Source organism: Micromonospora sp. D93, assembly GCF_018070365.1.
GTDB lineage: Bacteria > Actinomycetota > Actinomycetes > Mycobacteriales > Micromonosporaceae > Micromonospora > Micromonospora ureilytica.
Map to the genome: position 1 here is coordinate 1 of NZ_JAGPXW010000019.1, position 56437 is coordinate 56437.

Genomic DNA, 56437 nt, shown 5'->3' on the forward strand with positions numbered 1-56437 from the left:
CCCCTCCCCCGTCGATCATGAAGTTATTGCCGCGACACGCCGCGGCAAGTGACAACAACTTCATGATCAACGGGAGGGGGCGGGGTGCGCGCCGGGAGGGGGAGGGGGTGGGGGTTCGGGGCTAGGGGAGGAGGGTTCCTAGGGCGGTGGACTCCAGGTCGTCGCGGATTACCGCGGCGTCGCCCTCGATGACCAGGGTGAGGGCTTCCGGGTGCAGGTGGGTGGCTGCCGCCGCGGAGACCTGGTCCACGTCGGCGGAGAGCAGCGACGCGCGCAACCGGGCGTGGTAGTCGTCCGGCAGGTCGTGCACCACCAGGGTGGTCAGCGCGGAGGCGATCGCCCGGGGGCTCTGCAACTCGACCGAGAGCTGCCCGGCCCGCCAGGAGCGGGCCACCTCCAGCTCGTCCTCGGTAACCCCGATGGCCTGGGTACGGGTGATCTCGCCCACCGCCTCGACCAGGGCCGGCGCGGTCACCGCCGTCTGCACGCCGGAGCTGACCGCGAACCGGCCGAACCGCCGCGACGCGGCGAAGTCACCCCGGATGCCGTAGGTGTAGCCGTGCACCTCGCGCAGCAGGTGGTTGAGTCGGGACGTGAACGCCCCGCCGAGCACCGTGCCGGCGAGCGTCACCGGCACGTAGTCGGGGTGCGCCCGGTGTGGTGACGGGTGGCCCAGCCGCAGCGTGGACTGCACCGACCCGGGCCGGTCCACCAGGATGATCCGTCGACCGGTGTGCAGCGGCACCTCGATGGGGCCGCCCCGCTCGGCGGGGCCACCACCGGTGCCGGCGAACGCCGCGGCGGCCAGGGCGTCCAGGTCGATGCGTTCCAGGTCACCGGCGACGATCAGGGTGCCGGGGCGCAGGAACCACTCGGAGTGGAAGACCGTCACGTCCTCCACGTCCAACCCGGCAACCGACTCCGGGTCGCCGTGCATCGGCCGTCCCCAGCGGTTCTGTGCGCCGAACAGGTCGGCCCGCAGGGCGGCGTCGGCGCGCGGGCCGGGGTTGGCCCAATCCATCCGGAGCGCGGTCGCCTCGTCGTCGCGGACCCGACGTACGTCGGCGGGGTCGAGCCTGGGCGTCCGGACTGCCTCGGCGAGCAGCTCCACGGCGGCGCTCAGCCGGTCCACCGGAATCACCACGCTGGCCTGGAACGAGTCCCAGTCGAGGCCGGTCGACAACGCGGTGCCGAGCCCTTCGACGGCGAGCGCGTACGCGGCGGCGTCCCGCTGCGCGGTCCCCTCCTCCAACGCCTTGGCCAGCACACCGGACAGGCCCTCCTTGCCGACCGGCTCCTGGCCTGCGCCCACGTCGAGCAGCAGCAGGGCCACGGCGAGGTTCTGCCCCGGCAGGTGCGCGGCGACGACCTGACCACCGGCCACGGTGCGGCGGACCACCGGCGGGAACCGGTACGGGCGGGCGGCACCCGGCCCGGGACGGTCGGCGATCAGCGTCATGAGGTCTCCTCGGGCAGGTAGGTCAGGGTCACCCGGTCGGTGGCGAGCACGTCGGCGGCGGCCTCGGCGATCTGCTCGGCGGTGACCGCGAGCAGGGCCGGCAACTGGTCGGCGATGCGGGCCGGGTCACCGAACTGCGTGGTGTACCGGCCGAGCAGGTCCGCACGGCCGTCGACCGTGGACAGCTGACGCCACCACCCGGTGCTGAGCAATGCCTTCGCCCGGTCCAGCTCGGCGGCGGTGACCGGCACGGTGGCCAGCTCGTCGACGACCTCGGCCAGCCCTTGGGCCAGCCGCTCGGCGCTCACTCCGGGACGGGCGGTGGCGGTGGCGATCAGCGGCGCCGGGGCGTGGGCGAGGTCCACCCCGTACGCCCCGACCAGGTCCGGCTGTGCGATCCGCTCGCCGTCGGCGAGGCGCTGGTAGAGGCGGCTGCCCCGGCCGCTGCCGAGGACGGTGGCGAGCACGGTGATCACGTTGTATTCCGGGCTGCCGAACGGGTAGCTGCGGTGGGCGATGTACACCCGCGGCGCCGGCACGTCGGCGCTGACCGACTCCACGGCCGTCTGCCCGGTGGCGGGGACGCTGCGGCCGTCCGGCGCCGACGGGATGTCGTCACGGGCGGGCAGCGCGCCGAAGTACTTGTCGGCGAGCGCGAACACGTCGGTGGCGGTGGCGTCGCCGACCACTGTGAGCACCGCGTTGTTCGGCGCGTAGTAGGTCTGGTGGAACGCCTGGAAGGTCGCGAGGTCGGCGGCGTTCAGGTCGGCCATCGAGCCGATCGTCGCGTGGTGGTAGGGGTGCCCCGGCGGGTAGAGCAGCGGCAGCAACCGCAGCCAGGCGTCCCCGTACGGCACGTTCTCGTAGCGCTGCCGGCGCTCGTTCTTGACCACGTCCCGCTGGTTGTCCAGCGTCTCCTGGGTGAGGGCGGGGACCAGGCCGCCCATCCGGTCGGCCTCCAACCAGAGCGCCAGCTCCAGGTGCTCGGCCGGGACCGTCTCGAAGTAGTTGGTCCGGTCCGGGTTGGTGGTGGCGTTGAGCGAGCCGCCGGAGCCCTGGATCAGCTTCATGTGCTCGGTCTTCGCCACGTTCACGGAGCCCTCGAACATCAGGTGCTCGAAGAGGTGGGCGAAACCGGTCTGCCCGGCCGGCTCGTGCCGGGAGCCGACGTCGTACCAGAGGTTGACGGCCACAGCGGGCGCGGTGCGATCCTCACTCACCACCACGCGCAGGCCGTTGTCCAGTCGGGACGTCTGAATGGGCCAGGGGTAACCACTGTCGGGCATGCCCCCGACGCTATCCGATCTCGGAGGCGGAAAGGTGACGTGCGGTCGGTCGGCGAGCCGACCTGGGCGGCATCGGGGCCGCCGCGCTGGGTACCGGAGAGGAATGACCGTCGGCAGTGGGGCCGTGGCGGCTGGTCGGTCAGGTCAGCCTCGGTGCTCAGCTCAGCGACCTACCGGGGGTCGCGTCGGGCGCGCGGGGCGACCGCTCAGTCCGGGGGTTCGACAGCGGCCACGGTCTGATCCGAGGTACGACGTTCCAGCACCGTGTCCGGTGCGGCGTTCTGGTCCGCGGCGCGGATGTCCGACTCGGCGAGGATGGCCTCCGCCTGCGCCTCCGGGTCGTCGCTGCCCACCGCCGTCTCCTCGGGCAGGAGGTGGTGCGCGCGGGACTCCACCCGCTCCTGATCGCTCTGCTCGTGTGTCATGGCACCCCTGTTACCCCGACCTCGCTCTCGGCACGCGATGTTCGCCCCGCATCTTGGGACGACAGTCCGGGTGTCCGCCTCCGGTCGGGTACGCTGGCCCGGTGACGCGTTCCTATCGATGGTTTATGCGGCCGGCTCGCACGCCGGTGACTTCCCCATGAACTGACGTCACCACGGACCGAGCCGGCTGGGCAGGAGCTGTCGTTCCTGCCCTTTTGCGTACGAGCAGCCGGCTCGTCCCGGGCACCGGCCCCGGGCACGGTCGGCGGAAGGATGCCCACCGTGACGACCCCGGAGACCGATCGGGTCAGCGATCAGCGGATCGACCGTGTCGTGCCGCTGACCACGCCCGCCCTGCTGCACCACGAGTTGCCCCTGGACGCCCCGCTCGCGGCGGCGGTGCTGACCGGCCGTCGCGCGGTCGGTCGCGTACTGGACCGCGAGGACGACCGCCTGCTGGTGGTGGTCGGCCCCTGCTCGGTGCATGATCCGGCCGCCGCCCTCGACTACGCGCAGCGTCTGCGGACGGCAGCCGACCGGCTGGCCGACGACCTGCTGATCGTCATGCGGGTCTACTTCGAGAAGCCCCGCTCGACTGTCGGCTGGAAGGGCCTGATCAACGACCCGGGTCTGGACGGCAGTGGGGACGTCAACACCGGCCTGCGGCTGGCTCGGGCGCTGCTGCTCGACGTGCTCCGCCTCGGCCTGCCGGTGGGTTGCGAGTTCCTCGACCCGATCACCCCGCAGTACATCGCGGACACGGTGGGCTGGGGCGCGATCGGTGCCCGCACCGTGGAGAGCCAGGTGCACCGCCAGCTCGCTTCCGGCCTGTCCATGCCGATCGGCATGAAGAACCGCCCGGACGGCAGCATCGGCACCGCAGTGGACGCGATCCGCGCCGCCGGGGTGCCGCACGTCTTCCCCGGCATCGACTTCTCCGGCACCCCGGCGATCATGCACACCCGGGGCAACACCGACGGGCACCTGGTGCTGCGCGGCGGGGGCGGCCGGCCCAATTACGACGCCGAGTCGGTCGCCGGTGCGCTCGACCTGCTCCGCGCGGCCGACCTGCCGGAGCGACTGGTGATCGACGCCAGTCACGCCAACAGCGGCAAGGACCACCGCAACCAGCCGCTGGTCGCCGCGGACGTGGCCGCGCAACTGGCCGCCGGTCAGCGTGGGATCACCGGCGTGATGCTGGAGTCGTTCCTGCTGCCCGGCCGACAGGAACTCGACCCGACCCGCGAGCTGGAGTACGGGCGTTCGGTCACCGACGCCTGCCTCGGCTGGGACGACACCGCCGAGGTGCTCGACCACCTCGCCTCGGCCGTGCGGGCCCGGCGGGCCACGCTGCCGACGACTGTGTGACCGCCAACACCTCAGCGCACGGAACACGAGCGGGGGTCGGCTCGTTGACAGGGGTGTCGGTGTGTCCAGTGTCCCCGGGCCTCACCTAAATAGCCTTCGCGGAATACCGTCCGGCTGGAGCCGCTTAGTGCCACTCGCCGAGAGGCGACCTGCACACCGACACCAGCGCCGCCCCCGGCCCACAAGGCCGGGGGCGGCGCTGTCTGTATTCGGCGAACACCAGCGGATCGGCCTGGCCGAGAGGGCCGAGCAACATCACCCTCGCCCTCCTTCGCCCCCGCTACGTCTTTGCCTCCCTTTGCTCCGCACCCGCCCACGCACCACCTACCGAGCGTGACTGTCGCCTGGGCGGGTGCAGAGCAAAGGAGGGTTCGCGGGGCTGTCGACCGAGAGCGCAGGCCGCCACCGGGGTGACGTTTGACCGATTCCGCCCCGGGTAGCTGATCGAGGTGACCGACGACGCATCCGTGGCCGGCGAGCCGGACACCCAGGCCCTCGATGACCTGCTCGACGACATCTTCCGGGCGCAGGAGCGGGTCACCCAGGCTGAGATCTACCGCCAGGCGGTGGCCGCCGAACTCCCGCCGGACCTGCTCGCCCGCATCGACGCGCTTCCCGAGGGCGAGTACTCGGTGGACGAGGCCAGCGACCTGCTGGGCGGTTCCATCGGGTGAGCTACCGCAGAAGGGACACCGACATGACGCACCACGAGGATCACGACGAGAAGGTGCCGGCGCTGGGTCAGCCGCCGAAGGGCCGGGACACCACGCCCGAGCCGGACTTCGCCAACGAGCACGACCGCACGGCGGTGGATCGGGACATCATCACCGGGGCGGACGAGGACGAACGGGAGCCGGAGTCGCCGCACGGTTGGTCCGGCATGCAGCGCTGAGGACGTACGAAAGGGGGGCCGACGTGTGCCGGCCCCCCTTTCGTGTCCTGCTCGTCAGTCGTCGTCGTGCCCGCCCTCGGCGGCCTGCTGCGCCGCCGCGTACGCCATCTGGAGGAAGTCGGAAGCGGCGACCGCCGTCAGCGCGGTGGCCACCAGGCGGGTGAGCCGGGGCGCGAGCACCAGGCCGCCGGTCAGCCCGGTGGCCACCCAGACCGCCAGGCAGAACGGGCAGCTCAACAGCTCACCGATGGCGTGCCGGGTCGGACTGCCCGAGTCGCGAACCTGCTCCATCACCTCGCCGCTGCCGATCGGGCGGTCGTAGCGGGTGAACGGCGCCCGCAGCGGGCTGGTCACCGCGTCCTTGGACAGCAACCGACTCAACTTGTGCGTGGCGATGGAGAGCAGCACCACGTCGGACGGCGCGGGGCGCTCCGGCACCGGCCGACCGGTCGCCTTGACCAGGCCGGCGATAGCCCCGGTCACCCCGGCGTAGGCGCCCATCGCCACCAGGTAGCCGCCGAGCGGCCGGTGTTCGTGCGGCGCGTACGCCCGGCGCAGCCGGGTCGCCTTCTGCCGCAGGCCAGTGTCGCTCACCCGATCTCCTCACATGTCGTGGTGGTGCGTGAGTGGCGTCCCGCGTGGCCGGCTCAGCCGGCCTGGAGGTTGTCAGCGACCTCGCGCACCAGGTTGGCGAGCGCTTCGTCGGCCAGTTGGTCCGGACCGGACCCGCCCGACCCGTCGGCCAGGTCGAGTTGGATCCGGGCGCCCCCGGAATCGGCCGGCTCGACCCGGATCTCGGCGGACCAGTCGTCGCCGTCGCCCCAGCGGGCGCGCAGCTCCTCACCGCTGATCTCGGCGGCGGGGCTGCCGTCGCCACGTAGTGGCTCCGGCAGCCAGGCCGAGGCCCGGTCGGGGTCGGTGGCCGTGCTGAAGACCACCTCGGGCGGCGCGGACATGCCACGCACGGCGCGCGCCGCCATCAGGCGTCCCGCAGGCGGCTGGGGTCGACCTCGCGACCCGGGTGGCGGGCCAGGTACTCGGTCTCCAGCTCCGCCGTGCGGCGCAGGTGGTTGGCGAGTGCGGAGTCCGCCGCGTGCCGCAGGGTGTCCAGGCGGGTGCGGTGCAGGCTGTGCATCTCGCGGATCAGGTCCTCGTCGGTCAGCTCCGTCGGGTCGATGCCGAGCAGATCGCCGTCGAGAGCGGAAGCGCCGGCCGGGTCGGCGAGCTGATCGCCGCCCCACTCGGGCACCCGCTGCTCCGGGCTCATATCCGCGCTGCCGCTGGACGCGAAACCGTCTTCACGTACCGATCCGGTCATGATCGCCCCCCTTGATCTCGTTTGGGCTGGCGTCTAGACGATTGCCCAGGCGTGGTGATGCCAAACCAAGCCGGCGAGGCGACAACTACGACACGGTGTCGGAGACCGGCAGCGCCCCCGGTACCCTCGATGCCATGAGGCGGCTCTGGACCCCGGCGTGGATCGCGCGCCACGTGGCCATGGTCGTGCTGGTCGTGGGCTTCCTCGGGCTGGGCTGGTGGCAGATCAGCCGGGCCACCGCCGGCAACAGCCTGAGCTGGGGGTACGCGGTCGAGTGGCCGATCTTCGCCGGCTTCGTGGTCTACGTGTGGTGGCGTGAGGTGAAGCTGGCCCGACGCAGGGCGGCGGAGGCCGACGCGCCGCCAGCGGATCCGGCCGTCGAGCCGGCGCCGGCGGTCACCAGCGGGTCCCGACCGGCGGTACGCCGACCGGTACGCGTGTCCCGGGTGCCGGCCACCGGCGATGTCGTCGAGGACACCGACCTGGCCGCCTACAACCACTACCTGTCATGGTTGAACGCCAATCCGGGCGCCCGGCCCGGTGACTATCCCGGCTGAGCCGGGCTCGGAAGGACGGACGAAGGTGGGCGCTGCCCTTACCCGGTACCGCGTGATCGCCTGGATCGTGGGCGTGGTGCTGATCCTGCTGGTCGTGATCGGCATGCCGCTGAAGTACGCGTTCGACAACCCGGTCGTCGTGGAGACGATCGGGCCGGCGCACGGCTTCCTCTACATGATCTACCTGGTGGCCGCGTTCGACCTGAGCCGCCGAGCCGACTGGCCGCTGAAGCGGATGCTGCTGGTGATGCTGGCCGGCACCGTGCCGTTCGTCTCGTTCTACGCCGAGCGCCGGGTCAGCGCCTGGGTGGCCGCGCCGCAGGAGGCACGGGCGCCGGAGCCGATCGCTCACTGAGCTTGCTGAACGGCCGGTGGGCCGACGCGAGCCCGGCGCCGGTCCACCGCGTGCCGGATCAGCGGTTGGGCCGCCACGGGTCCGCTGCGGCGAGCGGGTCGACCCAACCGCCGTAGCGGTTGACCTCCCTGGCCCGCAGCAGCGACCGGGTGACCTGGCCGAACTGCCGTTCGTCGTCAGCGCTGAACAGCAGCACCTCCGACCCTTGGTACCACCCCCACAGTTCGTGGGGCGGTGGGCGCCAGCGGTCCCCGACCAGGGCGAGAGCGGCCGGGAGCAGGAACACCGCGCCGAGGATCAGGTACGCCTCGGCGGTGAGGCGTTGCAGACCGCCGGTGAAGCCGAGGAGCACCCCCACACCGCCGAGCATGCTGGCGGTGATGACGACGGCCCGAACGGCGATCCGGTCGTGCGGGCCCCGGGTGGTGCGCAGGTGGGTCAGGTCGGCGACCCGGTAACTGTTCCGACCGACGGTGAACCGGTCGACGGTCACGATGATGCCGGGTCGCGCGTACAGCAGGGTCGACCGGGCGCCCGGCACCGTTCGCGGCGGTCGCGTCTGTGCGCCTTCACGATTCACGGTTCCTCCCGCAGGGGACGGTTGGCCGAGTGGACCCGCCGGTGGCAGTCATCGCTGTCTGTCGACGGGATTCCCGGCTCCGGACTTCATTGTGTTGCGGCACTGCCAGTCGACCTGGGCATTTACGGGCTCCCGACAGCTCGCCACGACGGGTGACATCGCCGAGAAACAGCATCCATTTCGGGTTTTGTCGGTTATGGCGACCAGGGATCCGGCGGCATACGCCCGGAACGACGAAGGTCGCATATCCGTCACTAGCTCGCGAAAACGGCCATATTCCGTCGTTCCTAGGCGTCATCAGCCACGATGACGCCACCCAACCCAGGGGCACGACCCGCAACTCTCCCAACTTTCGCCCCTGCTTCAACTGCGAGCGACAACAGTCCCGGGTTAGGTTGGGCGAGCCGGTCCGGCACAGTGCCGTCCGCCCGGATGGCCCCGGCCGGTGTCGTCGAGGGCGTCAGCAGCCCCGGCGGCCGTGGGAGAGGGGCCTTCCGCTCTTGTCATCCCTGAGAAATCTGCTGCGCACCGTGGCGCTGGTCGGCATGTCGGCCGCGCTGATCACCCCGACGGCGGTGGCCCAGGCCGAGCCGTCCCCCGCCGACCTGACCCGCCAGATCGAGACGTCCTCGGCCGAGCTGGAGCGGGTCGTCGAGTCGTACAACAAACTGCGTGAGGAGATCAAGACAAACGAGGCCGCCGTGGCCCGATTACAGACCCGCATCGGCCCACTCGAACAGCAGGTCGAGCAGAGCCGGGCCGACGTGGCCCAGCTCGCCTCCACCGCGTACAAGAGTGGCGGCCTGCGCACCGCGGAGGCCCTGCTGCGTTCCGGCGGCTCGGCCGCACTGCTGGACCGGCTCGGCACGATCGAGCAGTTGACCCGCCAGCGGCAGGAGAGCATCTCCGGCTTCACGGCCGACCAGCAGCGGCTGCTCGACGAGAAGACCCGCCTGGACGCGACCCTGGCCCGGCAGGCCGCGCAGGCTCGCCAGCTCACGGCGGGCAAGAAGCAGATCGAGCAGGACCTGGCCAAACTGTACGAGCTGCGCCGGCAGGCGTACGGGGCCGCCACCGAGCGACCCGAGCCCAAGGCGGCAGCGACCGAGGCGAAGAACGTGCCCGCCGTGTCCGGTGCTGCCGGCACGGCGGTGCGCTACGCGTTCGGCGCGATCGGCAAGCCGTACGTCTGGGCAGCCGACGGGCCGAACGGCTATGACTGTTCCGGCCTGACCTCGGCGGCCTGGCGGGCGGCCGGGAGGTCCCTCCCGCACAACACGCGGATGCAGTGGAGTGCGGTCGCCCACATCGGGCGGGGCGACCTACGCCCCGGCGACCTGGTCTTCTACAGCGGGCTCGGGCACGTCGCCCTCTACGTGGGCGACGGCCAGGTGATCGACGCGCCGAGCGCCGGTCGCAACGTGCTCAAGCGCGGCATGAACATGATGTCCATCCAGGGTTACGGTCGGGTTCGCTGACCACGATCGGCAACGGCGAACGGCCGGCGTCCCCCTATCGGACGCCGGCCGTTCGCCGTCATTGCTACCAGGTCAAGCTGCCTGCAGCCCCTCCGCCCGGGCCAGCTCGCGGAGCCGGCCGAGAGCCTGGATCTCCAGCTGCCGGATCCGCTCGCGGGACAGCGAGAACCGGGACGCGACCTCGGTGAGCGAGTGCTCCCGGCCGTCCTCCAGCCCGTAGCGGGCCCGCATGATGCCGGCGGAGCGATCGTCGAGGTGGTTGAGCAGCCCTTCGATGCGCTGCCGCTCCAGACCGCTGAGGACGATGTCCTCCGGCGACGGCGCGTCACTGTCGGCGACCAGGTCCCCGAGGCTGGTGTCGCCATCGTCACCGACCGGGGTGTCCAGCGAAACGGTGTCCTGCGACCAGCGGCGCAGCTCGTTCACCCGCTCGACGGTGACGCCGAGGGCGGTGGCGATCTGCTCCGGCTCCGGGTCGCTGCCCAACTCACGGGTCAGCTGCCGCGCCACGTTGCGCATCCGGTTGACGTCCTCCACCAGGTGCACCGGCAGACGGACGGTGCGCTCCTGCTGGGCGATCGCCCGGCTGATCGCCTGCCGGATCCACCAGGTGGCGTAGGTGGAGAACTTGTAGCCGCGCTCGTAGTCGAACTTCTCGACCGCCCGGACGAGGCCGGTGTTGCCCTCCTGGATCAGGTCCAGCATGGGCATCCCCGAGCGCACGTAGCGCCGGGCGATCGACACGACCAGTCGGAGGTTGGCGCGGATGAAGAGGTCCTTCGCCCGATGCCCCTCGACGACCAGCCACTCCAGGTCGGCCCGGTCAACAGCGGCGGGAACGGCGTCCTCGCCGAGCAGGTGCTCGGCGTAGAGGCCGGCCTCGATCGCCCTGGAGAGCTCCACCTCCCGAGCGGCGTCCAGCAGTGGCGTCCGGGAGATCTCGTGCAGGTAGACGCCCACCAGGTCGCGTTCCTCGGCGACCTGATCGGTTCGCATGCCGATGTTCTTGTCCACGTTGCCCACGGTCCCCTCGCTCGCGCCGGTTGCCCGGTTCCTTGCCATTCCCCACACCTGTCAGCCCCTGGTAACTTCTGCTGTGCCCATCGGTGCTGACACCTACACAACAGATGAGACGTGTCGGGGATTCCTCGTCGTGAGTCGAAAGTGTCACGAATGCCTGAGTAGTAGCTGAGAGCACGGTCCATGTTTGCTGTCAGCACCCCATCGGGTGGCTCGCCACTGGGCACCACGTACGGGCTACGGCACCATGGCAACACCGCCCGCCGTGGGGGCACAGCGACCCGGGTCACCACAGCGATGCGATCCTGGTCACTGCCAGATACGCACCGGTGGACCGGTCGGTTCATCCAGGGGTGTTATTACCCCCCGGCCAGATGAACAATCCGAGGCCCCGTTCGCTTCCCGCGGCGGGTGACGCTACGAGGCGAGCAGGGCGAGTGCGCCGCGCACCTGGTCGGCCGAGCGGGCCAGCGCGGCCCGGGCGGCGTCGATCTCGGCGCCTGAGACGAGGGAGACGAGCGCCGTCTTCAGGTCCCCGTCGGCCTGGGTGAGGGCCTGCCGGGCGAGGTCCTCCGAGCAGCCGGTGGCCTCGACCAGGATCGAGATCATTCGTCCGCGGAGTTTCGCGTTGGTGGCCACCATATCGATCATGAGGTTCGAGTAGACCCGCCCCAGGCGCACCATGACGGCGGTCGAGAACGTGTTGAGCACCAACTTCTGTGCGGTGCCCGCCTTCATCCGTGTCGACCCGGTGACCACCTCGGGTCCGGTGTCCACCCCGATGAACACGTCGACCGACCGGGCGGCCTCCGCCTCCGGATTGGCGCAGAGCAGCACCGTCGAAGCGCCCTTGGCGCGGGCTGCGGCAAGCGCCCCGAGGACGTACGGCGTGCGTCCGCTGGCCGCCAGACCAACCACCAGGTCCCCGGCACGTACACAACTGGCCGCTTCGACCGCGCCGCCCCGGTCGTCGTCCTCGGCGTCCTCCACGGCCCGCCACATGGCGTCCGGGCCTCCCGCGAGGTGTGCGCAGAACCAGTGTCGGGGCGAGTTGAAGGTGGGGGCCAGCTCGGCCGCGTCCAGCACGCCCAGGCGGCCGGAGGTGCCGGCCCCGAAGTAGTGCACCCGGTGACCGTCGCGAAGCGCCTCGACCGCCAGGTCGACGGTGGTGGCGATCTCGTCGAGGACTGCGGCGACCGCCGCCGGCACCCGTCGGTCCGCCTCGTTGATCACGGTGAGCACGTCCCGGGTCGACATCAGGTCGAGGTCGACGCTGAGCGGGTTGCGCCGTTCGGTGGGGGCGCCCACCCGGACGGTCGGACGAGCGGGCGGTGCGGGCATCTCCGCACCGGCCGTCATGCCCGCCTCCGGTTGGCACCCACCCGGTGCGACTGGACCGCCTCGGCGGTCGCCTCCAGGGCCTTGCGGGCCCGGGCCCGGTTACGGGCGGCCACCCCGACGAAGAGGCAGTCGACAACGGTGAGCTGGGCCAGCCGGCTGGCCGTCGCGCCGGAGCGGTAGGTGGTCTCCCGGGCCGCCGTGGTCAACACGAAGTCCGCCACGTCGGTGATCGGCGAGCGCGGGAAGTTGGTCAGCGCCACTGTCGCGGCACCCCGGGTACGGGCCTGCTCCAGCACCTCGATCACGTCGGAGGTGGTGCCGGTGTGCGAGATGCCGATCGCCACGTCTCCCCGCCCGAGGAGGGCGGCCGAGGTCAGCGCGGTGTGCACGTCCGGGAAGTAGAACGCGATCCGGCCGATGCGGTGCAGCTTCTGCTGGAAGTCCGAGGCGACGAACCCGCTGGCGCCGGCGCCGTAGATGTCGATCCGAGCGGCACCGCTGATCGCCTCGACCACCTGCTCGCAGACGGCCGGGTCGAGTTGTTCGGCAGTCTCCTCGACGGCGCGGGCGTCGTTGAACGCGATGGTGGCGATGATCTGGGCGATGTCGGCACCGGGCGGGATGTCACCGCCGACCACTCTGGCGTCCGGTGGCTCGATCCGCCGGGCGGCCTCGGCGGCGAGGCGGATGCGCAGTTGGGGGTAGCCGTCCATGCCCACCGAACGGCAGAACCGGATGACTGTCGCCTCGGATGTCTCGGCTGCGGTGGCGAGGTCGGTGATTGTTCGCCGGGCGGCGGCCGCCGGGTCGGAGACGACCAGTCGGGCGACCCGCTGTTCGGCGGGCGACAGCGATGGCAACAGCCCGCTGATGTGGACGATCAGCCCACCGGGCTCGTGACTCGCAGAAATCTTCGGACTTTTCGCCACGGATGAAACTTACTTTCACAGGGCGTGAGCGTCAACTATGACTGTCCGAGGTGGGGGAAACTTCGATCAGCCGGGATCACCGGTCCCGCACAGCCTGCCACTTCCCCAGGATCGCCGCCTCATCCGCCGGGTCGAGTCCACCCTGCCGGACGGCCGTCGGATGCGCGGCCATCCAGGACGCGGTCGCCCGAACGGTGTCGGCCAGCGGACGGACCGTCAACCCGGCGTCCAGGGCCGGGCGGACGTCCCGGTCCATCAGACCAGCGGTCTCCGGCAGTCGCACCCAGAGCGGCAGCGCCCGCTCCCCCGACCACTCGCGTACGTCGTGGGACAGCAGGAACTCCTGATCGACCCAGGTGAGGAGCGGGTCGGCGACGCCCAACCCGGCGGCCACCCCGGCCAACAAATCGGCCCGGGACATCGTCGGACCCGTCCCGTCGTACGTGCCGCTGAGGCCGGCGCCCGCGGCGTGCAACAACCAACGCGCCAGATCGGCGACGTCCACGAACTGCACCCGGTCGGTCGGGCGTCCGGGTGCCAGCACCTCGCCACCTGCCGACAGCCGCCGCACCCAGTACGGGAAACGGTCGCTCGGGTCCTCCGCGCCGACGATCAGCCCCGCCCGGCAGATGAACGAACGGTCCTCGCCGACCCACTCCCGGACCAGCTGCTCGATGCTCACCTTGCACTCGCCGTACCAGCGGTGGTCCGGACCGATCGGCCCGTCCACGTCCGGCGGCGCCGGGGCCAGGATCGGCGCGTCCGCCGCGGTCTGGCCCGGGGTGGTGTGGTCCGCGTACACCGAGATCGTCGACACGAGCGACCAGTGGCCGACGTGGTCGGCAAGCGCGGCCAGCGCGTGCCGGGCATGGCTGATCTGGCGGGTCACGTCGACCACGGCGTCGAAGCCCGCGTCGGCGAGTGGGACGAGCGACTCGGGATCATCGCGGTCGGCCGCCACGAATCGCGCCCCGGCCGGCACGACGCCGGACACGCCCCGGGCCGCACAGGTCACCTCGTGACCCTGCTCGACGGCGAGCTTGGCCGTAGCCCGGCCGAGGAATCGAGTGCCACCCAGAACAAGGATCCGCATAAACCGATCCTGCGCCCCCAAGGCCGAAACCACCCACCCCCTCTGCCCAGGGCAGACCTCGATCATGAAGTTGTTGTCACTCAACGCGGCGTGTCACGGCAACAACTTCATGATCGACGGAGGGTGGGGTGGGGGGCGCTAGCTTGGGGGCATGGTTGTGCGCAGCGTTTTGGTTACCGGGGGGTTCGGCGGGTTGGGCGGGGCTGTCGTCACCGCGTTCGTCGAGGCGGGCTGGCGGGTGGTCGTACCGGAGCGGAGAGCCCGGCCCGGGTCGGAGCCGGCGGCGGCCGGACTGGTCCGGGTCGTCGCGGACCTGGGCGACCCGGCGGGCGCGGCGCAGGCGGTCGAGGCCGCCGCCGGCGAACCGGCGGCGCCGCTGCGCGCGGTGGTCAACCTCGTCGGGGGGTACGCCAGCGGCGGGTTGGTGCACGAGACGCCGGTCGAGGAGTTCGAGCGGATGCTCACCGTCAACCTGCGGCCGACCTACCTGGTCACGCAGGCCGCGCTGCCGCACCTGGTGGCGTCCGGCGGCGGCGCGGTGGTCTGCGTCTCGGCTCGCGCGGCGGTCGCCCCGTTCCGGGGCGCGGCCGGCTACTCGACGGCCAAGGCGGCGGTGCTGGCCTTCGCCAACGCGGTCGCCGTGGAGTACCGGTCGCAGAACGTGCGCTGCAACACGGTGCTGCCCAGTGTCATCGACACCCCGGCGAACCGGGCGGCCCAGCCCGACGCCGACCATTCCCGCTGGGTGACCCCGGACGAGATCGCGCCGGTGATCCGGTTCCTCGCGTCGGCCGAGTCCGCCCCGACCAGTGGCGCCACCGTTCCGGTCTACGGGCGGGCCTGAGCCACCACCGGGCCGAGGTCATCCCCGGCCGGCGCGGCCGGCGGCAGCCAGGTCTCCAGGTGCGCCTGAATCTGCTCGGTCACCTCCTCGGCCGGGCGGCCCGCGTCCACCAGCACGAAGCTGGGGTATTCGGGCAGTGCCCGGTAGGCGGTGTCGGCGGCGGTCAGCCACCCCATCGTCTCGTGGTCGGTGCCGCGTTCCTCGATGCGCCGGTACGCCTCTGCCGGGTCGACGGCGAGCAGGAAGGTCACCTGCGGCGTCGGGAACAGCCGGTAACCGGCGCGGGCGAGCCGCTCCCAGCGCTGTCCGCCGTGCGCCCGGATGCTCGCGTACTGGCAGGCCGAGTAGCGGTCCATCACCGCCGTCCGGCCGGTGAGCAGACAACTGAGCAGGGCGATGGCGATGGCGAGCCAGCGCAGCACCGACTCCACGGCCAGCACGCCGTCACGCCCGACGAGCCGTTGCGCGTCCGGCCGGCCGAGGCGGTGGGCGAGCCGGCCGAGCCAGCGCCGGCCACTGGCGTTGCGGCGGTAGGTGGCGGGGCGTCCGGCGGCGTTCAGTGCGTCGGCCAACCGGTGTGCCTGAGTGGTCTTGCCCGAACCGTCGATGCCGATCAGGGCGACGGTGCGCAATCGGGCCTTGCGTCGTCGCATCCCCGATGATCTGGCCACTCTCCACAGGTTATCCGACCCACGCACCTGCTCCGCGAGGTTTGTGGTGCTTTATCCCTGTTGACGCCCGACCGCGACACCAGCAGGTGTGGCCGACCGGAATGCCGGGTACCGGAGTCTGAAATCCAACCGCCGGTCCACCAACACGACGACGGAGGAACCAGATGGCTGAGCGCGGGGACGAGAGTCTTGTGCACACCCTCAAGAAGGTCGCCGCCGTGCTCAAGCAGTCCGAGATTCCGTTCGCCCTGGGCGGCAGCTTCGCCGTCTACGCCCACGGGGGCCACTCCAGCGACCACGACGTCGACTTCCTGATCCGGGAGGCCGACGTCGAACAGGCGCTGGAGGCTCTGGTGACCGCCGGCTTCGTGGCCGAGCGTCCACCCGAGGACTGGTTGGTGAAGGTGTTCGACGACGGCCGGATGGTGGACCTGATCCACCGGCCGATCGAGACACCGGTGACCGAGGAGACGTTCGCCGACACTGTCGTCCGGCCGGTGGACGCGATCCACATGCCGGTGCTGTCCGCCACCCAGCTGATGGTGCACAAACTGCTCAGCTTCTCCCAGCACTACTGCGACTTCGCCCGCGGCCTGCCGCTGGCCCGCTCGCTGCGGGAGCAGATCGACTGGGAACGGGTACGCAAGGAGACGCAGCACTCGCCGTACGCCGAGGCGTTCCTGGTGCTGCTGGACCGGCTGGAGGTGGTGCCGGACGCCGGCACCCAGCCAGGAGAGGGGACATCGTGACCCATCATCGCGACATCGGCGCCGGGCCACCGGACGAGTACGTCGAAGCGGAGATCCAACGGCTGCTCGTCGAGGACCCCGCCGTCGCCGAACAGGGGATCACCGTGATCCGACGGGAACGCGCCCTCGTGCTCTACGGCGAGGTGGAGAGCCCGCACCGGCGGGAGGAGATCCTGCGTCGGGTGTCCGAGCGCTTCCCGGACGTGCCGATCACCAGCGACATCGGGGTGATCCGCGCCCAGGCGCCCACGGAGATCGAGCAACTGCCCTGAGGGAGGTTCCATGGTGATCCGGATCGCCGCTGTGGGCGACGTGCATCTGGACGAGGACGTGGTCGGCCGGTTTCGACCGGCGTTGGAGGAACTGCCGGAGTGCGCCGACGTGCTGCTGCTGGCCGGGGACCTGACCCGCCACGGCACCGAGGCCGAGGCGCGCTGTGTGGCAGAGGAGTTCGGCGGGTTGGCCGTACCTGTGGTGACTGTGCTCGGCAACCACGACCACCAGTGTGATCAGGTGCCACAGGTGGTCAAGGTGCTGGAGGACGCGGGCATCACAGTGCTGGAGGGCAATGGCGTGGTGCTGGACTGCGCGGGTGGCCGGCTCGGCATCGCCGGCGTCAAGGGCTTCGGCGGCGGGTTCGCCGGGCGGTGCGCGAGTGACTTCGGCGAGCCGGAGATGAAGGCATTCGTGCGTACCACCACCGACAGCGCCGACCGTCTCGGTGCGGCGCTGCGCTCACTCGACTGCGACATGCTTGTCGCGCTCACCCACTACTCGCCGGTGCCGGACACCCTGGCCGGCGAACCGCTGGAGATCTACCCGTTCCTCGGGTCGTACCAGCTGGGGCAGGCGATCGACTCGGCGCCCACGGCGCTGGCCGTGCACGGGCATGCGCACGCCGGCACCGAGCGCGGCACGACCCCCGGCGGGGTACGCGTCCGCAATGTCGCGCACCCCGTGATCAAGCAGGCGTACAGCGTCTTTCACGTTGGCGATCAACTCGACACCGACCAGGTTTCCCCGATCGGCCAGTCGGGTAGTCAGAGGTCATGGAGCTGATTCTCTGGATTCTCGCAGTCGTACTCGTGGTCGCCGGCATCCTCGCGCTGTTCCGCCGGCAGATCCTGTGGGGCATCGTCCTCATCGTTGTCGGGCTGTTGGTCGGCCCGGGTGGTGTCAGCATCTTCAATTAGCGTTCGTCAGCCGTAATACCGGGACCCGCCGGGGTCGCCGCGACCGGAGCTTCGTCCTCCCGACAGAGGCACCGGCCGCAGCGATCCCGGCGTTTTTTGTGCGCCTGACCCGCCCCTCCCCGTGAGGCGGTTTGAGCCGACGCCGGGAGGAAATATCTCGACCATGGAGATATCTCGGGACGCGCCGGCGACCTCCGGGCGGCGAGCGTGGTGGGCCCTCGCCGGCTTCGCGGCGGCGGTCTTCGTCGCCGCCGCCATCGGCGGGCTGGGCGTGCAGGGCACCACCGACGAGTACGCGAGCCTGCGGCAGCCCGGCTGGGCGCCGCCCTCCTGGCTGTTCGGCCCGGTCTGGTCGCTGCTCTACGCGCTGATCGCGGTGGCCGGCTGGCTGGTGTGGCGGCGGGTCGGCTTCTCCCCCGCCCTCTGGGCGTGGACCGCCCAACTGGTCCTCAACGCGATCTGGACCCCGTTGTTCTTCGGCGCGGGGCAGTACGGGCTGGCGTTCGCCGAGATCGTGCTGATGTGGCTGGCGATCGGCCTGACAGTGGTGCTGTTCGCCCGGGTGTCCCGGGTGGCGGCGGCGCTGCTGCTGCCGTACTGGGCCTGGGTCACCTTCGCCGCCGCGTTGAACCTGTCGATCTGGCAGTTGAACAACTGACCTGCCGGTCCCCGGCGGCGGCGACCGCCGGGGACCGTGGGAGTTCGCCGGGTCAGCAGCGGGGCACGCCGGGGATGTATCCGTCGGAGCCGGTGTAGACGTACGCGTCGGCGATGTAGCGGCCGGAGCCGATCCGGTCCCAGATCGAGCTGGTGCCGTACGTGCCGGTGACCGTGGTGCCACTGGTCTGGCAGGCGATGGTCACCCGGGTCCCGTCGGCGACGGTGCCCACCGAGGCGTACCCGGTGCCGGGGCCGGAGCGGACGGTCAGGGGCGTGCCACTGGTGTCGACAGTGCCGTTGCCGCCGCCCGAGGAGCACCCGTTGTCACTGGTGTAGCTCTTGGTGCCCCAGTACAGCCCCAGGGCGCCGTTGAAGCGGACCTGGATGTCGGCGCCGTTGAGGCGCTGCTCGTAGTGCAGGTGTGGGCCGGTCGAGCCCCCGGTGCTGCCGACCCAGCCGAGCACCTTGCCGTACCCGACCGTCTGCCCGACCGAGACGTTGAAGCCGTTGAGGTGTGCGTAGTAGGTGCTGTATCCGCCACCGTGGTTGATCCGGACGTACTTGCCGTAGCTGGTGCCGCCGAGGTCGGTCACCCGGTCGACAGTGCCGGGGGCGCTGGCGACCACCGGGTCGCCGACGTCGTCGGTGCGGTTGAAGTCGACAGCGTAGGCCGGGCTGTGGGCCGACCGGGTCTGCCCGGACCAGGACTGGCCGCACGGGAACGGCACCTTGAAGGTCGGCGCGGCCAACGCCGGGGTCGCCGGCACCAGTGCTCCCCCGACGAGGAGGCCCGCCACCAGCAGGCTGATCCACCGCTTTCGCATACAGCTCCTCCTATGTAGAAAACCTTCGATCCGGTGCGCTCATCCTGACAGATATCGTCAATCTTCGAAAGAGTCCCCAGCGTGTCCCGGGAGCGCGCCCACCAGGCAGCCCGCAGGTTTCCGGATTGTTACTCGCTCGTGTCTGACTGGGGGTGGACCGCGCCGGATGCAAGCGCTTACATGTGTGCACGCCCAATCGGACCGGCGACGGGTCACCAGCACGACCGCGCCGGCTAGGAAGGAGGACGGCATGGCGGTCTTTACCAGACCACGCCAGGCCTTCGTGATCGCCGGTGTAGTCGGGCTGGCGCTCAGCGCCACCGCCTGCGGTACCGGCGACGACAAGAAGAGCAGCAAGGCAGGCTCCGCGGAGTGTGCCGCATACGACAAGTACGAGGGCCACGACGGCAAGAAGGTCTCCATCTACGCGTCCATCCGTGACGCCGAGGCCGACCTGCTGGAGCGGTCGTGGTCGCAGTTCACCGAGTGCACCGGCATCGAGATCGACTACGAGGGCAGCGGCGAGTTCGAGGCGCAGCTGCCCGTCCGGGTCGACGGCGGCAACGCCCCCGACATCGCCTTTGTGCCCCAGCCGGGCCTCGTGAAGCGTTTTGCGGACGCCGGCAAGCTGAAGTCCCTCAGCGCCGACACTAAGGCCCTCGCCGAGCAGAACATGCCGGCCGACTGGCTGAAGTACGGCACCGTGAACGGGACGCTCTACGGCGTGCCGCTCGGCGCCAACGTGAAGTCCTTCGTCTGGTACTCGCCGAAGACGTTCAAGGAGAAGGGCTGGGAGGTTCCGACCACCTGGGACCAGCTCATCGCCCTGAGCGACAAGATCGCCGCCAGCGGCGTGAAGCCGTGGTGCGTGGGCGTCGAGTCCGGTGACGCCACCGGTTGGCCGGCCACCGACTGGATCGAGGACGTGATCCTGCGTACGCAGGGCCCCGAGGTCTACGACCAGTGGACCACCCACGGCATCCCGTTCAACGACCCGAAGATCGTCGACGCGGTCGATCGCGCCGGCAGCATCCTCAAGAACGAGAAGTACGTCAACGGCGGCTTCGGCGGCGTCAAGAGCATCACCACCACCGCCTTCCAGGAGGCGGGCCTGCCGGTGACCACCGGCAAGTGCGCGATGCACCGACAGGCGTCGTTCTACGCCAACCAGTTCCCCGAGGGCACCAAGGTGGCCGAGGACGGCGACGCGTTCGCCTTCTACTTCCCGACCATCGACCCGGCCAAGGGCAAGCCGGTGCTGGGCGCTGGCGAGTTCGTCGTCGGCTACGCCGACCGCCCCGAGGTGCAGGCGGTGCAGACCTACCTCGTCTCGGCCGAGTACGTGAACAGCCGCGCGAAGCTCGGCAACTGGGTCACGGCGAACAACAAGCTGGACATCGCCAACGTCGCCAGCCCCATCGACAAGCTCTCCGTCCAGATCCTGCAGGACAAGACGGGTACCTTCCGCTTCGACGGATCCGACCTGATGCCGGCCGCCGTCGGCTCGGGAACGTTCTGGAAGGGCATGATCGAATGGCTGAACGGCAAGGCGACCGCCCCGGTGCTCCAGGGCATCGAGAGCAGCTGGCCTAAGTGATCCCGGCGGTGGCCCGGTCCGCGGTCGCGGGCCGGGCCACCGGCCGAGGTGGACCCGGAAGGGAGGGTTGATGGAGTTCGACTTCGCCGATCAGCAGCCGAAGTTCCTCATGCTGATGTACGGGCTGGTCGCCTTCGTGTTGGTGGTGGGCGGTCTGCTACTGCTGCTCGACGTGGTGCCGGCCTGGTTCGCCCGGCGGCGGGAGGCGCAGCTCGTCGTCGCCTCGGTGAGTGGTGCTCCACTGCCCCGCCGACCCAGGCAGCGGGAGGGGATATTCGCGCTCTTCTTCCTGCTGCCGACGCTGCTGCTGCTCAGCATCGGACTGGTCGTGCCGGCCATCCGCACCGTGTTGCTCTCCCTGATGAACGGGGACAGCACCGAGTGGGTGGGGCTGCGCAACTACGGCTTTTTGTTCTCTGATGACACGATGGTCCGGGTCCTGATCAACACCCTGGTCTGGGTGCTCGTGGTCCCGCTGGTGGCGACCGGGTTCGGCCTGATCTACGCCGTACTGGTGGACAAGGCCCGGTTCGAGGCCGTGGCCAAGTCGCTGATCTTCCTGCCGATGGCCATCTCCTTCGTCGGCGCCAGCATCATCTGGAAGTTCGTCTACGCCTACCGCGGCGATGGTGACCAGATCGGTCTGCTCAACCAGATCGTCGTCAGCATGGGCGGTGAGCCCAAGCAGTGGCTGCTGGAATCACCCCTGAACACGCTGCTGCTGATCGTCATCATGATCTGGATCCAGGCCGGTTTCGCCATGGTGGTGCTCTCCGCCGCGATCAAGGCGATCCCCGGCGACATCGTCGAAGCCGCCCGGCTCGACGGTGTCAGCCCGTGGCAGATGTTCTGGCGGATCACCATGCCGAGCATCCGACCGGCGCTGATCGTCGTGATGGTGACCCTCACGATCGCCACGCTCAAGGTCTTCGACATCGTCCGGACCTCGACGAACGGCAACTACGACACCAGCGTGATCGCCAACGAGATGTACAACCAGGCGTTCCGGTACGGCCAGAGCGGGCAGGGTTCCGCGCTCGCGGTCTTCCTCTTCATCCTGGTCATCCCGGTCGTGATCTACCAGATCCGCAACCTCCGTCAACAGCGGGAGGGCTGAGATGACGACCGCAACGCCCACCGTCGCCGCCGGCACCCAGAACACCGACGGCACCCCCACCACCACGGCCGGACGGGTCCGCAAGCGGTTGAACAGCCGCACCGCGACGCTCGTCTCGATCGTCATCGCGGTGGTCTGGACCATCCCGACCTTCGGCCTGCTCGTCTCCTCCCTCCGACCGGAGGACGAGATCAAGACCACCGGCTGGTGGACGGCCTTCACCAACCCGCAGTTCACGTTCGAGAACTACCAGCAGGTCCTGTTCGGGCGGTCGTCGTCCTCCGGGCAGCTCGCCGGTTCCTTCGTCAACTCGCTGGCGATCACCATCCCGTCGGTCCTCTTCCCGCTCGCCTTCGCCTGCCTCGCCGCGTACGCGCTCGCGTGGATCAACTTCCGCGGCCGGGACTGGGTCTACATCGCGATCTTCGCGTTGCAGATCGTGCCGCTGCAGATGGCCCTGGTGCCGCTGTTGAAGTTCTTCTCCACCGGCGTCACCCTCGGCGGCGTCACAGTGATGCCGGCCTGGGACCTGGTCGACGAGCAGAAGTTCGCCCAGGTGTGGTTCGCGCACACCTGCTTCGCGCTTCCGTTCGCCGTCTTCCTGCTGCACAACTTCATCTCGCAACTGCCGGGCGACCTGATGGAGGCGGCCCGGGTCGACGGGGCCACCCACCCGAAGATCTTCCGCACCATCGTGCTGCCGCTGATCACCCCGGCGCTGGCGGCGTTCGGCATCTTCCAGTTCCTCTGGGTCTGGAACGACCTGCTGGTCGCGCTGATCTTCGCCGGCGGCGGCGACGAGACCGCCCCGCTCACCGTCCGGCTCGCCGAGATGGCCGGCACCCGGGGCAACGAGTGGCAGCGTCTGACCGCGGGTGCGTTCGTCAGCATCGTCGTACCGCTCATCGTGTTCCTGTCCCTACAGCGCTTCTTCGTGCGAGGTCTGCTCGCCGGCAGCGTCAAGGGCTGACCCTCCGCGCCCGTCGCCGCCTGGCCCCTCGGGCGGCGACGGGCGCTCCGGGTACCGAGGGGGGAAACCGTGACGAGGATCGATGATGTGGCCCGGCTGGCCGGGGTGTCCACGGCCACCGTCTCGCGGGCGCTACGCGGACTACCGACGGTTTCGGCCGCCACCCGGCATCGGGTACTCGCCGCCGCCGAACAACTCGACTACGAGGTTTCGCCGAGCGCGTCCCGGCTCGCCGGCGGCCGGACCGGTACGGTCGCGGTCGTGGTCCCCCGGATCACCCGCTGGTTCTTCAGCACCGTCGTCGAGGCGGTCGAGGAGTACCTCCACCAGTCCGGCTACGACCTGCTGCTCTACAACCTGGGCGGCCGGGAACAGGTCCGCCAGCGGGTTCTGCGTACGGCCAACCTGCACAAGCGGGTGGACGCCATGATGCTGGTCGCCACGCCCCTGCGTCCGGCCGACATGACCGCGCTCGCCACGCTCGAACTGCCCGGAGTCACCATCAGCTCGGGCAGCAGGGTGCCCAACTGGCCGTGCGTACGGATCGACGACGTGGCGGCCGCGCGGGCCGCGACCAAGCATCTGATCGACCTCGGTCATCACCGGATCGCCCACATCTCCGGTGACCCGGACGACGAGTTGGCCTTCACCACCCACCTCGACCGACGCCGGGGCTACCAGGCGGCGCTGCGGTCCGCCGGCGTGCGGCCCGACCCGACTCTGGACATCGAGTCCAGCTTCACCATCGACGGCGGCAACCGGGCCACCGCCGAACTGCTGGCCCGCGGCGAGCCGCCGACCGCGATCGTCGCCGCCTGCGACGAGATGGCAATGGGCGCGATGACCGCCCTGCGCGACGTCGGGCTGCGGGTGCCGCAGGACGTCAGCGTGGTCGGCATCGACGACCACGACCTGGCCGGTGTGCTCGGGCTCAGCACCGTCGCCCAGCCCGCCGCAGAGCAGGGCCGGCTGGCCGCCCAGATGCTGCTCGACCCGCTCGGGGCCCGACCGCCGGGGCCCATCGTCAGTCAACGGGGCGCCGGTTGCGACACTCCGGTGGTCCTGCCCACCCGACTGGTGGTCCGGGACTCGACCGCACCGCCCCGGGCACACTGAAATCCACACACCGCAACACGGGAGACGACCCTGAACACCGACCCGACGCAGCAGACCTCCTCCGGTCACCCGGCCACCGGCTGGTGGACCGAGGCCACCATCTACCAGATCTACCCCCGCTCGTTCGCCGATTCGGACGGGGACGGAATCGGTGACCTGCCCGGCATCACCGCCCGTCTCGACCACCTGGTCGAGCTGGGTGTGGACGCGGTGTGGCTCTCTCCCTTCTACCCGTCGCCGCAGGCCGACGCCGGCTACGACGTGGCCGACTACCGCGACATCGACCCGCTGTTCGGCACCCTCGCCGACGCGGACAAGCTGATCGCCGAGGCCCGATCCCGCAGCCTGCGGGTGATCGTCGACCTGGTCCCGAACCACACCTCCTCGGCGCATCGCTGGTTCCAGGCCGCGCTGCCGGCCGCGCCCGGCAGCCCGGAACGCTCGCGGTACATCTTCCGCGACGGCCGTGGTCCCGCCGGCGACCAGCCGCCGAACGACTGGCAGAGCGTCTTCGGTGGTCCAGCCTGGACCCGGACGGTCGACGCCGACGGGCAGCCGGGCCAGTGGTATCTGCACCTGTTCGACACCGGGCAGCCGGACCTGAACTGGGACAACCAGGAGGTGCACGCCGAGTTCCTGGACGTGCTGCGGTTCTGGCTGGACCGCGGGGTGGACGGTTTCCGGGTCGACGTGGCACACGGCCTCATCAAGCAGGCCGACCTGGCCGACTGGCAGGAGCCGCAGGAGATCCTCTCCGGCAACGAGATCGACAAGCCCCGCCCGCCGATGTGGGACCAGGACGGCGTGCACGAGATCTACCGGCAGTGGCGGCAGGTTCTGGACAGCTACCCGGGCGAACGGGTGCTGGTCGCCGAGGCATGGGTGGAGCCGGCCGAGCGACTGGCCCGCTACGTCCGCCCGGACGAGATGCACCAGGCGTTCAACTTCGAGTACCTGCTCGCCGCGTGGACCGCACCGGCCCAGTACGCGGTGATCACCCGCTCGTTGGAGGCGACCGACTCGGTGGGCGCGCCGACCACCTGGGTGCTGTCCAACCACGACGTGGTGCGGCACGCCTCCCGGCTCGGCCTGCCGGTCGGCACCGTACGCCCCAACGGCATCGGCATCGGCGACCCGCAGCCGGACGCCGCACTCGGTCTGCGCCGGGCCCGCGCGGCCACCCTGCTGATGCTCGCGCTGCCCGGCTCGGCGTACCTCTACCAGGGTGAGGAGCTGGGGCTACCCGAGCACACCACACTGCCCGACGAGGCCCGGCAGGACCCGACCTGGGCGCGCAGCGGGCACACCCAGCGCGGCCGGGACGGCTGCCGGGTGCCGATCCCGTGGGAGGCCGACGCCCCGTCGTACGGCTTCGGGCCGACCGACGCGAGCTGGCTGCCGCAACCCACGCTCTGGGCGGAGTACGCGCTGGACCGCCAGCGCGACGTGCCCGGCTCGACGTACGAGCTGTACCGCACGGCGCTGCGGTTGCGCCGTGCCCACGGGCTGGGTCGCGGCACCCTGGAGTGGTTGTCCTCCGGCGACGAGGTGCTGAGCTTCCGCAACGGTGAGCTGACCGTGCTGACGAACTTCGGCGCCGCCCCGGTGCCGGTGCCGGCCGGCGCCGAGGTGCGGGCCGCCAGCGCGCCCCTGAACGACGACGGAACGCTCCCGCCCGACGTGACCGTCTGGCTGCACAGCTGACCCAGCGCCGACCGGTCCGTTCCGCGGTACTCGCGGGCGGGCCGGTCGGTGTGGACCGGCTCGCTATGGAGCTGATGTCGTAAACGATTCATGCCCGCCCGCCGCGCGCCCGCGCCCCGCACCCCGCGCCCTCAAGATCGCACTACTTCCGAGATGCAGTGGCCTCGGCCCGCCGGAAGGCAACTGGAACCAGGAAGCAACGCGATCTTGAGTGGCGCGGGACGTGCGGGGACGCCTGGGCCCTCGAACCCGCACACCGAACGCGCCGCCCACGCCGCCGCGCCGATCTTGCAGTTCCGGTCGTCGATATGGGTTCTATGCCGCTTTTGTCGGGACAGTAAGCGCAAGATCGCGGGACGAGGGGTGGCCTGGCCCGACGAGGTGGGGTTGGGCGCGTGCGGGGTGGGCGGGGTTAGAGGCGGTCTGCTCGGGTGTGTAGGAGGTCGTGGACGTTGTCGATGTCGGCCGGTGAGGTTCGCGAGGCGAGCCAGTACATGACGCCGGTCGGGATGAAGAAGAGCTGGAACGCGGCCAGCCCGACGGCGAAGTTCAACGGCGGCGGGAAAGCCACCCGCAGTGCCTGGAAGGCCACCCCGACCAACCCGTTGCCGGCCGCGCGTCCGACCCCGTTGACCAGGTTGCCCAGGCTGTAGACCGTGCCCCGGTGCTCCGGCGGGTTGACGTCCGCGATCAACGCGAACCAGTTCGGCGAGTTGGCCGAGGTCAACGCGAGCGCCACGATCGCGGTGAGCAGGCTCAGCCCGACCGACGGCTCGGTGAACACACTGGCCAACACCGCACCCACCACCGCGCCGCCGCTCGCGCCGTCCGGCACGTCGATGGTCACCGGGACGAAGAACAACACCAGGTAGAACGGCAGCGCCGCGAGAACGCCGACCGAGGCGACAAGTGCCCGCCCCCGCGGCGTACGCCGTTGCACCGCGTCGCCGATCAGGCCACCCACGATGGACAGCACCCCGCCGAGCTGGAACAGGGTGGCGAACACGCTGCCCACCACCACCGCGGTAGACGCCGAGTAACCCTGGGCCTCGGCCCGTTCGGCGAAGAGCACCGGCAGCCAGACCAGCGAACCGAACGCGGCCTGCGCGGTCAGACCCTGCAGGATCAGCCACCGGTTGGTCCGTCGAGCCAGGATGCGCGGCAGGTCGGCGCGGCTGATCCGGTAGTCGTACTCGGCGCCGGCGTCCAGCCTGCCGGCCAGTTCCGGCTCGCTCTGGCCACGCCGGATGTCGTACGTGAACAGGTAGGCCACTGTGGCGACCAGGCCGACACCGGTCAGCAGCAGGAACGGCCGCCGCCAGTCGGTCGCCCCGAGCAGCCCGCCGACGAGCGTGCCCGCGAGGGTCCCGACCCCCTGGGAGAGCCCCCAGAAGCTCATCACCAGCCCTCGCCGGGTCGGTGAGATCAGGTCGGTGACCACTGAGAAGCCCACCGAGCCGACCGCGCCGAGGCCGACCGCCGCGACCAGTTGCGCGGCCAGGAACGTCAGGTAGCCGCCGGCGAGCGCGCTACCGCCGGTGCCCGCCGCCCAGAGGAGCGTGCCCACCATGAGCAGCGGCTTGCGGTTGGTCCGGTCCCCGACGTACGCCCAGCCGACCGCCGCCACCGCGCTGACCAGGAAGCTGACCGCAGTGACCACGCCGAGCAGCCGCCCGGACACGTCGAACGCGTCGGAGATCGGGCCGTACAGCGGGGGGACCAGCCCGATCGCCACATTGTCCAGCGAGGCGAGCACCACGAACACCACGACGCTGTACAACCGGTGCGCCGGCCCACCGCCCCGACCATGCGGGCGCAGGCCGGGCCCACCACTGGTCACCGTCATGACCGGCAGCCAACCAGACTCCGTCCAGAAGGTCGTCACGCGGGTGGGTGCCGGTCACCGTGGACCCGCACCCACCCGCGTCGATCCAGACGCTCGCGCTGCCCGGAACCGTTCCGTAAGCCGCACGCTCAGCGCCGCCCGGAACCGTTGCGCAAGCCGCACGCTCAGCGCCGCCCGGAACCGTTCCGCAAGCCGCACGCTCAGCGCCGGTCGAGCACCAATCCGCGAGCCGCGGCGTACTGGTCGCGGACGGCCGGGACAGCCGCGGCCGCGTACTCCTCGGTGCCCTCGAGCGCCCAGGCCGGCGGCGCGTCGCCGCCGAGGGCGACCCACGCGGCCTGCCGGGCGGCGCCGTCGGCGACGTACTCCCCGGCCGGCGGCACGACGACCGGACAGCCGAAGACCTGCGGGGCGATCTGACGCACCGCGGCCGACCGGGCCCCGCCGCCGACCAGGATGACCCGGCGGACGGTGGCACCCTGCGCGGTCAACGCGTCCAGCCCGTCGGCGAGCGCGCAGAGCATGCCCTCGACGGCGGCCCGCGCCAGGTGCGCGGGGGTCGACGTGCGCAGCGTCAGGCCGTGCACCGCGCCGGTGGCGAGCGGTCGGTTCGGCGTCCGCTCACCCTCCAGGTAGGGCACCATGACCAGCCCGTCCGCCCCGGCCGGCGCGGAGAGCGCCAGCTCGGCCAGCTCGTCCAGGTTGACGCCGAGCATCGCGGCGGCGGCGTCCAGCACCCGGGCCGCGTTGAGCGTGCAGACCAGGGGCAGGAAACGGCCGGACGCGTCGGCGAAGCCCGCGACGGCGCCGCTCTCGTCGGCGGCCGGCACGTCGGCGACGCTGAACACGGTGCCGGAGGTGCCGATCGAGACGACCACGTCACCCGGACCGGCACCGACACCCAGCGCGGCGGCGGCGTTGTCCCCGGTGCCCGCGCCGAGCAGCGCCCCGCCCAGCTCGTCGGCGAGCTTTCCCGCCGACTCGGCCGGACCGAGCACCTCGGGCACCACCAACCGCCGACCGAAGCCCCGCTCCAGCAGGTCCAGTCGGTAGTCGCCGGTCGCCGGCGACCAGTAACCGGTGCCGCTGGCGTCGCCCCGGTCGGTACGCAGCGCGCCCAGCCCCGGTGCGCCGGCCAGCCGCCAGGTCAGCCAGTCGTGCGGCAGGCAGACGGCGGCCACCCGGGCGGCCAGCTCAGGTTCGTGCCTGGCCAGCCACCGCAGCTTGGTGATGGTGAAGCTGGCCACCGGAACGCTGCCGGTGGCCTCGGCCCAGAACCGGCTTCCGGCCGAGCCGCCGCCGGCCTCCTCGATGAGGTCGGCGGCGGCGTCGGCGGATCGGGTGTCGTTCCACAGCAGCGCCGGGCGGACCACCCGGCCGTCCTCGTCGAGACACACCATGCCGTGCTGCTGGCCGGCGACGGAGATCGCCGCCACGTCGGCCAACCCGCCGGCCTGGTCGGCGGCGCTGCGCAGCGCCTGCCACCAGGCTTCCGGGTCGACCTCCGTGCCGTCCGGGTGCGGGGCCCGACCCTGCCGGAGCAGGGCACCGGTCTCCGCGTCCCGGATCACCACCTTGCAGGACTGGGTGGACGAGTCAACGCCTGCGACCAACGGCATGGCGGGGCCTCAGCGGGCGCCGAGCAGGTGCTCGACGGCGAGCTGGTTGAGCCGGACGAAGGCGAAGCCCCGGGCGGCCACCGCGTCCACGTCGACATCCTCGAACGCGGACCGGTCGGCCAGGATCTCCTCGTAGCCCTCGCCGTCGCCGAGCGTCGGCGTGCTCAGCTCGCCGACCTTGCTGGCAGCCAGCGCCTCGATCACCTCGGGGTCGGCGCGGAACGCCGCAGCGCGCTCCTTGAGCAGCAGGTAGGTGCTCATGTTGGCCGCCGCGGAGGCCCACACCCCGTCCATGTCCTCGGTGCGGGAGGGCTTGTAGTCGAAGTGCCGCGGCCCGTCGTAGGCCGGCCCGCCGTTGGGGCCGCCGTTCTCCAGGAGGTCCACCAGGGCGAACGCGTTCATCAGGTCACCGTGGCCGAAGACCAGGTCCTGGTCGTACTTGATGCCGCGCTGGCCGTTGAGGTCCAGGTGGAACAGCTTGCCCTGCCAGAGCGCCTGGGCGATGCCGTGGGCGTAGTTGAGCCCGGCCATCTGCTCGTGGCCGACCTCCGGGTTGAGGCCGACCAGCTCCGGGTGGGCCAGCTGGGAGATGAAGCCGAGCGCGTGCCCGATGGTCGGCAGCAGGATGTCGCCGCGCGGCTCGTTGGGCTTGGGCTCCAGGGCGAACCGCAGGTTGTAACCCTTGTCGATGGAGTACTGGGTGAGCAGGTCCACCGCCTCGCGGTAGCGGTCCAGGGCGGCGCGGACGTCCTTGGCGAGGTCGTACTCGGAGCCCTCGCGGCCACCCCACATGACGAAGGTGCTCGCACCCAGCTCGGCGGCGAGGTCGACCTGCCGCAGCACCTTGCGCAGCGCGTAGCGGCGGACGTCGCGGTCGTTGCTGGTGAAACCGCCGTCCTTGAAGATCGGGTGGGTGAAGAGGTTGGTGGTGACCATGGGCACCACGAGGCCGGTCTCGTCGAGGGCCTTGCGGAACCGGGCGATGTGCTGGTCCCGAGTGGCGGCGTCGACGCCGAACGGGATCAGGTCGTCGTCGTGGAAGGTGATGCCGTACGCGCCCAGCTCGGCGAGCCGGTGCACTGCCTCGACCGCGTCGAGCTCGGGACGGGTGGCGTCACCGAACGGGTCGCGGGCCTGCCAGCCGACGGTCCAGAGCCCGAAGGAGAACTTGTCGGCGGGGGTGGGACGGGGTGCCATGAGCGACCTCCGGGGTGGTGTTGTCCGCTATTTGTTCAGCGATTGAATTATTTGCCCACCCTATGGCACTGTCAAGGGGTGAGCCTCACCCACGCCCCGGCCGGCGCAGTCCGTCAGGGCAGTCTGCGCGAGCTCAACCTCGCCCTGGTCCTCGGCCGGATCGCTGCGGCCGACCGACCGCCCTCCCGAGCCGACCTGGCGACCGCGACCGGCCTGACCAGAGCCACCGTGTCCGCGGTGGTCGAGGACCTGCTCGCCGGCCGACTGGTCAGTGAATCCGACCCCGCGCCGCGCTCGGGAGCCGGCCGCCCGGCGCGCGGGCTGGTCCTGGCCGACCAAGGGCCGGCCGGGCTCGGCCTGGAGGTCAACGTCGACTACCTGGCGGTCTGCGTGGTGGACCTCACCGGCCAGGTCCGACACCGCACGGTATACCGGGCCGACCTGCGCCCGGTGGCCCCCGCCGACGCCCTGGCCCGCCTCGTCGAGATGGCCGGGGCAGCCCGCGACGACGCGGCCGAGGACGGCCTCACCCTGGTCGGGGCCGCGCTCGCCGTGCCCGGCCTGGTGGACGACACCGGGCTGGTCCGGCTCGCGCCGAACCTCGGCTGGCGCGACGTGCCGGTGCCCGCGCTGCTCGCCGAGCACCCTCCGCTGATCGAGCAGGTGCCCGGCGTCCCCGCACTGGTGGTGGACAACGAGGCCAACCTCGCCGCGCTCGGCGAGCTGCACTCGCAGCCACCCGGCCCGTCCAGCTTCCTGCACATCTCCGGGGAGGTGGGCATCGGCGCCGGCATCGTGCTGGACGGCGCGCTGTTTCGCGGCGTACGCGGGTGGAGCGGCGAGATCGGGCACCTTCCGGTCCACCCCGAGGGCCGTCCGTGCCGCTGCGGCGGGCAGGGTTGCCTGGAGCAGTACGCCGGCCAGGAAGCGATCGTGTCCGCCGCCGGGCTGGCCCGGGCGGAGCTTCCCGCGGACACCGCGACGGCCCGGTTGGCCGAGTTGGCCGAGGCCGGCGACGCCGACGCGCTGCGGGCGCTGCACGACGCCGGAACGGCGCTCGGCGTCGCGGTGGCCAGCGTCGTCAACCTGCTCGACCTGGACACCGTGGTGCTCGGTGGCGGTTACGCGGCGCTCGCACCCTGGCTGTGCCCCCCGGTGCTCGCCGAGATCGGCGCCCGGGTGCTCACCGCTGCCTGGTCACCGGTCACGGTCCGGCCGTCGACGCTCGGCGCGGAGGCCGCCGCGGTCGGTGCCGCCGGCTCGGTGGCCCGTCGGATCGTCGCCCAGCCCGCCGGCTGGCTGGCTCGCTCCGGTTGATCGCCGCCCCACGCCGTGGGCCTCCGTCGGGGAGGATCGGTATCCTTGCCCTCAGGCAACGATCCCCGGTGAGGAGTCGAGAAGCAGCATGCGCACACGTCGTCAGACGCGAGCCGGCGTCCGGCGGTGACCACGACCCGGCAACCCGGCAGCACCCCGTTGCCGGCCGACGAACGGTTGGCCCGCGAGCTGCTCGACGGGCTCGCCGAGGCCGTCGTGACAACCGACGGGACCGGTCGGGTCACCCTGGTCAACGCCATGGCGGCCGAGCTGATCCCGGAGATCGACGCCGGCACCGAGCTGGCCGGCTGCCCGGTGGCAGCCCTGGCCCGCGCGGTCACCAGCGGCGCTGACCGCTTCGACGCCGACCACCACGGCCGGCGACTGCGCGGCGTCCGGCGACAGCTCACCGGCTCCCGGTGGGCGTGGTACGTCCGCGACGTCACCGAGGAGCACGCCCGCGCCGACGCCCTGCTCGCCGAACGCTCCCGCACCGCGTTCCTCGCCCAGGCCGGCAGCCGGCTGGCACTGGCCCTGCACCGGGACCAGGTCCTCCTGGCCATCACCACGCTCGCCGTCCCCTACCTGGCCGACATCGCCGTGGCACTGCCCCGACCGACCGCGCCGACCGAGCCGCGCGCCCGGTGGATCCGGTACGCCGACGGTGAGCCCGCCCCGATCACCGGGCTGGCCAGTCCCGCGTTGGCCAACTCCGCGCCCGGGTTGGCCGAGGCGCTGGCCGGCGACCGCGCCGAGCCGGGCCCCTGGTCGGACGCCCCGCTCACCGACCTGGCCGACCTGCTGCCGCCCGGGTTCGGCCCCCCGGGGATGGTGCTGGCCAGCCCGCTGCTCAGCGGCAACGATTCGGCCGGTGCGCTGCTGCTCATCCGTCGGTCCGGGCGGGCCGGCTTCGACAGGCGTGACATCGAGTTGGCCCGGGAGTTCGCCGCTCGCGCGGGCGCCGCGCTGGCCACCGCCGACCTGCACGGCGAGCAGGCCCACCTGGCCCGGGTGCTGCAGACCAGCCTGCTCCCGCCCGAGTTGCCCGTCGTGCCCGGCGTGACCATGGCCGGCGGCTACCGGGCGGCGGGCGACACCCTGCGCATCGGCGGCGACTTCTACGAGGTGTTCCCGCACCCGCGCGGCGCCCTGTTCGCGCTCGGCGACGTGTGCGGCAAGGGCGTGGGCGCGGCGGTGCTGACCGGCCGGGTCCGCCAGTCGTTGCAGACGCTGCGGCTCGTCGAACAACGTCCGCTGGAGCTGATCCACCTGCTCAACCAGGCGCTGTTCGACGCGCCGGACGCCGCGCGGCGCAGCCAGCTCACCACAGTGCTGCTCGGTTCCCTGGACCGGGGGCCGGCCGGGTTGGACGTCCGGATCGTCGGCGGGGGGCACCCGGCGCCACTGCTGGTCACCGCGGACGGCACTGTCACCCCGGTCCCGGTCGGTGGCATGCCGGTGGGGGCACTGACATCCGCACGGTTCGCCGAGAACCGGGTGCACCTCGATCCGGGCGACCTGCTGCTCGCGTACACCGATGGGGTGACCGAGGCGCGCGGCCCGCGCGACGCGGCGATGTTCGGCGAGGCCCGGCTGCGGGCCGCGCTCGTGGCGGCCGCCGGGCAACCGCCGGCGGCGCTGATCGACCGGGTGCTGCGGGCGGTCGACGACTGGCTGGACGGGCAGGCCCACGACGACATCGCGATGCTGGCCGTGGGCGCTCCGCCGCCGGGATGACCGGCGGGCGACGACCCGGCCGGCTCGATCAGGCGGTACGGGCCACCGGCGGGTCGCCGGCCGGCCATTCTCGGGTGGTGCCGACCGATCGTTCCGAGCCGCCCGCCGAGCCCGTCCACACCGCTCGGGTCTGCCGACCCGAATCGATCGACCAGTCCCCCGAGCGCCCACCGGGCCGGTCCGGGTCGTCCGGCCAGTCCCCCTGGGCCGTCGACTCGCCGGGCGTCGGCGGGTTCTGCGCCTGCTGGCGACGGGCGGCCTCGTCGAACTCCCGCATCCCGCGCAGCAACGCGTCGCGGCCCTCCCGGCTCATCCCGGTCAGCACGGCGGCGAGTTGCGACTGGCGGTCGGCCCGCAGCTCGGCGAGGAGCCGGCGGGCCTCCGGGGTGAGGTGCAGTGAGATCTCCCGCCGGTCGAAGCGGCCCGGCTCGCGCTCCAGCATCCCGGCGGCGACCAACCGGTCGCAGAGGCGGCTGGCGGAGCTGAGCAGCATGTCGAGTCGGGAGGCCAGCCGACGTAGGTTGATCCCGTCGGACTGCTCGACCACCATCACCGCGCGTAACTGGGCACCGGACACGCGGTTGGCGGTCCCCTCCCGGGCGGATTCCCAGATGCCCAACAGGGCAGCGGCCGCCGCGTCCAGTGCGGCAGCCATACTCGTCTCGGGGTCCGTCGGACGGTTCACTTCGGCCATGGTGGCCCGAGAATACTCCGAACCCACTGGTGGTCGAGCTTTCCGCGAAGGAGCGACGATGAGCGAACCGGTCAATCGGGCACGACGTGCCCTGAACGAGACACCAGCTGACCGGCTCGTCGGGGGCATCGGGGAGGTGCTCGGCCGGTCGTACGGGATCACCGACGTCGAGCTCTACCAGGTCGACTATCGGCTCGCGGAGCTACTGCCACTCACCGAGGGTGACTCGATCACGAGCCCCGGGCACCCCGCCTGGCGCGCCTTCGACCACCAGTCGCCGATCCTGACCGACGGCACCGCCTGGTTCCCGGTCACCATGCGTGGCGAGCGTCGAGGGGTGCTGCGCCTGTCCCCCGTTCCGGACGACCGGGAGGTCGTCGCCGCGCTGGCCGAGATCGCCACGGCGCTCGCGCACGAGGTGGCGGCGGTCTCCGCCGGCACCGACGTCTATCGGGCGGCCCGGCGCACCCAACGCCTCACCCTGGCCGCCGAGATGCAGTGGGACCTGCTGCCCGGCCGCAGCCGGATCCGTCCCTCGTTCAGCCTCGCCGGGCAGTTGGAGCCGGCGTACGCGGTGCGCGGCGACAGCTTCGACTGGTCCGACGACGGGGAACGGCTCTGGTTGTCCACAATCAACGGCACCGGTGAGGGCGTGGCCGCCTCCCTGCTCACCTCGCTGGCCACCCACGCGCTGCGCAACGCGCGTCGGGCTGGCCTGAGCCTGGCCGACCAGACCGCCCTCGCCGACCAGGCCATCTACGACCTGTACCGGGGCGAGCAGCACCTCTCCGCGTTGCTGATGGAACTGGACCTGCGCTCCGGGATGATGACCGTGGTGGACGCCGGGTCGCCCCGGCTGGTCCTGCTCCGCGACGGGGACGTCACCGAGCAGCCCCTGGAGGCGCAGTTCCCGTTGGGGATGTTCGAGGCGACCGACTACCACGAGCAGAAGTTCCCGCTGGAGCGCGGCGACCGGGTCTTCGTGGTCAGCGACGGGGTGGTGGAGGCCACCGGGCAGCACGTGCGTTACGGCGAGACGGCACTGGACCGGTTCCTGCGGCGGACCGGGCCGATGGCGCCCCTGGACGCCGTCCGGTCGCTGATCGGTGATCTGCGCGCGTTCGTGGCCGGTGACCTGGTCGACGACGCGGTGGTCGTCTGCCTGGACTGGACCGGCCCGCAACCGTGACCGACGGTTAGTACGCTCCGCGGCCGTTCAGCACCGCGCCGAAGGTCTTCCAGAGGATGGTGAGGTCGGCGGCGAGGGACCAGTTCTCCACGTAGTAGAGGTCGAGCCGGATGCCGTCCTCCCAGCTCAGGTCGGAGCGGCCGCTGACCTGCCACAGGCCGGTCATGCCCGGCTTGACCAGCAGTCGCCGGGCCACGTCACCGTCGTAGCGGGCCACCTCCGAGGGCAGCGGCGGGCGGGGCCCGACCAGGCTCATCTGACCCAGCAGCACGTTGACCAGTTGCGGCAGCTCGTCCAGTGACCATTTGCGCAGCAGCCGGCCGACGCGGGTGACCCGGGGGTCGTGGCGCATCTTGAACATCAGGCCGTCGGTCTCGTTGCGCGCGGTCAACTCGGCGAGCAGCGCGTCGGCGTTCACCACCATGGTGCGGAACTTGAACACACCGAACTCCTGGCCGCCCCGGCCGACGCGGACCTGCCGGAACAGCACCGGGCCCCGACTGTCCAGTTTGATGGCCAGGGCGATGAACGCGATCAGCGGCAGCAGCACCGCCAGCGCCAGCGACGAGGCGGACCTGTCGACGAGACCCTTCACCAGCTTGCGGACCCCGCGGAACTCGGGCGCCTCGACGTGGATCAGCGGCAGGCCGGCGACCGGGCGGGTGTGGATCCGCGGGCCGGCGACGTCGGTCAGCGCGGGTGCCACGACCAGGTCGACGCCGGTCCCCTCCAACTGCCAGCCGAGGCGGCGCAGCCGGGTCGCGGTCAGCTCACCGGAGGCGGTCACCGCGACCGTGTCCGCACCGATCGCGGTGGCGGCCTCCGGGATGCCCCGGAACGACCCCACCACCGGCACGTCACCCAGCCGCTGCGCCACCGGCGCGAGCAACGCGTCCGGGATGCAGGCGCCCACCACCTGGTAGCCGGCGTACGGCTCGCGGCGCAGCGTGTGGACCAACTCCAACACGTGGGCGGTGTCGCCGACCACCAGCACCTTGCGGGACCAGCCGGCGCCGACCGAGCGGGCCCGGTGCAGCCGCTTGCGGGCGGCGAACCGCGCCACCTCCAGCCCGACGGTGCCCACCGCGAAGGAGATGCCCAGGAAGCCTCGGGAGACTCCGACGTCGGCGATGTAGCCGAAGATGGCGATCGCCCCGGCCAGGCGCAGGCTGGCGGAGCTGACCCGCCGGTACTCGTCCGCCCCGTAGCCGATCACCCGGTCGTCGTAGCAGCCGAGCGCCTTGAGCGAGATCAGCCAGGCCAGCACCAACCCGGGGGCGACCAGCACGTACGGGATGTCCGAGCCGGTCGGCTCGCCCTCACCGAAACGGGTGACGTACCCGATCAGCAGCGCGATGATGAGAACTGTGGTGTCCAGCACCACCAGGACCCGGACGTAGGACCGTTCGTCGGCGCGCGCCACCAGGCCGGTGCGTCGACCGTTCGGCTCCGCCGACGTGGCGGGGGTCAACAGTGTCGCCACGCTCACCGGCCCTCCCACTCTGTACAGGATGGCCCCGGCCGACTGGTCGGACCGGAGGCGGACCGACTATGCCGGAACAGTCGACATCCTGCCTTGACAACTATGACTGCCGATTGCTTCCGACGTATTGCCGTCACTTTTCCTCAACAGCCTGGTGGCCGAAAGGGGGCCTGCCATACCGAATCGACGGTACGGCAGGCCCTTCGACGTTTTGAGCGTCGGATCAGCGCGGTGCGGGTGGGCGCCGCGCGATGGCGCTGAGGAAGATGCTGCCGATCTCGCTCGGGTCCTTGGTGACGAAGACGTCGCCACCGGTCACCTTGGTGATCGACTCCAGCTCTGCCTTGCTGACGCCCTCACCGATACCGATCATGATGACCTGGACCGGCCGCTCCGGGTCGGCTGCCTGCTTGAGCTTGGCGAGCAACTGCTGCTGGTTGAGGCCGTTGTCGTCCTCGTTCTTGCCGTCGGTGAACAGCACGATCGAGTTGACCCGACCGGGCTGCCAGTTCTCCTGCACCGCCTGGTACGCGGCAAACATGGTGTCGTAGAGGCCGGTGTCACCGCTGGAGGGCTTGACGGTGGCGAGCGCGCCCTCCAACTGGGCCCGCTGGCCGGAGAGCGGCCCGATGGGGACCAGCTCCCGGTAGTCCCGGTTGCCGACGAGCTGGGTGGAGAAGGTCCACAGACCGATCGACCAGGAGTCGTCGAAGAGGCCGAGGCCGCGACGGGCCGCGTCGACGGTGACCTCTTCCCGGCTGCGGTTGTTGGCGCTCGGCACCGGGTCCTTCATCGAGCCGGAGACGTCGATGACGGCGAGCATCCGACCGGACTGGGTGGCGATCGACCAGCTGGAGACGACCCGCTGGATGGCGGCCGGGTCAAGGCCACCCGCCGCGGTGCCGCCGTTCGCCGGCGCGGTGGGCGCGCCGCCGGACGGGCTCGGCGCACCCTGCGGCGCCTTGAAACCCTCGCCCCAGTTGCCGTCCGGCGCGCGCAGCGACTGCGCGGCGAGCCGGTCACGGAAGGTCGGGCTGGTGAGCAGCTCGAACAGCACCTTGGCCGCCGACGCCTTGCTCGGCTCGATGCCGGGCAGCACCGCGAACGGGTAGTCCAGCGGCATCGGCGCCGGCTCCATGTAGAGCGCGGCGAGCGGCACCGGCGGCTTCTTGCTGTTGTACGCGATCACGTCTTCTTCGGACAGCGCCGCCGCGCCGAGACCACTGGCGATGGACGTCGAGTCGTTGGCCGTCGGGAAGCGGGCCAGCAGGTCGTTGCGGAGCGACGAGCGCCCGGTGGCCAGTGCGCGGAGCGCGCCGACGGTGTTGCGCTGGGCGTCGCCGCCGGCGCCGTTGGCGGCCGCGGTCAGCGAGAGCAGACCGGACAGGCCGGCCGCGTCGCGGGTCGGCTCGACGATCCCGGTCCGCAGCGGCGCGCTCGTGTTGTTGACCTGCTTGAGAAGGTCGGTCCAGTTGAACTTCTTGTCCGGCCAGCCCAGCCGGGTGGCGATCGGCTCGGGCATCGCGACCACGATGGGGCTGCGCGCGATGGACGCGCCGTTGGTCGGAGCGAACGCCGTCGCGTCCTTCTTCAACCGCAGCAGCCAGGTCGAGGAGTCGGGCACCCAGACGTCGGGGCTGACCGCGGTGCCACTGGCCTGGCCCACGCCGGCCAGCACAGCGCCGTGCTTGGCCGCCACCACGGCCGCCACGTCCACGGGGTCGGACGCGGAGACGTCGACTCGGATGCACGTCGGGCCTACCGCGGCGCCGTCCTTCACCCACTGGGACGCGGCGGCGTCCACCGCCGGCGCGAGCTCGGAGGCGACCGCCACGGCGAGTCGGATCTCGCCCGTGCAACTGGGCTGGATCAACTCCCGATAGCCGAACCACGCGCCCGTCGTCACGACGAGCACCCCCACCGTTGCGGCGGCGGCGGCTAGGTGGAGTTTCGAACGCATGCGATGGCGGCCTGCTGACACGGTGACCATCTTGCGTACTAGGTGCCGTCTCTGCCACATCCGTTCGGACTAAAGTTACGGAGGAGAAACAGTTGACCACTTTTTTGCGACACAGAGTGACGTAGCGGCCTCACGGCGTTGCCGAATCAGTGCAGCACTCGCGTCCCTAAACCATCGTTCAGGGCAGCACGCACGTCGGGCTCGGCACCGGCACCGGCTCGCCGACCGCCTCCGGAACACCGGTGTCGGCGTCGCGCCGGAACACCCGCACCATGTCGGCCCGCTCGTCGGCGACGTAGAGGTGCTCCCCGATCAGGGCAAAGTGCCGAGGCCACTCGCCGCCGGTGTCCACTTCGGCCACCAGCTCGGGCAACTCCCCGCCCAGACTGAAGACCGCCACGGTTCCCACCCCACGGTTGGCGACGTAGAGGAAGCGGCCGTCCGGGGCGACCGTGACCTCCGACGGCTGGACGTGACCGGCGCGCTCGCTCGCCTCGACCCGCCCGAGCTGGTGCAACGCGCCGTCGTCGGTCACCTCGTACGCGGTGACCGAGGCGTCCAGCTCACCGACGAGGTAGCAACGCCGTCCGTCCGGGTGCCGGGCCAGGTGCCGAGGGCCGGTCCCGGGCGCCGTACGGATCCGCGGGGCACGCGGCACCAGTCGTCCGGTGGCGTCGTCCAGGTCGTACCGATAGACCGAGTCGGTGCCGAGATCCACGGCGAAGATCGGCCCGCGGCCCGCCCCCTGCGAGACCATGTGGGCGTGGGCGTGGTCCTGGCGCTCCGGGTCGGGACCGTGCCCCTCGTGCACCACCAGGTCGGTGCGCTCGCCGGGCACGCCCTTCGGGTCGAGCGGGAAGACCGCGATGCTGCCGCTGCCGTAGTTGGCCGCCAGCAGGTGATCGCCGCCGGGTAGCACCGCCAGGTGGCAGGGCTCGGCGCCACCGGTCGACCGGCTCCCGAGCGGGTCCAGCGCGCCGTCCGCCCCGACCTGCCAGGCGCTGATCTCGCCGTCCGCCAGCTCGTTGACCGCGTAGAGCACCGGCTGGGTGGGGTGCCGCGTCAGGAAGGAGGGGGACGGGGTGACCGCGACCGTGCCGAGCGGGGTCAGCGCCCCGGTGGTCGGGTCGCGACGTGCCGCGACGATGCCGCTGCCCCGTCCACCACTCTGCGCGGTGTAACCCCCGATGTGGACGACCTCACCCTGAACGCTCACGTCCCACTCCTCCGCCGGCATCGTTCGTTGATCCAACCAGAGGCTGCCCGCGTTGCCCGTCCGTTAACCGGCTTTCCGGCCCGGTTCTCAGGCCGCCGGCACCGGCTCGCCGCGCTGTCGGGCGACGTGCTCCACCAGAGAGATCAACACCATCTTCCCGGACTGCCGGTCCCGGGCGTCGCAGAGCACCATCGGCACGTCCGGGTCCAGGTCCAGCGCTCGGCGTACGGTCTCCAGGTTGAACCGGCGGGAGTCGTCGAAGCAGTTCACGCCCACCACGAACGGGATGCCGCGCTGCTCGAAATAGTCGATGGAGGGGAAGCAGTCGGCCAGCCTCCGGGTGTCGGCGAGCACCACCGCGCCGAGCGCGCCGAAGGCCAACTCGTCCCAGAGGAACCAGAACCGGTCCTGACCCGGCGTGCCGAACAGGTAGACCTGAAGGTCGTCGTTGATGGTGATCCGGCCGAAGTCCATCGCCACAGTGGTGGTGGACTTGCCCTCCACGCCGGAGATGTCGTCGGTGCCGATCCCGGCACCGGTGAGGACCTCCTCGGTCTGCAACGGTCGGACCTCGCTCAGGGCGCTCACCAAGGTCGTCTTGCCAGCCCCGAAGCCTCCCGCGATGAGGATCTTCAGTGCCAGCGGGATGCTGGTGCTGGTGCCCACCTGGTCATAGCGCACGGAGTCCACTGACCACCGCCTTGAGGATGTCGTCGTCGGGAAGGATGCCGGCGGTCGGCGGCTCGTGCACCGCGATCAGGCCCTGGGTGAGGAGATCACCGAGCAGTACCCGGACCACGCCGACCGCGAGGTCCAACTCGGCTGCCAATTCGGCTACCGACACCGGCCGGTGGGCCAACGCGACCAGCCGTCGGTGCTCCGGCGGCAGGCGCGACTGGCTCGCCGCGTCGACGTCCGAGCCGGCCAACACGAACGCGACCAGGTTGAAATTGTCGACGGCGGAGCGTACGCGGCCTCCGGTGAGCGTGTACGGGCGCATCACCGGGCCGGCTGCGGCGTCCAGCCACTCGTGCTGCGGCCCGGGCGGCTCAGTCCGCATCTCCGGCACCCGCCGCCGGTCGGGCCGGCGCGGCGAGGCTCTCCCCCACCCGGATCACCAGCATCGCCATCTCGTACGCGACCAGCCCGATGTCCGCGTCGGCGTCGCTCACGACGGCCAGGCAGGCACCCTGCCCGGCAGCGGTGACGAAGAGGTACGCCGCCTCCATCTCCACCACTGTCTGCCGGACCGGGCCGCCGTCCACGTGCCGGCTGGCGCCCCGGGCGAGGCTGGAGAAGCCGGCGGCGAGCGCACAGAGGTGCTCGGCGTCGGAGCGCTCCAACTCGGCCGAGCAGCCGAGCAGCAGGCCGTCGGCGGAGAGCACCACCGCCTCCCGGGCGGCCGGTACCCGTTGCACCAGTTCGTCGAGCAACCAGTCGAGGCCGGCGCTCTGCTTCGTCGAATGCGGCACTAGGCGTCCCTCTCAGTCACGGTCGGGGGTTCAGGGATCGTCGGCGGATCGGTGGGGACCGCCGGGCCGGTCGGTGCCGCCGGGCCGGCGGTCCCCGGCGGTGCCGGCGGGGTGATGGCGGTGGCGCGTCCGCGCGCCGTGCCGGCCTGCAGCGCAGCCATCACCTGGCGGACCTCCTCCGGGGATCGGGGCGACGGCGTATCGGTGACTGTCGACCGGGGTTGGGCGGCGGGGGTACGACGTCGCACCCGGCGGGGCAGGCCATCCAGCTCGTCCCCCGGCTCGTCGGAGGGCGCCGCCCCCTCCTCCCGCCCATCGACAGGCGGAGGGGCCAAGGTCGGCGCTCCGGTGGGCGGGGCGGGCGGGGCCGTGCTGGCGGACGGGGCGGTCGGCGGGCGGGTACGGGGGCGGGTCACAGCGCCCCTGCGTGCCGTCCGAGCCAGCCGCCGGCTCGGGTCTGCCGACGCGGCGCCGAGCGTGGCCGGGTCGGGGCCGGCCGGCGGCTCGGTGGTGACCAGGTCGCCGGGTATCAGCACCACGGCGGTCACGCCGCCCTCCCCGGAGGGGCGCAACCCCACCCGTACGCCGTGCCGGGCCGCCAACCGGGCCACCACGAACAGGCCGAGCCGGGCGCTCTGCGCCGGGTCGAACTCGGGCGAGCTGGCCAGCCGGGTGTTGGCGGTCTCCAACGCCACGTCGGACATGCCCAGCCCCTGATCGGTGATCTCCAGGGCGTACCCGTTGGCCACCTGCGCCCCGCTGACGGTGACCCGGGTGTCCGGCGGGGAGAAGGCTGTGGCGTTCTCGACCAGCTCGGCGAGCAGGTGGATGACGTCGCCGACCGCCCGCCCGAGGACACCGGCCGGCTGCACGGCGGTGACGTCCACCCGTTCGTACGCCTCGACCTCGGAGATCGCGCCGCGGATCAGGTCGACCATCGCGACCGGGTTTCGCCAACCCCGGCCGGGTGCGGAGCCGGCGAGGATGACCAGGTCCTCGGCGTGCCGGCGGAGCCGGGTGGCCAGGTGGTCGACCTGGAACAGCTCGGCCAGCTCGTCCGGGTCCTCGCTACGCCGCTCCATCCGGTCCAGCAGGTGCAGCTGACGGTGCACCAGGCTCTGGCTCCGTCGGGCGATGTTGAGGAAGACCTCGTTGAGCCCGCGACGCAGGGTGACCTCGTCCACCGCGGCCTGGACGGCGGTGCGCTGCACCTCGGTGAAGGCGCGCCCGACCTCGCCGATCTCGTCGTGGCCGTACTCCAGCGGCGGCGCCTCCCGGGCGACGTCGACCTGCTCGCCACGACGCAGCCGGGTCACCACGTCGGGCAGCCGATGCTCGGCCAGCTCCAGCGCGGCGGTGCGGACGCCGCTGAGCCGCCGGACCAGGGTCCGGCCGACGCGCAGCGCCACCAGCACCGAGACGACCACGGCGATGAGTCCGAGCACGCCGGCGGCGGCCAGCCGCACCAGAATGCGGACCGCCATCGGCACCGAACGGTCGGTGAGGGCGTCGGCCTCGGACAGCTCGAAGTCCCGCAACTGCTGCTGCACCGCGTCCTGGCTGGCCTGCCAGGCCGCCGCGTCGACCGCGGGGCGGCCGGACCGGTTGGGTACGACCAACGCGTCCTGCATCGTGCGCAGCCGGGTGAACGCCTCACCCTCGGTCAACCGCTGGTACGCGGCCCGGCCACTCTCGGGCAGGTCGGCCAGGGCGCTTTCGGTGAGCCACCGTTGGTTGCCGATGGCCTGTACGAGTTGGGTGTGTTCCCCCTCGGCGAACCGTCCGGCGGTCAGCGCGCCGGCCAGCAGCGCGTCGCTCTGGCCGAGCAGTTCCCGGGAGCGTCCCAGCGCGGTGAGCGCCAGTGCCTGCCGGTTGATGTCCGGGTCGGTCAGGGTCGCCATGCCGGCGAACGCCTGGAAGGCCGCGGAGACCATGCCGCTGTACAGGCCGATCGCGCCGGCCCGGTCCACTTTGCGGTCGTCGATGAACTTCCGCCCGCTGGGTAGCGCCGCCAGGGCGTTGACCAGCTGGTCGACCCGGGATTCCAGCAGGTCGTCCGCGGCGTCGCGCAGGGGCTCCCCGTCCACCCGGCGGCGTAGTTCGGCGACGGCCCGGTCGGTGCGCCCGCGCTGCTCGGCGAGTGCGGGCAGCTCGGTGCTGCCGGCGAGCTGCACAGCCGAGAGCCGGCGTTCCCGTTGCAGCTCGGTGACCACGGTCTCGCCGGGGCGGCCCAGGTCGTACAACAGGGTGCGGGCGGAGAGCAGGTTCAGGGCGGGACCGAAGGTCAGGGTGGTCGCGAAGATCCACAGTGCCAGGAGCGCGGTCACCGGCGCGACGACCAACGCGGTCAGCTTCGAGCGGATCGGCCAGTCGCGGGTTCTCATCAGACCTCGCCCGTACAGGGGTGGCAGGAGGGGTGCCGGCACTGCCGGGCAACGCGCCGGCCGACTGCGCGCCCGGCCGCATCGCCGGGCACCGGCGCGGGCGCCTTGGGCAGGATACGTAATCGAGGGCCGTTGCACTACCGCCCGTCGCCCCAACATCGACGCTCCGGGATGTGCGGCGGGTGGGAACGGCGGAGCCGGCGACCAACGGTCGGGATCAGGCGTGGTCGGCGATGCCGAGGCCCTCGGCGACCCGCCGACCGTAGGCGTCGTCGCACTGGCTGAAGTGCCAGACCATCTCCTGCTGGATGTGCTTGTCGCACTGACCCAACAGGTTGCAGGCTCACCGGAGTCTTCCTGCCCTTGACCTGGAACAGCTTGGCCCGGATGTACGTCGCGGCCGGCTCGTCGCCGATCGTCCCGTACGCCTCGAACTCGCCGTGTGCGACGAAACCGCGCGCATGCACCACCCGCTCCGGGATCCGCTCCCGGTCGAAATGACTGATCTTCTCTTCTCCAGGAAGTATCGCCCCACCCATTTCTGGAATGAGTCAAGTTTGCCAGCCGAGCGGTTGTGGCCCTCATCAGGAAAGTGCCTCGAATCGGGATTGGCGATCACTGCGCGGAGGGAATACCAGAAGACGAAGGAGGAGCCCATGTCGCCCACGCAGATAATCGTCATCGTGCTCGTCGTGCTGGTGATCGTCGCGGCGTTGGCCGTGGCCGCCCGCTCGCTCAACAGCCGTCGCTCGCTGCGCAACCGGTTCGGGCCGGAGTACGACCGGGTGGTGGCGGAACAGGACAGCCGGTCCGCCGCCGAGCGCGAACTGCGCGACCGGGAACGCCGGCACGCCGAACTCACGCTCACCCCGCTGAACCCGGAGTCCCGGGCCCGGTACGCCGCCGCCTGGGAGGAACTCCAGGTCCGCTTCATCGACTCCCCCGGCGAGACCGTGGGTGACGCGGACGAACTGGTCACTCGGCTCATCGAGGAGCAGGGCTACCCGACCGGCGACTTCTCCGACCAGATCGCCCACCTCTCCGTCGAGCACGCCCGCACGCTGACCAACTACCGGGACGCGCACGAGATCCACCTACGCAACTCCCGGGGCGAGGCCAACACCGAGGAGCTGCGGCAGGCGGTCGTGCACTACCGCGCACTCTTCGCCGACCTGCTGGGCGAGGAGCCGGTCGGCCACCGCACGCCCGAACAGCGCCACCACCCGGACCACGACGCCACGAGCCGCTGAGGAGGCCACCCATGCGCCAGGAAGAGCAGCAGGTGAGCAACGACCACCCGGAGGCTGTCCGGTCCGCGCCCGTGCCGGTACCCCCGGCCGACGACCGGGCCGGCCGCTCCGACGTCCCTGAGGACGCCCTCGACGACCGGGGCACCTTCGACAACCAGACCACCGGTCACGAGCGGACCGACGACACCGACCGGGACGCCGCGTACGACAGGGCCGACGACGAGCTGACCGACGACTCCGACCCGCGCCACCGGCGCGACGACCGGACCACCGACGACGGCGGTTTCCACGAGCCGGGACCGCTGCCGACCACGTTCGGGGCCACCACGGTCGCCGACGCGGTGGCCGCCTCCGCGCTGGCCAGCCCACGCCCGCAGGATCAGCCGGACCCCCGGGCCGAGCGGACCGCCCAGCCGGGCGACGGCGCCGAGGACGGCGAGCGGGAAGGCCTGCGGGCCGACCCCACCGCCGAGCTGCACCGCCGCGACACGGACGTCGACGACGACAGCGCGGACGTCGACGACCGCACGGACCTCAATGACCGCACGGACCTCGACGACCGCACGGACGCGGAGACGTCCGCGCGGACCGTCGTCCCGCCGGGGAGTACGGACGGCGCCCCCGAGCGGCGCAGCGATCTGACCGGCGACCGGGACGCCGCCACGGCGGGTGCGGCCGGCTACGGCAGTGCGACACCGGAGATGATCGACCCGGACGCGGACGGCGAACCGGTCCCCGGCGACGACACCAGCCCCACGCTGGAGTCCGCCGGAAGATCCCTGCCCGCCGGGTCGACAGTCGCGGCCGAGCCGGCCACGCTCCTCGACACGGACACCGCACAGGGCTTCCGGGAGCGCTGGCGGGACGTGCAGCTGCGTTTCGTCGACGACCCGCAGGCCGCTGCCGGCGAGGCGCAGTCGCTGGTGGAGGAGGCCATCCAGGCCCTCTCCTCGGCGCTGGCCGCGCAGAAGACCACGCTGGGCGGGTGGCAGGACGCCGGTTCGGCCGACACCGAGCAGCTGCGGATGGCCGTCCGCAACTACCGGGACTTCCTGGACCGCGTGCTCGGTCGCTGAGTAACCCGACCGACAACTGGCGCCCCGGCCGTCACGGCCGGGGCGCCTTCTTGTGGGCCGACGGGTACGGCCGGCTCGTGCGAGAACGCCCGACCGGGGCCGAACACGACGGTCCCTACCTTCGGGAGTGAAACCGCTCGGACTGGGTAATAGGGCGCGCGCACCAACCAGCGCGGACGTCGGGACGAGGGGTGACGGGATGGACGGCGACGGTCTTCGGCTCAACATGAACGGCCTGGACTACCTGATTCTGGCGCTGTACTTCGTCACCGTCCTCGGGGTCGGTTTCGCCGCGCGCCGGGCGATCCGGACCAGCGTCGACTTCTTCCTCTCCGGCCGCTCCCTGCCGGCCTGGGTGACCGGTCTCGCCTTCGTCTCGGCGAACCTGGGCGCCTTGGAGATCATCGGAATGGCCGCGAACGGGGCCCAGTACGGCGTGATGACGGTCCACTACTACTGGATCGGCGCGGTCCCCGCGATGGTGTTCCTGGGCATCGTGATGATGCCCTTCTACTACGGCTCCAAGGTCCGCAGCGTGCCGGAGTACCTGCGGCTGCGGTTCAACCGCCCCACCCACCTGCTCAACGCGCTCAGCTTCGCCGTCGCCCAGGTGCTGATCGCCGGCGTGAACCTCTACGCGCTGGCCCTCGTCATGCAGGCGCTGCTCGGCTGGCCGCTCTGGACCGCGATCGTGGTCGGCGCGGCGATCGTGCTGGCGTACATCACCATCGGCGGCCTGTCCGGGGCGATCTACAACGAGGTGCTTCAGTTCTTCGTCATCCTCGCCGGCCTCATCCCGGTCACCGTGATCGGCCTGGTCAAGGTCGGCGGATGGAACGGCCTGATGGACGCGGTCGGCGACACCAAACTCGGCGAGGCGGGCCTGCACGCGTGGCAGGACACCGGCAGCACCGCCAACCCGCTGGGTGCGCACTGGATCGGCATCGTCTTCGGCCTCGGCTTCGTGCTGTCGTTCGGCTACTGGACGACGAACTTCGCCGAGGTGCAGCGGGCCCTGTCGGCCAAGAACATGAGCGCCGCCCGGCGTACGCCGATCATCGCCGCGTACCCGAAGTTGTTCATTCCCCTGGTCACGATCATCCCCGGCCTGGTGGCCCTGGTCACGGTGAAGGGCCTCGGCGCGGAGAGCGGCGACCTGCAGTACAACAACGCCATCCCGCTGCTGATGCGCGACCTGCTCCCGAACGGCGTGCTCGGGGTGGCGGTCACCGGCCTGCTCGCCTCGTTCATGGCCGGCATGGCGGCCAACGTGAGCGGCTTCAACACCGTCTTCACCTACGACATCTGGCAGGCGTACGTCCGCCGTGACCGGTCGGACGAGTACTACCTGCGGGTCGGCCGGTGGGCGACGGTCGCCGCCGTGGTGATCGGGATCGGCACCGCGTTCATCGCGGCCGGGTTCAGCAACATCATGAACTACATCCAGGCGCTCTTCTCCGTCTTCAACGCGCCGCTGTTCGCCACCTTCATCATCGGCATGTTCTGGAAGCGGATGAGCGCCCTGGCCGGCTTCTGGTCACTGCTGCTGGGCACCCTGGTGTCGCTGAGCCTCTATCTGCTCTACAAGGGCGGTGTGGTCGATTTCAACTCCGACCTGGAGGAGAGCTTCTGGGGTGCCGGTCTGGCGTTCGTCACGGCGGTGGTGGTCGCCGCGATCGTCACCCCGCTCACCTCACCCAAGCGGGACGAGGAGTTGCGCGGGCTGGTGTACGGCATGGGCGGCGTCGACCTGAAGGGCGACGTGCTCGCCGGGGACGCCGTCTGGTACCGCTCCCCCGTGCTGCTCGGTCTGATCGCGGTCGCGCTGGCCGCCCTCTTCTACATCCCGGTCTTCTAAGGAAAGGGGTCGGCAGATGAGCAACGATGGCCAGCCGGCACAGGACCCGCTGATCGACGACACGCAGGCGGAGCAGCGGCGCTCCGTCGCGGCCCGGCTGTTCGACATCCGCCGGGTGATCGGTGGCCTCTTCGTCGCGTACGGGATCATCGTGACGTTGATCGGCATCTTCGACAGCCGGGCCGAGATCGACAAGGCCGAAGGCGTCCGGATCAACCTGTGGGCCGGGCTGGCGATGCTCGTGTTCGGTCTGCTCATGCTGCTCTGGCAGTGGCTGCGCCCAGCCGAGGCGCCGGCCCCGAACGAGCAGCAACCCGACGCCTGACCGCCGGCCGCCCGGCCCGACCCCACGGCATGAGCACGGCCCGGCCTGACCGCCGGGCCGTGCGGCATGAGCGCGGCACAAAGGGGTACGGGAGGAAAATCAGGCACCGTGTCGGACACAGGAGGCAGCACCATGACCGATCGCGATCGCCAACCGCCGTTGGAGGACAGCCCCGAGGTGGCCTCGGCGGTGGATGATGACGCCACCGTGCCGCAGCTGCGGACCGGAGGTGGCCCGGACCGGGACACGCCGGGCTTCGCCGAACCCCGCAGCCGACCGGCCGACCTCGCGCCGGACACCGACGAGCTGATCGGCGACCCGTACGCTGCCGGCACCGGGGCGACCGGGACGGGCACCGGTGCCGGCGGGGACAACATCCGCACCGGGGGGGAACAGCCCTGGGAGCCGGAGGACCTGGTGATGGCCCGCGGCCAGGACCTGACACCGGAGAACCTGGACAAGGCCCGTCGTGACCTCGCCGAGCAGGGCCGGGCGGCGATCGAACGCACTGTGCCCTGATCGCGTCCGCAAAGGGGGGTCCCCGACCCGACCTGTGACGGTCGAGCCGGGGACCCGGGGGAACCTGCTGCCAACAGTGCCTCACCAACCACTGGCAGCGGGTTGGTGCGTGAGCTACCCGATCAGAGCGCCGGGTACGCGTTGCGCATGAGCTCCTGGAACTGGGCGGAGAACCACGCACCGGAGATCGGCGCGTTGGCGAGCGCACCCGATGCGCTGTTGCCGTTGCGGGCGTTACCGCCGTACGTCGGGTCGCACATCCGGTCGAAGCCCTTGCCCTCGTTGTTCGGGATCTCCTTGCTGGAGCCGTCCGACTCACCCGGGGGCTTCACCCAGACGTAGGCGTCGATGCCCGGCTCCGGGTTGGCCCGGGGCCGCTCGCCGAGACCGGCGCCGGCCTGGTTGCACCAGTTGCCGAGGTGAACCCGGCGGTCGACGCGGCCCCCGTTGACGTACGTGTCCACGGTGGTCGTGGCGCCCGGCCCGGTGGGTCGCGCGGAGCCGCCCCAGCCGTTGCGGGACGTGTCGATCAGCATGCCGATGTTGGAGTTGAAGCCGACCGAGACCAGCTTCGTGCGGAACGCCTGGGCGAAGGACAGCTCGTCGACGTAGAAGTTCCAGTCGACCCACTTGGACTGCCGCACCGACGTGCCGTTCACATTGTCGGTGACCTTGAAGTACGGCTCGCGCAGCGCCGAGTAGTTCGCGGTGTTGACGATGAACCCGTGCACGTTGTTGACAGTGCTGCCAGAGGCCACTGCGGCGCTCTTCAGGATGTCGGCGGTCGGGCCGAAGTTGCTGTCCCAGCCGAGCCAACCGTGGTGGCCAGCGTCAACGTAGTTGTAGACGTTGCCGATCGCGCCCAGCTTGGCGAGGGCGTAGCCGACACCGTTGACGTAGGCGCCGTTGGCCTTGACCGTGTCACACATCGCCGTGCCGCCGGCCTGGCCGGAGGTGTTGGTGACCAGGTTCGGCAGCGAGTCGATCTCGATCACGTTGATGATCCGCAGGCTGCTGTACTTTGACTCACCCTGAATCGCGGCGATCGGGTCGATGTAGTCGGACTTGTACTTGGGCAGCTCGTTCGGGCCCAACTCGCCATTGGAGGCGAGCGCCGCGCAGTCCCGGCCGGGCAGGTTGTAGATCACGAACTGGATGTAGCCGGCGCCCTGGCGCAGCGCCTCGTCCAGGTGGTCCCGCACCCCGAAGGCACCATTGGAGCTGCTGTCCGGCGTGCCGTTGATCGCGGCGATCCGGTCCAACCAGACGGCGGTGGGGTTGCTGGAGACCCGGCTACCGCCGGCCTCGGCGTCCGCCTTGGCCTTCCACTCCGGGTTCACGTAACCGCGCACCCCGGCGTACGGGTTGTCGACCTTGGTGCCGGGCGGAGGCGTGGTCGGCGGAGGCGTCGTGGGCGGGGGCGTGGTGGGTGGCGGGGTGGTGGGCGGCGGAGTGGTCGGCGGCGGAGTGGTCGGCGGCGTGGTGCCACCGTTACAGGCCACGCCGTTCAGGGTGAACGAGGTCGGCTTCGGGTTGCTGCCGCTCCACGCGCCGTTGAAGCCGATGCTCGTCGACGCGCCGGTGGCCAGGGTGCCGTTGTAGGACAGACTCCGGGCGGTGACCTGGCTGCCGGACTGGGTGAACGTGGCCGACCAACCCTGCTGCACCCGCTGGCTGGAGTTGGCGAAGGTCCAGCCCAGCGTCCAGCCGTTCAGCGCGTCGCCGACGTTCTTGATGGTGATGCTCGCGGTGAAACCACCGGGCCAGTCGTTGCTCGTGTACGCGATGTCGCACTGCGTCGCGGCCTGCGCCGCGGTGACCGGAATCGTTACGAGCCCACCGGCGACCAGGGCACCCGCGCCGGCGAGCGCGAGGGCCCGGCGTGGGCCGGTTAGCCTTCTCCACACATTCATGCCACTGATCTCCTTGGGCGAGACCGGGCCCACGTACGGCCCGGCGGGACGGCCCGATGGGCGTCCTGCACGGACGGCCGTCGGCGCCACGGGATTCTTTGGGGGGCGCCCGACCCGGACGGGCGATGGTGGTGATGGTGCCCGGCCGATGCGTCGGCCGGTCGATCGACGGCGGGTATGTCGCCCGGTGAACCGGTGCCCTCGACTTCCCTGCCTGCACGGTGTGGCTCTCTGAACCGCGTTCGCCGATTCTTGCATGGGAGCGCTTCCATGGCAATGGCTCGATGCGTTGCCGGAGCCGTTTCGGACGATACCCCCGAGTCGGACCGAGCGGCGCGCGCCGCTCGGAGCCGCCGCTACCGGAGCACCGAGGTCGGCCGGGCGCGGCAAGCGCAGAACGCCGTGGCATACCCAGACGATCCCCCGCCGCCCGAGACGGCACTCAGCGCGGCGAACGCCGCGTAGCACCCCTTCACTCCTTACTTGGATCAAAGGTTAAAACGCGAATCTTTCACTTCATAAGTCATGAAACCGTCTAACGTCGGTCTTAGCTCGGTTGTCGCCGGGCTCAGGACAACAGGGATGGAGTGACGCGAGTCATGGCTAAGAAGATGCTCGGGAAGGTCGTTGCGGGCGCCGCGCTCGGCGGCGCGTCGCTCCTGGTGTTCGCACCGGGGATCGCGTTCGCCGACGGCCACGACGACGGCAAGGTCTACGCCAAGCCGCACGTCGTGAAGGCCGGCGACGAGGTCAAGCTCCTCGAGATCTGCCCGGATCGGCAGGAGCACGCGTACGTGTGGTCCAAGGTCACCGGCAAGGTCAAGCTCAAGCCGGCGCATGAAGACCGGGGTGAGGACCGCGAGTGGCGCGAGGAGGAGAACTCCTCCGACCACGACAAGGGCAAGGACGAGAACGGCAAGGACGAGAACGGCAAGGACGAGAACGGCAAGGACCACGAGGGCAAGGACGAGAACGGCAAGGACGACAAGGGCAAGGACCACGAAGGCAAGGACGACAAGGGCAAGGACGACAAGGGCAAGGACGACAAGGGCGGCCAGGGTGGCGGCGCTGCTGCCGACGCCTACGGCGACGAGGACAGCAAGGACTGGAACGGCGAGGAGCACGGCCAGGACGCCGAAGACAGCCGTGACAAGAAGGACTGGGAGTCCAAGGACGAGCACGGCTCGGACAAGGGCTGGGAGTCCAAGGACGAGCACGGCTCCGAGTACGGCTCCGACAAGGGCTGGGAGAACAAGGACGAACACGGCTCCGAGTACGGCTCCGACAAGGGCTGGGAGTCCAAGGACGAACACGGCTCCGAAAACGGCTCGGACAAGGGCTGGGAGTCCAAGGACGAGCACGGCTCCGAAAACGGCTCGGACAAGGGCTGGGAGTCCAAGGACGAGCACGGCTCCGAGTACGGCTCCGACAAGGGCTGGGAGAACAAGGACGAACACGGCTCCGAAAACGGCTCGGACAAGGGCTGGGAGTCCAAGGACGAACACGGCTCCGAGTACGGCTCCGACAAGGGCTGGGAGAACAAGGACGAACACGGCTCCGAAAACGGCTCCGACAAGGGCTGGGAGAAGGAGCGCGAGTTCGTCTACTACGGCGAGGCCAAGGTCGACAAGGACGCCAAGCCGGGTCGCTACGAGCTCAAGGGCTCGTGCGGCGAGGGCGAGCTCGTCGTGCTGCCGCACGGCGGTGTCGACGGTGGTGACGGCGGCGTCAGCACCGGCACCGACCGGGGTCTGGCCACCGGCGGGGCGGGCCTGCTCGGCGCTGCCGCGCTGGGCGGGATCGTACTGATGCGTCGTCGGCGGACCGATGGTTCGCTCGTCTGACGTGACGACGACACCGGCCGGCGGCCGTCGCGGGAGACCGTGGCGTGCCGCCGGCACGGCCGTCGTCGTCACCATGGCCATGATCGGCGCCGGGATGATCGGCGCCAGTCTGAAGGACACGCCCGCTCCCCGACCGCCGCAGCCGTTGGCTCAGGCCGGTCCCGAGGCGACCGCGCCGGCGAGCACCGCCGACGACGCCCCGCCGGCCGACGGGCAGCCGGTCGGGGACGCGCCGGCGGGGCTCGCCCGTTCGGCGCCAACCAGCATCGAGATTCCCCGGATCGGTGTCGACGCGCCGATCATGTCGTTGGGCACCAACCCGGACGGCACCGTCCAGGTCCCTCCGCTGGACAAGGCCGACCAGGCCGGGTGGTACGAGCCCGGTGCGAGCCCCGGTGAGACAGGCAACGCGGTCATCGTCGGGCACGTGGACTCGGCGGCGCTCGGCCCGGCCGTCTTCTTCGACCTCGGCGCTCTCACCCCCGGCGACACCGTCACCCTGCGCCGCGCCGACGGAGTGCCGGCCACCTTCACTGTCGACTCGGTGAAGTCGTACCCGAAGACGGCCTTCCCCACCGAGTTGGTGTACGGGCCGAGCGACAGGCCCAGCCTGCGGGTGGTCACCTGCGGTGGTCAGTTCGACGCGGCCGCGAAGAGCTACCCGGACAACATCGTCGTCTTCGCCACCCTGGCGGCGTGACCCGCGACGAACGAAACGCGGTCCGGCGTACCTGACTCAGGCGGCCGCGGAGGTCCGTACCAGGGTGCGGATCTGGCGCAGCAGCACCGACAGGGCGGCGAGATCCGCCCGCGACTCGTCGAACTCCCCCATCGCCCGCCGGGCGCGGTGGATGGACGTGGCGTTCGACTGCTCCCACTGCTGCACCCGCTCGTGCGGCGGCAGGTCGCCCGGGGTGGAGTCGAGCACCTCCGCGGTGAGCGCGGCCAGCGCGGCGTACAGGTCGTACCGCAGCGCCATCCGGGCCAGCGTCTGCCAGCGGTCCTCCCGCGGCAGCAGGGAGATCTTCGACAGCAGCGAGTCCACCCGGAACAGGTCGGACAGCACGAAGTAGACCGAGGCCACCTCGCTGACGTCCCGCCCGCTGGCGTTCGCGGTCTCCACCACGTCCATCAGGCCGAAGCTGTACATCAGGCGGGTCGCCCGCTCGGCCAGCTCGCGGGGCAGCCCACGCTCGGTCATCGAGTCCATGTGCGCGGCGATGCCCTGGCGCTCGTTGCCGTAGAACAGGTCTTCCAGCCCGGGCAGCAGCCGGGTGACGCCGTCCCGCAGCCGGGCGATCTCGGCCGGCACGTCGATCGGCGAGCGCCGGTTGGAGACCAGCCACCGCACCGCCCGGTCGAGCAGCCGGCGGGTGTCCAGGTAGACGCTGGTCTGCAGCTCCGGCGCCACCTTGTTGTCCAACGCCTCGACCGCGTCCCACAGGTCACGCAGGCCGAACACCTCGCTGACCACCACGTACGCCCGGATCACGTCTGCCGCGCTGGCCGCCGTCTCCTCGACCACCCGGAAGATGAACGAGATGCCACCCCGGTTGATCGCCTCGTTGACCAGCACTGTCGTGACGATGTCCCGGCGCAGGCGGTGCCGGCCCATCCGGTCGGCGAACCGTTCGCGCATCGGCGTCGGGAAGTAGTTGACCAGGACGTCGGTCGTCCACTCCTCGTCGGCCAACCCCTCGGTGAGGATCTCCCGCTCCAGGACGATCTTCACGTACGCGAGCAGCACAGCGAACTCCGGCGCGGTCAGCCCGGATTCGCTGCGGACCGCCAACTCCTCGTCCGGCGGCAGCGCCTCCAGCGCCCGGTCCAACCCGCCCGAACGCTCCAGCTCGTTGATCATCCGGCGGTGCACCGGGAGCAGCGAGGCGGCCTGGGCCTGGGCGTTGTTGATCGCCCGAGCCTGGTCGTAGTTGTCCCGCAGCACCAGCTCCGCGACCTCGTCGGTCATCCCGGCCAGCAGCTCGTCCCGGTCCGCCGTGGTCAGCTCCCCGTCGGCCACCGCCGTGTTGAGTAGGATCTTGATGTTCACCTCGTGGTCGGAGGTGTCCACCCCGGCCGCGTTGTCGATGAAGTCCGTGTAGATCCGGCCACCGGTCAACGCGTACTCGATCCGGCCGAGCTGGGTCCAGCCCAGGTTGCCGCCCTCGCCCGCCACCCGGCAGCGCAGGCTGCGCCCGTCCACCCGGATCGCGTCGTTGGACTTGTCGCCCACCTCGGCGTTGGTCTGGGTGGAGGCCTTGACGTAGGTGCCGATGCCGCCGTTCCAGAACAGGTCCACCGGGGCGGTGACGATCGCCTTCATCAGGTCCTGCGGCGACATCTGCGTGACGTCGTCGTCCAGGCCGATCGCCGCCCGGACCTGCGGCGTGATCGGGATGGACTTCGCGGTACGCGCGAAGATGCCCCCACCTGCCGAGATCAGCTCCGGGTTGTAGTCCTCCCAGGAGGAACGGGACAGGTCGAACAGCCGTCGGCGCTCCGCGTACGAGGTGGCGGCGTCCGGCTCCGGGTCGAGGAAGATGTGCCGGTGGTCGAAGGCGGCCACCAGCCGGATGTGCTCGGAGAGCAGCATCCCGTTGCCGAACACGTCGCCGGACATGTCACCGACGCCGACCACTGTGAAGTCCTGGGCCTGGGTGTCCAGGCCCAGCTCCCGGAAGTGCCGCTTGACCGACTCCCAGGCGCCGCGGGCGGTGATGCCCATCTTCTTGTGGTCGTAGCCGGCGGACCCGCCGGACGCGAACGCGTCGCCCATCCAGAAGTTGTGGGCCTTGGAGATCTCGTTGGCGATGTCGGAGAACGTGGCGGTGCCCTTGTCGGCCGCCACCACCAGGTACGGGTCGTCGTCGTCGTGTCGGACCACGTCCTCGGGCGGCACGATCTGCCCGCTGACGATGTTGTCGGTGACGTCCAGCATCGCGCCGACGAACTCCTGGTAGCAGGCGACCGCCTCGTCCCGGTCGCCCGGCTTCTGCTTCAACACGAAGCCGCCCTTGGCGCCGACCGGCACGATCACGGTGTTCTTCACCATCTGCGCCTTGACCAGGCCCAGCACCTCGGTACGGAAGTCCTCCCGACGGTCGGACCAGCGCAACCCGCCCCGGGCCACCGGCCCGAACCGCAGGTGCACACCCTCGAACCGGGGCGAGTAGACGAAGATCTCGAACTTCGGTCGCGGCGCCGGCAGGTCCGGGATGGCCTGCGGGTCGAGCTTGAACGCCACGTACGCCTTCGGCCGCCCATCGGCGCGCTTCTGGTAGAAGCTGGTCCGCAGGGTCGCCTCGATCAGCGTCAGGTACGAGCGCAGGATCCGATCCTGGTCGAGGCTCGCCACGTCGTCCAGCGCGCCCCGGATCGTCTCCACCAGCTCACCGCTGCGCTGCTGCCGCTGCTCGGTGCTCGACTCGCCCGGCGCGAACCGGGTCTCGAAGAGTTCCACCAGCAACGCGGCGAGCTTCGGGTACGCGACGAAGGTCTGCTCCATGTAGTCCTGCGAGAAGACCGTGCCGGCCTGCCGCAGATACTTCGCGTACGCGCGCAGCACCACCACCTGCCGCCAGGTCAGCCCGCCGCGTAGCACCAGCTCGTTGAACCGGTCCACCTCGGCCTCGCCGCGCCAGGCCGCCGCGAAGGCGTTCTCCACGTGCGGGCGCACCTCGGCCAGCTCGTGATGCCCCTCGGGCAGCATGAGGCCGAAGTCGTACAGGTAGACCCGGCCGTCGATCCGGTCCACCTCATACGGGTGCTCGTCGACCACCCGTACGCCGAGCGAGTGCAGCACCGGCAGCACCGCGGAGAGCATCATCGGCTCGCCGTACCGGTAGACCTTGAACCGGACGTCCATCGCCTCGGCGAGGTCCCCACCAGGAACCCGGGTGCCGGGCCGGGGCGCCAACTGCTTGCGGAACAGGTGCATCTCCAGCTGGCCGGGCTCCTCCAGCAGCTCCAGCTTCGCCAGGTCCTTCATCGCC

Annotated in this window: 54 protein-coding genes and 1 pseudogene (1 of these 55 cut by a window edge); 27 read left to right on the plus strand and 28 right to left on the minus strand. The window is 71.0% G+C overall.

Going from position 1 to position 56437, the window contains the following annotated elements; all coding sequences use genetic code 11:
• Positions 1–121 precede the first annotated feature (121 nt).
• From KBX71_RS20725 to KBX71_RS20735, 3 genes are all read right to left on the minus strand, one after another.
• Positions 122–1459: a pitrilysin family protein gene (locus KBX71_RS20725; RefSeq protein WP_210819663.1), complete on the minus strand. Its 1338-nt coding sequence runs from the start codon at positions 1457–1459 to the stop codon at positions 122–124.
• On the minus strand, positions 1456–2745 hold the full coding sequence (locus KBX71_RS20730) for a pitrilysin family protein (protein WP_210819664.1): 1290 nt from the start codon (positions 2743–2745) through the stop codon (positions 1456–1458). The genes KBX71_RS20725 and KBX71_RS20730 overlap by 4 nt, the downstream gene beginning before the upstream one ends.
• A 206-nt stretch (positions 2746–2951) precedes the next feature.
• Positions 2952–3170, minus strand: coding sequence for a hypothetical protein (locus KBX71_RS20735; protein ID WP_196929803.1), 219 nt, complete (start codon positions 3168–3170; stop codon positions 2952–2954).
• Positions 3171–3443: 273 nt separating this feature from the next.
• On the opposite strand from KBX71_RS20735, the gene KBX71_RS20740 reads away from it, so the two are divergent.
• The 3 genes from KBX71_RS20740 (at position 3444) to KBX71_RS20750 (ending at position 5430) form a co-directional block, all read left to right on the plus strand.
• Positions 3444–4538, plus strand: a complete 1095-nt coding sequence (locus tag KBX71_RS20740) for a 3-deoxy-7-phosphoheptulonate synthase (RefSeq protein WP_196929802.1) — start codon at positions 3444–3446, stop codon at positions 4536–4538.
• A 440-nt stretch (positions 4539–4978) separates the two neighbouring features.
• Complete coding sequence (locus KBX71_RS20745; protein WP_231398081.1) at positions 4979–5212, plus strand: hypothetical protein; 234 nt, start codon at positions 4979–4981, stop codon at positions 5210–5212.
• Between the two features lie 23 nt (positions 5213–5235).
• On the plus strand, positions 5236–5430 hold the full coding sequence (locus tag KBX71_RS20750) for a hypothetical protein (protein WP_091405645.1): 195 nt from the start codon (positions 5236–5238) through the stop codon (positions 5428–5430).
• Positions 5431–5484: 54 nt separating this feature from the next.
• Here the strand turns inward: KBX71_RS20750 and KBX71_RS20755 are convergent, their stop codons facing one another.
• Genes KBX71_RS20755 through KBX71_RS20765 form a run of 3 tightly spaced genes read right to left on the minus strand, consistent with a single transcriptional unit; the run spans position 5485 to position 6751 of the window.
• A complete protein-coding gene (locus tag KBX71_RS20755) occupies positions 5485–6024 on the minus strand; it encodes a DUF1360 domain-containing protein (RefSeq protein WP_210819665.1) in 540 nt (179 codons plus the stop codon).
• Positions 6025–6077: 53 nt separating this feature from the next.
• Positions 6078–6410 (minus strand): hypothetical protein, encoded by a 333-nt coding sequence (locus KBX71_RS20760; protein WP_210819666.1) that lies wholly within the window; start codon positions 6408–6410, stop codon positions 6078–6080.
• A complete protein-coding gene (locus KBX71_RS20765; RefSeq protein WP_372432775.1) occupies positions 6410–6751 on the minus strand; it encodes a DUF6158 family protein in 342 nt (113 codons plus the stop codon). Before KBX71_RS20765 ends, KBX71_RS20760 begins: the two co-directional genes overlap by 1 nt.
• A 131-nt stretch (positions 6752–6882) precedes the next feature.
• On the opposite strand from KBX71_RS20765, the gene KBX71_RS20770 reads away from it, so the two are divergent.
• Both KBX71_RS20770 and KBX71_RS20775 read left to right on the plus strand, forming a co-directional pair.
• On the plus strand, positions 6883–7305 hold the full coding sequence (locus tag KBX71_RS20770) for a hypothetical protein (protein WP_205780261.1): 423 nt from the start codon (positions 6883–6885) through the stop codon (positions 7303–7305).
• Positions 7306–7330: 25 nt separating this feature from the next.
• Complete coding sequence (locus KBX71_RS20775; RefSeq protein WP_210819667.1) at positions 7331–7660, plus strand: DUF3817 domain-containing protein; 330 nt, start codon at positions 7331–7333, stop codon at positions 7658–7660.
• A gap of 58 nt (positions 7661–7718) precedes the next feature.
• On the opposite strand, the gene KBX71_RS20780 is transcribed toward KBX71_RS20775, so the two are convergent.
• Positions 7719–8240, minus strand: a complete 522-nt coding sequence (locus KBX71_RS20780; protein ID WP_196929798.1) for a DUF6232 family protein — start codon at positions 8238–8240, stop codon at positions 7719–7721.
• Positions 8241–8740: 500 nt separating this feature from the next.
• Between KBX71_RS20780 and KBX71_RS20785 the strand changes: the two genes are divergently transcribed.
• Positions 8741–9718 (plus strand): C40 family peptidase, encoded by a 978-nt coding sequence (locus tag KBX71_RS20785; protein WP_210819668.1) that lies wholly within the window; start codon positions 8741–8743, stop codon positions 9716–9718.
• A gap of 72 nt (positions 9719–9790) precedes the next feature.
• Here KBX71_RS20785 and KBX71_RS20790 read toward each other — a convergent pair whose 3' ends face one another.
• The 4 genes from KBX71_RS20790 to KBX71_RS20805 all read right to left on the minus strand — a co-directional run bounded on the left by KBX71_RS20790 (position 9791) and on the right by KBX71_RS20805 (position 14101).
• Positions 9791–10780, minus strand: a complete 990-nt coding sequence (locus KBX71_RS20790; protein WP_196929796.1) for an RNA polymerase sigma factor RpoD/SigA — start codon at positions 10778–10780, stop codon at positions 9791–9793.
• A gap of 375 nt (positions 10781–11155) precedes the next feature.
• Positions 11156–12097: an N-acetylmuramic acid 6-phosphate etherase gene (gene murQ / locus KBX71_RS20795; protein WP_210819669.1), complete on the minus strand. Its 942-nt coding sequence runs from the start codon at positions 12095–12097 to the stop codon at positions 11156–11158.
• Positions 12094–13008, minus strand: a complete 915-nt coding sequence (locus KBX71_RS20800) for a MurR/RpiR family transcriptional regulator (RefSeq protein WP_124823035.1) — start codon at positions 13006–13008, stop codon at positions 12094–12096. Before KBX71_RS20800 ends, murQ begins: the two co-directional genes overlap by 4 nt.
• A gap of 76 nt (positions 13009–13084) precedes the next feature.
• Positions 13085–14101, minus strand: a complete 1017-nt coding sequence (locus KBX71_RS20805; protein ID WP_210819670.1) for an NAD-dependent epimerase/dehydratase family protein — start codon at positions 14099–14101, stop codon at positions 13085–13087.
• A gap of 151 nt (positions 14102–14252) precedes the next feature.
• On the opposite strand from KBX71_RS20805, the gene KBX71_RS20810 reads away from it, so the two are divergent.
• Positions 14253–14945, plus strand: coding sequence for an SDR family NAD(P)-dependent oxidoreductase (locus tag KBX71_RS20810; RefSeq protein WP_210819671.1), 693 nt, complete (start codon positions 14253–14255; stop codon positions 14943–14945).
• Here KBX71_RS20810 and KBX71_RS20815 read toward each other — a convergent pair.
• The gene (locus tag KBX71_RS20815; RefSeq protein ID WP_210819746.1) at positions 14930–15598 is read right to left on the minus strand and encodes a dTMP kinase; all 669 of its coding nucleotides are present in this window, start codon (positions 15596–15598) and stop codon (positions 14930–14932) included. The two genes, KBX71_RS20810 and KBX71_RS20815, sit on opposite strands and share 16 nt — an antisense overlap.
• 182 nt (positions 15599–15780) lie before the next feature.
• Here KBX71_RS20815 and KBX71_RS20820 point away from each other — a divergent pair, with 182 nt between their 5' ends.
• The 5 genes from KBX71_RS20820 to KBX71_RS20840 all read left to right on the plus strand — a co-directional run bounded on the left by KBX71_RS20820 (position 15781) and on the right by KBX71_RS20840 (position 18216).
• Positions 15781–16365, plus strand: a complete 585-nt coding sequence (locus KBX71_RS20820) for a nucleotidyltransferase family protein (RefSeq protein ID WP_196929791.1) — start codon at positions 15781–15783, stop codon at positions 16363–16365.
• Entirely contained in the window at positions 16362–16637 is a 276-nt protein-coding gene (locus tag KBX71_RS20825) for a hypothetical protein (protein ID WP_124823215.1), read from the plus strand. Before KBX71_RS20820 ends, KBX71_RS20825 begins: the two co-directional genes overlap by 4 nt.
• A 10-nt stretch (positions 16638–16647) precedes the next feature.
• Positions 16648–17424, plus strand: coding sequence for a metallophosphoesterase (locus KBX71_RS20830; protein ID WP_091405690.1), 777 nt, complete (start codon positions 16648–16650; stop codon positions 17422–17424).
• Positions 17415–17558, plus strand: coding sequence for a GPGG-motif small membrane protein (locus KBX71_RS20835; protein ID WP_007464364.1), 144 nt, complete (start codon positions 17415–17417; stop codon positions 17556–17558). Before KBX71_RS20830 ends, KBX71_RS20835 begins: the two co-directional genes overlap by 10 nt.
• Positions 17559–17721: 163 nt before the next feature.
• Positions 17722–18216, plus strand: a complete 495-nt coding sequence (locus KBX71_RS20840) for a TspO/MBR family protein (RefSeq protein WP_124823214.1) — start codon at positions 17722–17724, stop codon at positions 18214–18216.
• Between the two features lie 52 nt (positions 18217–18268).
• On the opposite strand, the gene KBX71_RS20845 is transcribed toward KBX71_RS20840, so the two are convergent.
• Positions 18269–19042 (minus strand): M23 family metallopeptidase, encoded by a 774-nt coding sequence (locus KBX71_RS20845; RefSeq protein WP_210819672.1) that lies wholly within the window; start codon positions 19040–19042, stop codon positions 18269–18271.
• A gap of 250 nt (positions 19043–19292) precedes the next feature.
• On the opposite strand from KBX71_RS20845, the gene KBX71_RS20850 reads away from it, so the two are divergent.
• The 5 genes from KBX71_RS20850 to KBX71_RS20870 all read left to right on the plus strand — a co-directional run bounded on the left by KBX71_RS20850 (position 19293) and on the right by KBX71_RS20870 (position 25546).
• Positions 19293–20639 (plus strand): ABC transporter substrate-binding protein, encoded by a 1347-nt coding sequence (locus KBX71_RS20850; protein WP_210819673.1) that lies wholly within the window; start codon positions 19293–19295, stop codon positions 20637–20639.
• Positions 20640–20709: 70 nt separating this feature from the next.
• Entirely contained in the window at positions 20710–21756 is a 1047-nt protein-coding gene (locus KBX71_RS20855) for a carbohydrate ABC transporter permease (protein WP_210819674.1), read from the plus strand.
• A gap of 1 nt (position 21757) precedes the next feature.
• Positions 21758–22726 (plus strand): carbohydrate ABC transporter permease, encoded by a 969-nt coding sequence (locus KBX71_RS20860; RefSeq protein ID WP_210819675.1) that lies wholly within the window; start codon positions 21758–21760, stop codon positions 22724–22726.
• 69 nt (positions 22727–22795) lie between these two features.
• Entirely contained in the window at positions 22796–23842 is a 1047-nt protein-coding gene (locus tag KBX71_RS20865) for a LacI family DNA-binding transcriptional regulator (RefSeq protein WP_210819676.1), read from the plus strand.
• A 30-nt stretch (positions 23843–23872) separates the two neighbouring features.
• On the plus strand, positions 23873–25546 hold the full coding sequence (locus KBX71_RS20870) for a glycoside hydrolase family 13 protein (RefSeq protein WP_210819747.1): 1674 nt from the start codon (positions 23873–23875) through the stop codon (positions 25544–25546).
• Positions 25547–25958: 412 nt separating this feature from the next.
• Here the strand turns inward: KBX71_RS20870 and KBX71_RS20875 are convergent, their stop codons facing one another.
• The 3 genes from KBX71_RS20875 to xylA all read right to left on the minus strand — a co-directional run bounded on the left by KBX71_RS20875 (position 25959) and on the right by xylA (position 30208).
• The gene (locus KBX71_RS20875; protein WP_210819677.1) at positions 25959–27392 is read right to left on the minus strand and encodes an MFS transporter; all 1434 of its coding nucleotides are present in this window, start codon (positions 27390–27392) and stop codon (positions 25959–25961) included.
• 200 nt (positions 27393–27592) lie between these two features.
• Positions 27593–29011, minus strand: a complete 1419-nt coding sequence (gene xylB, locus KBX71_RS20880) for a xylulokinase (protein ID WP_210819678.1) — start codon at positions 29009–29011, stop codon at positions 27593–27595.
• A 9-nt stretch (positions 29012–29020) separates the two neighbouring features.
• Positions 29021–30208 (minus strand): xylose isomerase, encoded by a 1188-nt coding sequence (gene xylA, locus KBX71_RS20885; protein WP_196929783.1) that lies wholly within the window; start codon positions 30206–30208, stop codon positions 29021–29023.
• 78 nt (positions 30209–30286) lie between these two features.
• Between xylA and KBX71_RS20890 the strand changes: the two genes are divergently transcribed.
• Together KBX71_RS20890 and KBX71_RS20895 are read left to right on the plus strand one after the other, a co-directional pair.
• Entirely contained in the window at positions 30287–31525 is a 1239-nt protein-coding gene (locus KBX71_RS20890; RefSeq protein ID WP_210819679.1) for an ROK family transcriptional regulator, read from the plus strand.
• A gap of 126 nt (positions 31526–31651) precedes the next feature.
• Positions 31652–33262: a PP2C family protein-serine/threonine phosphatase gene (locus KBX71_RS20895; RefSeq protein WP_307847212.1), complete on the plus strand. Its 1611-nt coding sequence runs from the start codon at positions 31652–31654 to the stop codon at positions 33260–33262.
• A 28-nt stretch (positions 33263–33290) separates the two neighbouring features.
• Here the strand turns inward: KBX71_RS20895 and KBX71_RS20900 are convergent, their stop codons facing one another.
• The gene (locus tag KBX71_RS20900; RefSeq protein ID WP_307847213.1) at positions 33291–33947 is read right to left on the minus strand and encodes a MarR family winged helix-turn-helix transcriptional regulator; all 657 of its coding nucleotides are present in this window, start codon (positions 33945–33947) and stop codon (positions 33291–33293) included.
• Between the two features lie 67 nt (positions 33948–34014).
• Here KBX71_RS20900 and KBX71_RS20905 point away from each other — a divergent pair, with 67 nt between their 5' ends.
• Positions 34015–35145, plus strand: a complete 1131-nt coding sequence (locus KBX71_RS20905) for a PP2C family protein-serine/threonine phosphatase (protein ID WP_210819680.1) — start codon at positions 34015–34017, stop codon at positions 35143–35145.
• Positions 35146–35152: 7 nt separating this feature from the next.
• Here the strand turns inward: KBX71_RS20905 and KBX71_RS20910 are convergent, their stop codons facing one another.
• From KBX71_RS20910 to KBX71_RS20950, 9 genes and pseudogenes are all read right to left on the minus strand, one after another.
• Positions 35153–36634, minus strand: a complete 1482-nt coding sequence (locus tag KBX71_RS20910; RefSeq protein ID WP_124821680.1) for a sugar transferase — start codon at positions 36632–36634, stop codon at positions 35153–35155.
• Between the two features lie 217 nt (positions 36635–36851).
• Positions 36852–38609 (minus strand): substrate-binding domain-containing protein, encoded by a 1758-nt coding sequence (locus KBX71_RS20915; RefSeq protein ID WP_210819681.1) that lies wholly within the window; start codon positions 38607–38609, stop codon positions 36852–36854.
• Between the two features lie 157 nt (positions 38610–38766).
• Complete coding sequence (locus KBX71_RS20920; protein ID WP_247683846.1) at positions 38767–39825, minus strand: lactonase family protein; 1059 nt, start codon at positions 39823–39825, stop codon at positions 38767–38769.
• A 66-nt stretch (positions 39826–39891) separates the two neighbouring features.
• Complete coding sequence (locus KBX71_RS20925; RefSeq protein WP_210819683.1) at positions 39892–40494, minus strand: ATP/GTP-binding protein; 603 nt, start codon at positions 40492–40494, stop codon at positions 39892–39894.
• Positions 40475–40864, minus strand: coding sequence for a DUF742 domain-containing protein (locus KBX71_RS20930; RefSeq protein ID WP_124821676.1), 390 nt, complete (start codon positions 40862–40864; stop codon positions 40475–40477). The genes KBX71_RS20925 and KBX71_RS20930 overlap by 20 nt, the downstream gene beginning before the upstream one ends.
• Positions 40854–41276 carry a roadblock/LC7 domain-containing protein gene (locus KBX71_RS20935; RefSeq protein WP_124821675.1) on the minus strand — a complete coding sequence of 141 codons (423 nt, stop codon included), beginning with the start codon at positions 41274–41276 and terminating at the stop codon, positions 40854–40856. The genes KBX71_RS20930 and KBX71_RS20935 overlap by 11 nt, the downstream gene beginning before the upstream one ends.
• Positions 41276–43660 carry a nitrate- and nitrite sensing domain-containing protein gene (locus tag KBX71_RS20940; protein ID WP_210819684.1) on the minus strand — a complete coding sequence of 795 codons (2385 nt, stop codon included), beginning with the start codon at positions 43658–43660 and terminating at the stop codon, positions 41276–41278. The genes KBX71_RS20935 and KBX71_RS20940 overlap by 1 nt, the downstream gene beginning before the upstream one ends.
• A gap of 217 nt (positions 43661–43877) precedes the next feature.
• Positions 43878–43991, minus strand: a complete 114-nt coding sequence (locus tag KBX71_RS20945) for a catalase-related domain-containing protein (RefSeq protein WP_247683847.1) — start codon at positions 43989–43991, stop codon at positions 43878–43880.
• Positions 43992–44007: 16 nt separating this feature from the next.
• Positions 44008–44172 (minus strand): annotated as a pseudogene (locus KBX71_RS20950) (catalase); the annotation flags it as partial.
• Positions 44173–44316: 144 nt separating this feature from the next.
• Here KBX71_RS20950 and KBX71_RS20955 point away from each other — a divergent pair.
• The 5 genes from KBX71_RS20955 to KBX71_RS20975 all read left to right on the plus strand — a co-directional run bounded on the left by KBX71_RS20955 (position 44317) and on the right by KBX71_RS20975 (position 48688).
• Positions 44317–44910 carry a hypothetical protein gene (locus tag KBX71_RS20955; protein WP_210819685.1) on the plus strand — a complete coding sequence of 198 codons (594 nt, stop codon included), beginning with the start codon at positions 44317–44319 and terminating at the stop codon, positions 44908–44910.
• 11 nt (positions 44911–44921) lie between these two features.
• Positions 44922–45986 (plus strand): hypothetical protein, encoded by a 1065-nt coding sequence (locus KBX71_RS34855; protein ID WP_210819686.1) that lies wholly within the window; start codon positions 44922–44924, stop codon positions 45984–45986.
• A gap of 199 nt (positions 45987–46185) precedes the next feature.
• The gene (locus tag KBX71_RS20965; RefSeq protein WP_124816098.1) at positions 46186–47844 is read left to right on the plus strand and encodes a sodium:solute symporter family protein; all 1659 of its coding nucleotides are present in this window, start codon (positions 46186–46188) and stop codon (positions 47842–47844) included.
• A 16-nt stretch (positions 47845–47860) separates the two neighbouring features.
• Complete coding sequence (locus KBX71_RS20970) at positions 47861–48169, plus strand: hypothetical protein (RefSeq protein ID WP_210819687.1); 309 nt, start codon at positions 47861–47863, stop codon at positions 48167–48169.
• A gap of 132 nt (positions 48170–48301) precedes the next feature.
• Complete coding sequence (locus tag KBX71_RS20975; RefSeq protein WP_124816101.1) at positions 48302–48688, plus strand: hypothetical protein; 387 nt, start codon at positions 48302–48304, stop codon at positions 48686–48688.
• Positions 48689–48810: 122 nt separating this feature from the next.
• Here KBX71_RS20975 and KBX71_RS20980 read toward each other — a convergent pair whose 3' ends face one another.
• On the minus strand, positions 48811–50601 hold the full coding sequence (locus tag KBX71_RS20980; protein ID WP_210819688.1) for a glycoside hydrolase family 6 protein: 1791 nt from the start codon (positions 50599–50601) through the stop codon (positions 48811–48813).
• Between the two features lie 599 nt (positions 50602–51200).
• On the opposite strand from KBX71_RS20980, the gene KBX71_RS20985 reads away from it, so the two are divergent.
• Both KBX71_RS20985 and KBX71_RS20990 read left to right on the plus strand, forming a co-directional pair.
• Complete coding sequence (locus KBX71_RS20985) at positions 51201–52445, plus strand: hypothetical protein (protein WP_210819689.1); 1245 nt, start codon at positions 51201–51203, stop codon at positions 52443–52445.
• A gap of 1 nt (position 52446) precedes the next feature.
• Positions 52447–53145, plus strand: coding sequence for a class F sortase (locus KBX71_RS20990; protein WP_210819690.1), 699 nt, complete (start codon positions 52447–52449; stop codon positions 53143–53145).
• A gap of 36 nt (positions 53146–53181) precedes the next feature.
• Here KBX71_RS20990 and KBX71_RS20995 read toward each other — a convergent pair whose 3' ends face one another.
• Positions 53182–56437, minus strand: partial view of an NAD-glutamate dehydrogenase gene (locus KBX71_RS20995; RefSeq protein ID WP_210819691.1) — the 3' portion only. The gene runs 1826 nt beyond the window's last position; only the last 3256 of its 5082 coding nucleotides appear in the window; the start codon falls outside the window, past its right edge — the gene reads right to left on this strand; it ends in the stop codon at positions 53182–53184.

Excerpts from the sequence above, each read along its gene's own strand:
- KBX71_RS20835 (WP_007464364.1), top strand. The coding sequence starts at position 17,415 with ATGGAGCTGATTCTCTGGATTCTCGCAGTCGTACTCGTGGTCGCCGGC.
- xylA (WP_196929783.1), bottom strand. The coding sequence starts at position 30,208 with ATGGCACCCCGTCCCACCCCCGCCGACAAGTTCTCCTTCGGGCTCTGG.
- KBX71_RS20840 (WP_124823214.1), top strand. The coding sequence starts at position 17,722 with ATGGAGATATCTCGGGACGCGCCGGCGACCTCCGGGCGGCGAGCGTGG.
- KBX71_RS20750 (WP_091405645.1), top strand. The coding sequence starts at position 5,236 with ATGACGCACCACGAGGATCACGACGAGAAGGTGCCGGCGCTGGGTCAG.
- KBX71_RS20985 (WP_210819689.1), top strand. The coding sequence starts at position 51,201 with ATGGCTAAGAAGATGCTCGGGAAGGTCGTTGCGGGCGCCGCGCTCGGC.
- KBX71_RS20805 (WP_210819670.1), bottom strand. The coding sequence starts at position 14,101 with ATGCGGATCCTTGTTCTGGGTGGCACTCGATTCCTCGGCCGGGCTACG.
- KBX71_RS20930 (WP_124821676.1), bottom strand. The coding sequence starts at position 40,864 with ATGCGGACTGAGCCGCCCGGGCCGCAGCACGAGTGGCTGGACGCCGCA.
- KBX71_RS20965 (WP_124816098.1), top strand. The coding sequence starts at position 46,186 with ATGGACGGCGACGGTCTTCGGCTCAACATGAACGGCCTGGACTACCTG.
- KBX71_RS20920 (WP_247683846.1), bottom strand. The coding sequence starts at position 39,825 with ATGCCGGCGGAGGAGTGGGACGTGAGCGTTCAGGGTGAGGTCGTCCAC.
- KBX71_RS20735 (WP_196929803.1), bottom strand. The coding sequence starts at position 3,170 with ATGACACACGAGCAGAGCGATCAGGAGCGGGTGGAGTCCCGCGCGCAC.
- KBX71_RS20940 (WP_210819684.1), bottom strand. The coding sequence starts at position 43,660 with ATGAGAACCCGCGACTGGCCGATCCGCTCGAAGCTGACCGCGTTGGTC.
- KBX71_RS20730 (WP_210819664.1), bottom strand. The coding sequence starts at position 2,745 with ATGCCCGACAGTGGTTACCCCTGGCCCATTCAGACGTCCCGACTGGAC.
- KBX71_RS20905 (WP_210819680.1), top strand. The coding sequence starts at position 34,015 with ATGAGCGAACCGGTCAATCGGGCACGACGTGCCCTGAACGAGACACCA.
- KBX71_RS20970 (WP_210819687.1), top strand. The coding sequence starts at position 47,861 with ATGAGCAACGATGGCCAGCCGGCACAGGACCCGCTGATCGACGACACG.
- KBX71_RS20955 (WP_210819685.1), top strand. The coding sequence starts at position 44,317 with ATGTCGCCCACGCAGATAATCGTCATCGTGCTCGTCGTGCTGGTGATC.
- KBX71_RS20760 (WP_210819666.1), bottom strand. The coding sequence starts at position 6,410 with ATGGCGGCGCGCGCCGTGCGTGGCATGTCCGCGCCGCCCGAGGTGGTC.
- KBX71_RS20855 (WP_210819674.1), top strand. The coding sequence starts at position 20,710 with ATGGAGTTCGACTTCGCCGATCAGCAGCCGAAGTTCCTCATGCTGATG.
- KBX71_RS20815 (WP_210819746.1), bottom strand. The coding sequence starts at position 15,598 with ATGCGACGACGCAAGGCCCGATTGCGCACCGTCGCCCTGATCGGCATC.
- xylB (WP_210819678.1), bottom strand. The coding sequence starts at position 29,011 with ATGCCGTTGGTCGCAGGCGTTGACTCGTCCACCCAGTCCTGCAAGGTG.
- KBX71_RS20975 (WP_124816101.1), top strand. The coding sequence starts at position 48,302 with ATGACCGATCGCGATCGCCAACCGCCGTTGGAGGACAGCCCCGAGGTG.
- KBX71_RS20830 (WP_091405690.1), top strand. The coding sequence starts at position 16,648 with ATGGTGATCCGGATCGCCGCTGTGGGCGACGTGCATCTGGACGAGGAC.
- KBX71_RS20725 (WP_210819663.1), bottom strand. The coding sequence starts at position 1,459 with ATGACGCTGATCGCCGACCGTCCCGGGCCGGGTGCCGCCCGCCCGTAC.
- KBX71_RS20980 (WP_210819688.1), bottom strand. The coding sequence starts at position 50,601 with ATGAATGTGTGGAGAAGGCTAACCGGCCCACGCCGGGCCCTCGCGCTC.
- KBX71_RS20850 (WP_210819673.1), top strand. The coding sequence starts at position 19,293 with ATGGCGGTCTTTACCAGACCACGCCAGGCCTTCGTGATCGCCGGTGTA.
- KBX71_RS20810 (WP_210819671.1), top strand. The coding sequence starts at position 14,253 with ATGGTTGTGCGCAGCGTTTTGGTTACCGGGGGGTTCGGCGGGTTGGGC.
- KBX71_RS20820 (WP_196929791.1), top strand. The coding sequence starts at position 15,781 with ATGGCTGAGCGCGGGGACGAGAGTCTTGTGCACACCCTCAAGAAGGTC.
- murQ (WP_210819669.1), bottom strand. The coding sequence starts at position 12,097 with ATGACGGCCGGTGCGGAGATGCCCGCACCGCCCGCTCGTCCGACCGTC.
- KBX71_RS20845 (WP_210819672.1), bottom strand. The coding sequence starts at position 19,042 with ATGCGAAAGCGGTGGATCAGCCTGCTGGTGGCGGGCCTCCTCGTCGGG.
- KBX71_RS20875 (WP_210819677.1), bottom strand. The coding sequence starts at position 27,392 with ATGACGGTGACCAGTGGTGGGCCCGGCCTGCGCCCGCATGGTCGGGGC.
- KBX71_RS20860 (WP_210819675.1), top strand. The coding sequence starts at position 21,758 with ATGACGACCGCAACGCCCACCGTCGCCGCCGGCACCCAGAACACCGAC.
- KBX71_RS20770 (WP_205780261.1), top strand. The coding sequence starts at position 6,883 with ATGAGGCGGCTCTGGACCCCGGCGTGGATCGCGCGCCACGTGGCCATG.
- KBX71_RS20790 (WP_196929796.1), bottom strand. The coding sequence starts at position 10,780 with ATGGCAAGGAACCGGGCAACCGGCGCGAGCGAGGGGACCGTGGGCAAC.
- KBX71_RS34855 (WP_210819686.1), top strand. The coding sequence starts at position 44,922 with ATGCGCCAGGAAGAGCAGCAGGTGAGCAACGACCACCCGGAGGCTGTC.
- KBX71_RS20740 (WP_196929802.1), top strand. The coding sequence starts at position 3,444 with ATGCCCACCGTGACGACCCCGGAGACCGATCGGGTCAGCGATCAGCGG.